Here is a 57,671-nt window from a genome sequence, read left to right on the forward strand (position 1 = left end):
TGTTCAACTTCCAAAAAGCAACGTTCTGAATACGAAAAACGTTTTTTAATTGTAGTATTTACGGCATTTGAGAATGTCCTCTTTGTCTTGCAATCATTTCTTTACAAACCCCTTACATGAAAATAATTGCACTTTTGATAAGCCTATTGGTTTGCAGCCTACTCGAAGCTCAGGAAAAGGTGTTTTTCCCTACGGAAGAGCGAAGTACTGAAATTGGGCTGAATGTCACATCGGTCATTTCCAGTTTTGTCGATTCCAATAACGGCAGTATAAATCCAGGAGATTTCCCGTTGGTGGTGAAAGTGGCAAAAAACAACAAGGCATGGCGATTCGGTTTGGGATTGGATTTCAAAAGTCAAAGGGATGATGGAGTTATTTCGTTTGAAACAACGACAAAGACAAGTGAGGTGTTTACCAAATTTGGGCGAGAATGGCGACACCTTGTGGCCAAACGAGTAGTGGCTTATTATGGTGTGGATGTATTGTGGAACTATGTTTCGGAACAAAATGAGGTGTTCTCCAACACTGATTTTGTATCTCTACAACTCAGCAATATGGGATTTGGCGGTGGGCCTGTATTTGGATTGCAGGTAGCCTTGAGTGAGCGAATGTTGGTAAGTTTTGAAGGTTCTCTATATGGAGTCGTGACCCGTTCTCATGTGAAAGAAACGTTTAATCAAAACCCGATTTTTAACAAAGACGAAACGAATTGGTTGTCGGATGTGAAAATGAATATGCCGCAATGGTTGTATTTAATCGTTCGATTTTAGTATATTGAAGAAGTACCACAATGAAAAAAGTAATTTTATTTCTCACGATTGGCTTCTTCTGGTATTCGCTAGGTTGGGCGCAACAAAACGACAGTAAGAAGGAAGCTATTTTTGAAGTACAAAAAGTAGATTCTACTGCAATTGTCAATCAATTTGGAATGAACCTAACTCCTTTGTTGGTGCAGCTTATTCCTCTGAATCGAGGCACTACACGAACGGGGCCTTATGGATTTAGCTACAATAGGGTCAATGCCAAAAATAAGTTTTTTAGATTGGGATTGGGCGTACTTATCAATGATGAGGATTTAAATAATTCCCATCTCAATTTGCGGATCGGAGGTGGTAAAATCAGGAAAATTAGCGAAAAGTGGCATTTGACCACGGGCTGGGATTTCGTAATATTTGGGGGCAGCTTCAATGTGCCAAGTAGCAACGAAGACGATGATGGAGGCATTGGTTTTGGACCTTTTATGGGGCTTCAATACTACCTCACCAAAGACATCAGTTTGTCGACCGAGAGTTTTTTGTTTATGGGTACGACCGTCAATACGCCTGTTACTTTCCGAGTAATACCACCTGTGAGTCTGTTTGTGAATATAAATTTTGTAGCTACTCCCAAAAAACGTTTTAGAAACAGAAATAGAAGTATTCAAAATATGGAAGAAGATTCAAAACCTTTCATCGAAAGAAATTAAACATTAACATAAAATTTTGTTCATTACTTTATAAATCAACCTTCTATGAAAAACTTCAAAAAACTGACCCTTTGTAGTTTGACGGTATTGTTGCTGTCTGTTTTGGTGTGGAGTTGTCAGAAAGACATTGTAGTGTCTTCTTCTCCTTCAACGCCCTACCTTCCCGCCACCGTTTTGAATTATTCTCCTACCGATATACCCGATCACTTCAATGGCGCATTGCCTTTTCCTTTTATCACCAACGAGGACAATGATATTGTCAATGGTTCGCCTATGTTGGACATCAATAGCGACATTGCGACTTTGGGTCGTGTGCTGTTTTACGACAACCGTTTGTCGCTGAACAACACTATTTCTTGTGCTTCTTGCCACAAACAAGCCAATGGTTTTGCTGACCCTGTTTCATCGAGCAAAGGCTTCAAAGGAAAGGTAACACCGAGAAACTCGATGACGATTGTGAATCCGATTCTCAACAACAATCTTTTTTGGGATTCAAGGGTATCAAGCATTCGTGGCTTGGTCTTAGAACCCGTTCAAAACCACATCGAAATGGGTATGGAGTCGGTGGATAAACTGGCAGTCAAACTTTCTGAAACGTCTTTTTACCCCGAACTATTCCAAAAAGCGTATGGCAGCAGTGAGGTGACAGAAGAGCGCATTGCAGATGCACTTTCGCAGTTTTTGATGAGTATGTTGTCTTACAAAGCCAAATGGGATGAGGGTGTTGAACAAAATTTTGCAAACTTCAATGCCTTGGAATTGATGGGAAAAGAATTGTTTTTTAGCGAAAGAACGCAGTGCAGTGGATGTCACAGTGGGGTGAATTTCAGCGCACCCGATGGATTTGGCAATTTTGATATGGTTTTGTTGGGCAATAGAGAGGGTGACTTTATAGATTTTGGCGGCTTTGAAGGAGGAGGTGAATATTTTGAGTCACAGGGTACAGCAAACATCGGTTTGGATGTGGTGTATGACGACAACGGTAGAGGAGATGGAAACTTCAAGATTCCAAGTTTGCGAAACATCGAATTGACCGCACCTTATATGCACGATGGCCGCTTCAATACTTTGGCTGAGGTAATCAATCACTACAACGAAAACATTCAGCCACACTCAGATCTGGACAATAAGTTTAGGTCTTCTAATGGTACACCTCGTCGCATGAATTTAAGTGATTTAGAAAAGAGGGCTTTGGAGGCGTTTTTGACTACATTGACCGACGATACTTTTGTGAAAGATGTCCGATTTTCTGATCCTTTTTTGAAGTAAGGTAGGTCTGCTTTGAAGCATTTAGGAGCTTTTGAAACGCCTAATAGATTCCGTTGAATTTATTAGGCGTTTTGGTTTTTATACAATCAATTGAGTTTACTTTGATTTACTCGTCTTTCCAATCAATCCTTTCCGCCACTCATACACTGCTCGGTGCCAACTATCTTCATAATAAGAACTTCGAACCAATTGCGGTTCTGTTCTAGCGAAAGCATGGGGCATATCTTCAAAAGTAAAACTAATTCGGTCTTGTGAAGAAGTGCTTTCATAAATCCATTGTTCTGATTGGGATTCTTTGTAAACTACATCAGGCTCACCATAAATAACCAAGACCACTCCCCTATCTGTTTTCCAGCCTTCTTTGTAGGTCGTAAAAAAATCGTTGGCACGCTGTACTCGACCATAAAATTCCTTCACCAATACCTTTCCTCTATCAAAACTGCCTGCTCTATCCAACCAAAAACTATCTACGGCTGCCCTCGAATCATCTGCACGAATCATTTTTTCAAACTCCTCACTTCGGGTAATGTACCGCAATGCCTCCACCAAATCTTTGGCATCTGCAAGTTTGGGAAAACGGTTGTCCACACCGACCAAAATCAAACCTACTCCCTCTGCCTCTTTCACCTGAACAGAATAAGTGCCTATTTTACTAAGTGTAAAAGAACCATCTGTTGTAAAAGTGCTGTCCATTGCATAAATATAAGGGCGTTTTCGCTCTGTCTTGAAAGTAGGCAAGGCCAATTCTCGAAAAGGCGGATGATATTTTACCTGCAATGTTGTCAAAGGTTCATTGCGGTACTGAACCCTAATACGACTATTTTGTTGACTGTAATTGTCAAACAAAACCTGCTTATTGTAGGCATTTGTTGCCAAAAAACTCTGTTCATTGAAGGTACTGCCTTTTCTTACCACTTCTTCCAAATAGTAGTTTTTGAACGCAACAGCATCAGAAACGATAATTTTCAGTAAATAATCTTGTCCATCAGCCACTGCAATGCGATTTTTGAGGGTCGCAAAAGTGGACAGTTGCTGCGATTTTTTCACTTCAAAATTGGCGATGAGGCTGTAGAGAATGTTTTTGGCGTTTAAGTCTTTGTATAGTTCGTAAGTCACCTTCAAATGAGCATTTTGAAGGCTATCCAACTGCAATTTATCTACCGGAAAACCCAGATAAATATCTGCGCTGTCTTTTGAAGTGTGGTGAATTTTGAGGTGAATATTCGGAATCGTGGGAGATTCTGCATAAAGGTAGGCTTGGTTGTATTTTTTTAAGTTCTTGCTTTTACTAACTTCTTTGCTTGAATTGCAAGCATAAATCATACACATACAACAAATTGCAGTAACAAAAAGTATTTTTTCCATCGTCATTGGCTTTGATACAAATTTAACAAAAAACAGGGAAAGTCGAATTTTTGTGGCAAAATAGCCAAGCAAAATAGCTAATTTTGTGCTCTTAAAAAAAAACAAGACATACATGAAGACACCTATCACAGTTGCTTATGGCGATGGCATCGGTCCAGAAATTATGAAAGCTACCCTATCCATCTTGGATGCGGCAGGAGCTGATTTACAATACGATGTAATAGAAATCGGAAAAGAAGTATATCTAAAAGGAAACCAAACAGGTATTGCCCCCGAAAGTTGGGAAACGCTGCAAAAGAACAAAGTCTTTCTGAAAGCACCCATCACTACTCCTCAAGGTGGCGGCTTCAAAAGCCTGAACGTAACCATCCGCAAGACCCTTGGTTTGTACGCCAACGTGCGTCCCAGTCGGGCCTACACCCCTTTTGTGCCAAGCAATTTTCCTTCAATGGATTTGGTCATCATTCGTGAAAATGAAGAAGATTTGTATGCAGGTGTTGAGCATCAACAAACTGCCGAAGTCATTCAATGCCTCAAATGGGTATCTCGTCCAGGAACCGAAAAAATCGTTCGTTATGCCTTTGAATATGCACGAGCGCACAATCGGGAAAAGGTAACCTGTATGACCAAAGACAACATTATGAAACATACCGATGGTTTGTTTCATAAAATATTTAATGAAGTGGCCAAAGAATATCCCGATATCGAAAGCGATCACTACATCATTGACATTGGAGCGGCAATGTTGGCAGCTGCACCTGAACGTTTTGATGTAGTCGTAACGCTCAATTTGTATGGCGACATTATTTCGGACATCACTGCACAAGTTGCAGGCTCTGTGGGATTGGGCGGATCTTCCAATATAGGTGATAACTTCTCGATGTTTGAAGCCATACATGGTTCTGCACCCGATATTGCAGGAAAAGGGATTGCGAATCCTTCTGGTTTGATCAATGGTGCCTGCTTGATGTTGATGCAACTGGGCAAAGCCGAAATAGCCGAAAAGATCCAAAATGCGCTGTTGCGAACTTTAGAAGACGGTATTCATACAGGTGATATTTACCACACCAACAAAAGTACAAAACTCGCCAATACACAAGAATTTACAACGGCAATCATCGAACGATTGGGCAAAAAGCCCCGCAAAATGAAACCTGTTATCCTCAACAAAAATAGCAAACCCATTGAAGTGAAAATCACACCTTACAAACCTGTGAAAAAAGAAATGGTGGGTGTTGATATTTTCTTGGACTGGACAGAAGACAACCGAAATCCTGAAAAACTAGGTAGTAGATTGAAGGAATTGGCGGGTGATTTACTGCAATTAGAAATCATTACAAATCGAGGGGTAAGGGTTTATCCTGATGGTATGCCTTCTACTTTTTGTTCTGATTATTGGTTGTGTCGTTTCGTATCCAAAAATTCTATGATGACCAACGACAAGCATGAAACTAATGTCGTACATACCATTAAAAACCAAGATGTGATTGCGCTACTTCAACGAGTTACTGACGCTCGCCTCAATTTTGTGAAATTGGAGCAGTTGTTTTACATAGACGGGGAAAGAGCCTATTCATTGGGGCAGGGAGAGTAGATTACCTCCTTTTAGGAGTCCGTCTTACATTCATAATCTGTTGAAAAAACAAAAAAAGGTTTGATACATTCGTGAAAGTGTATCAAACCTTTTTTTTGTGTCTTTGATAATTCTTATTTTTGTGCTTTGGACAAAAAATCTAATAACAATTAAGCTAATGACTACCAAACACTTAATGCCTTTGTTTCTTCATCCAAAGTCTAAAACTACTTGCATTTTCCTTTTTTGGTGGAAGTAACGCCTGCTTTTTGGGCCAAACAAAGGTTGTTATAGGTTTTACCATTGCAGCCACAGACAGGACTGTAAAGCGTTGGACAAGTCTGTTGTGGATTTATCTTCGCTTCATCGACACATTCCATTGGAATAACTGGAGTTCCTGCTGGGCATTTTCCTTTTTTGACGGAAGTAATCCCCATTTTTTCTGCTTCACAACTGTTGTTGTAATTGCGTCCATCACAGCCACAAACTGGGTTGTAGAGAGTAGGACAGTTTTGTTGAGGGTTTACTTTTGATTTGTCAACACAAGGTTTGTTAATTGGAGTTGGGATAGTCCCTGCTGGACATTTTCCTTTTTTGGTGGAGGTAATACCCTTTTTTTGGGCCTCACAAAGGTTGTTGTAAGTGCGTCCATCGCAACCACAAACAGGGCTGTAAAGCGTTGGACAAACTTGATCGGAATTGACTTTACTGGGGTCAATACAATTTTGAGCTTCAAGGTTTAAAAAATTGGTAATCAAACCAAAGCAAAAAAGCAAAGAATAGATTAGATATTTCATATTTTTGATTTTTGAAGTAAAAAAAATAGAGAAGTTAACCCATATTAGACTTCTTCTCAAGAAAATTAGTTTAGAAGAGTTGAAAAAATATTTTGCACTGCAATGTATTTGTACTATCAACTCCTATTCCTTGATGCAGATTTTTGCAAAAATGTTACCGCAAAAAATCAAAAAAATACAGTAAGTTGCACTTCAATTACCAATCTTTCTATTTCCATGTCTTTATTCAAACGCCTTGCAGGTCAAACTGCCATTTATGGATTGAGTAGCATCGTTGGTCGCTTGCTCAATTATTTGTTGGTACCGATTTATACCCGTGTTTTTCTGCAAGCGGAATATGGAGTGGTAACAGAAATGTTTGGTTATGTGGGGTTTTTGATGATTGTGTTTACCTACGGCATGGAAACCTCTTTCTTTCGCTATGTCAAAGACAAAGCCTATTCGCAGAAAGTCTTCAGCACGGCGGTCATCTCGCTTTTGGTATCGAGTGTAGTTTTGATGGTATTTTTTATTGGAATGGCGCAACCGATAGCCAATCTGATTCAGTATCCCGATCACCCAGAATATATTATTTGGTTTGCCTTGGTTTTGGGTTTTGATGCCATCGCCTCGATTCCTTTTGCGAATTTGCGCTACGAAAACCGTCCGATTCGGTTTGCAGCCATCAAAATGGTGAATATTTTTACCAACATAGGTCTGGTGCTATTTTTTGTGGTATTGGCTCCCCGAATTGCAGATGATTTTGCTTTTGTACAAGCGATTTACAATCCTGATATACGAATTGGTTACATCTTTCTCGCCAACTTAGCGGCAAGTGCATTGACGCTTTTGCTACTTTTACCAGAGTTCAAAAAGGTACGGTGGGAATTTGACAAGGTATTGTGGAAGAAGATGTTTTGGTATGCAATGCCCTTGATGATTGCAGGTTTTGCAGGGATTGTAAACGAGATGTTGGATAGGATTTTATTGAAGTATTTGCTGCCTTATGACTTGGAAACCAATCAAGCACATTTGGGAGTCTATGGAGCATGTTACAAACTTTCGATTCTGATGACCTTGTTCACCCAAGCTTTTCGCTATGCTGCCGAGCCTTTCTTTTTTGCCCAGTCTATACAATCTAATGCCAAGATGGTGTATGCGGTGGTGATGCGGTATTTTGTGGCAGCAGGGATTTTGATTTTTTTGGGGGTGACTTTTTTCATAGATATTTTTAAAATCCTTATTGGAGAAAATTTTCGAGAAGGGCTCTACATTGTTCCGATTTTACTACTCGCCAATTTGTGTTTGGGGATGTATTACAACCTCTCGATTTGGTACAAATTGACCGACAAAACCCCTATTGGTGCAATCATTGCGGTCATCGGCGCAAGCATTACCATTGTGCTGAATGTTTTGTTGATTCCTTCAATTGGCTATTTGGGTTCGGCTTGGGCAACCTTGATTTGTTATGCTTCAATGGTCATAATTTCCTATTTTTGGAGTCGAAAATACTATTTGATTCCCTACGAAATAGGGCGTATTCTGCAATATTTGATAATCGGAATAGGCTTGTTTTTAGTTGACAAACAGCTCACTGCAATGCCTTTAGGCGGAATGGTTTTGTATGGATTGAAGGTAGCGATATTGTTGGGTTATGTGGGTTTTGTGTTTTGGAAAGAGAAGACAGGTAGAATGATTCCCCATTAGTGATTTGTGAGTTTAGATTTTATTTACCTTGTTACTTTCACTTCAATGAGCATACGTAAATAGGCTGAGGTGTCTATTAGCAAAGACGATGTTTAAACATAAAATACCCCAATCCGTTATTCAAAAAAGTATATCCATTCAACAAAAATCAACCTTTCTTATATGAAAATTGGTATTGTCTGTTATCCTACCTATGGCGGAAGTGGAGTTGTGGCTACCGAATTGGGCAAAGCATTGGCAAACAAGGGCCATCAAGTGCATTTTATTGCTTATGAGCAGCCCGCTCGTTTGAATTATTTTGTTGAAAATATCTATTTTCATGAGGTCAGTTTTTCCAATTACCCCTTATTTGCTTTTCCGCCTTACGAAACCGCATTGGCAAGTAAATTGGTGGATGTAGTTAAATTTCAAAAATTGGACATTTTACACGTTCATTATGCCATTCCTCATGCTTCAGCTGCTTATCTCGCTAAGAATATTTTGAAGGAACAAGGGATTGAAATTCCAGTAGTAACTACCTTACATGGTACAGACATTACACTTGTCGGCAAAGACATCACTTTTTCGCCAGTTGTGAGTTTCTCCATCAATCAATCAGACGGTGTGACAGCAGTTTCGGAAAGCCTTAGACAACAGACATACGAGTATTTTGACATCCACACAGATATTGAAGTGATTCCCAACTTTATTGATCTTAAAGCTTTTCAAAAACTCGACAAAGACCACTTCAAAAAAGCGATTGCACCACAAGGAGAACGCATTGTTATGCACATTTCCAATTTCAGGAAAGTGAAGCGCATACAGGATGTATTGGATGTATTTTATCGCATTCACCAAGTTATGCCCGCCAAACTGCTGTTGGTCGGTGATGGCCCAGAACGTAAAGCTGCGGAAGCACAGTGCCGAGATCTGAATATTTGTCACGACACCCGTTTTTTAGGTAAACAAGATGCTGTTGGTGAACTGTTGGCGATTGCAGATTTGTTTATTTTACCTTCTCAAAACGAAAGTTTTGGATTGGCTGCATTGGAGGCAATGGCTTGTGAAGTGCCTGTTATTTCGTCTAATGCAGGTGGAATTCCCGAAATCAATGTGCATGGTGAAACGGGTTTTTTGAGCGAAATTGGAGATGTAGAAGATATGGCGAAAAATGCGATTTCTATCCTAAGTAATGAAGATACATTGCTGCAATTCCGCAAAAATGCCCTCGACCAAGCACGCCGTTTCGATATTGAAGCCATATTGCCCATGTATGAAAAACATTATGAGCGGACGATTGAGAAGGTGATGGGAAGAGTTGCAGTTGGTTGAATTGTAATAAATTACTGAAATTTTGCAAAAATCTGTCTATCAACAACATTTTTCATTTTGATTCCCTACTTCAATGGTTCGGGTAGTTTTTACTAAACGCAGACACAGAGAGACGCAGGGATTTGATTATCAGATAGTTGTAAAAATCTCATTTGCTTCTTACTAACTTGATTGTCAATTCACTAGAGGAACACTACGAACCACTACCACTTAGAGAACGCATAAAAAATAAGTTCCCGATTTAGACTTTTATAGTTTCATTTAAAAATATATCAGAAGTAAGAAAATCAACTTTCTATCAACAAAAAACTATAAAAGTCTTCGTATCAATTTAGGAAGTATTTGATAAGAAACTGATATTGAGGTGCTTTTTTAATTTTTATTCTCATTTATTCCTTACCACTCCGCCGTTTCATCTATCCGATGCACCTCTGTCATTTCCTTCAATAAGGGGTGTAAATATTCGCTGTGAAAACCCTTTCTTCCACCATAAATTGGTGTAACAGAATCCACATCAGGCATTTGAAGTCCTGCCTTTTTTAGGAAAACCTCCAAATTTTGCAGCCATTCTTCCTTCAATGCCTTTTCACCTATAAAAACATTTCCCTCCTGCAATTGAGCTTCAAAATCACCTTCTTCAAAAATTCCCAAAGCGTAGGGGAAGGCTTCGTTTAGGGCAGTTTGAAGGCGAGCATGTGCCACTTCGGTAGCCCTAGCCAGTTGTTTGACCCACACATCGGCATGGAAAATATGGTATTTGATTTCGCCTCGAATTTTGGCAGACAACTGCGTCAATGGTGTAAAAGAGGAATTCATCAATGCTTGGTAGCGCAAAGCTTCGGAATAGTCAAACAACAGATGCCGAATCAAACTAAAATCATATTCTCCAATCGGCAGCTCGACCAATTGGCAACATTTGAAGTCTTTGGTCGGACGCTGAAAACCCAAAATATCAGGATCTGCTTCTCCTAAATGTTCATGCAAAATAAGGTACAATTGATAAGCATGACCAATTTTATCTTGTGCCATTGAAGAAAAAGCTATGTCTTCTTCAATCGTAGGTCCCAAGCCCGTCCACTCTGAATTGCGGTGGCCAATGATGAGCGCATCATCTGCCATTTTGTAGAGTAATTCTTTGATTGCCTGTTGAGTGTCTTTTGTCATTTCCATTTTTATTCTGATTTTAATTCATTCTGCGCCTTTTTGAAGGCCGTAATTTTGTCGCTCACTTTGAAGCCAGACGATAGTCGGTATTTTTTATCTCGATTCGTAGCAAACATGTCCTCATCTTCAATATTGAGCGCAAAAATATCTGTTGTTTTGACCACCCAAATATTAAAGCAGTCGTCTCTTCGGCCGTACTGCTCTTTCGCCAATACCAATGCCATTTCGTGGCTTGCTGCGTGTAAAGAACCAACGTGAATGTGCTGTGCTCCTCGTTTTTTTTGGACAAGTATCTCATACGTTACTCCATGTTGGTGTTCTCCCGTTTCGTTTTCGGGAGTATTTTTTTGTAAGTCAAGCCGATTAACTCTAGGGTCTAATGAATCCATAAGGTTGTTTTAAAAAATTTGCTGAAATCAAAAGTAGCAAAAAAAGGAAAATTGCAGGCTATGGGCTTGTTACTGCAAAAAATGATTTAGGCTGTTTTTTAAACATTCTTACTTCAAAATAGTCTAAAAAAACAATACCATTACTGCTGTAAAAGGTCATTTTTTGTAGCATTTTTTACTTCTACGACTTCAATTTCTCTAAAAACCACGAATATGAACAACCGTTTTCAATTCTTCACCATCTTGTTTTTCAGCTTATTATTAGGTTCTTGCAATATAACTACTGGCTTGGAAGAACCCGATATGGAAACAATCAAAGTTGACGGTGTTTGGAAATCAGAAAGCGGCAATTTGGCAAGTAACTTGCGAAAACAATTGCAGAGCAGAACTCTACAAATTTACCAAGATTTTCGTTATTCTTTGAAGGATACCGACTATGCCGCTAATGTTTCTTTGGCAGAAGGAGTTCTTGAATTTGAAAATGACTTAGATTTGAAAGGCGTTTTTCCTGTCACAATTCACCAGACATATCCTACACCAATTACTTATCAAGGAATTGCAGAAATAAACATGGAGGTAAAGCCTATAGAAATGACCATTGAATATGTACAAGTTTTTCCGAGTCAAGAAGTAGCACTTGCCCCACCTGTAGCGGAAGAAGGTTTTGGTAGCACGGAAAACTTCAATCTGGGCATCTGCAATGTCCAAAAATTTAGTATTCAGTAGACCTACTCTTGCCCTGCAAACATAAAAATAGCTCTCAAAGCAAGTGCTCGATGGCGTTGGCGAAGACATTCATTTGAAGGGGCTAAGATACTGTCACAGTTGGTACGGGTAGCTGTGATAGAGTTGGTAAAGCGGAAATTGAGTCCAAAAGTAGAAGAGAACATATAAGATACATCCACAATTCCTCCAACATCCCATTTTTTTGGAGGATAATCCCCTCCAAAGTAATCTTCTGTTTCATCCAGCCCAAATATTTCGTATTTGTTTTTCACTGAACGTCCAATTAATACTCCTGCTCCAAAAATCAGCCCTCCTTTTAGGTCGTGGTATTTCACTAGCAGCGGAATTTCGGCATAGTCCATAGTTATTTTGAAGTCAACAACCGAGTTTCTAAGTGTAGAACGACTGCCTTTCTGAGAATACAAGATTTCCATTGCAGCACTCCACCTATTGTATTCGTCCAATCCCAATTCTACTACAAAACCTCCGTTTAATCCCAATTTGTCATAACCTGCTACATCGTCTCCGTCAATTTGTGTAAAATTGAATCCTCCAACAATTCCTGCTCTAAACAATTGTTGGGCGTGTGCAGTACTATTAAAAAGGAAGCAACCAAAAAGTAAGAGTAAAAAAGATAGTTTTTTCATGTAAAGACTTAATTTGATAGTTTAGAAACAGCGTATTTTAGAAAATATGCCTTATATTGATTTTGAATCCCAAAACTAAAGAATAAACATGACTACCGTACTGATTATTATTGCTTTTCTGGTCATTTTTCCGCTATTTTGGATAGCTATTAATTATCTAACAGCTAAAATATCGGGTTGGGCAACAATGGCCAAATACTACCGAACAGATTTAAAACCCGAAGGATATGCGAAATCCATGACGAGTGGTACCGTAGGTTGGGCAAGATACAACTATGTCCTAAATATAGTTATCAATGAGGAAGGTCTATATATGTCCACAATCTCGCTATTCAGTATTGCCCATCCACCTGTTTTTATTCCGTGGGAACATATCGAATTGCGGGGGAAAGTTGATTTCTTATTGATTGTCAGACAGCGTTTGTCCGTTTTTACTCCAAGTGGCAAGCGGATTGCAAAGGTGTTGTTGTCGAGAAGTATTTTTGAAGAGGCCGAGAGAGTAATACCTGCTTCAATTGATGGAACGCATTAAAAGAAGTGCAAGGTGAAATAAGATAAAAAAAAGAGGCAAGTATTTCTAAACTACTGCCTCTTTTTTATTTGGTAAAACACCAACTTTTTCCTTATTCAATTGTACTTATTTGCCAGACAACATGAATGCTCTTAAATCGGCAAAAGACGTGAAAAGTTTTGAAGGAGAAAAAATATTGATTTTGCCTCCTATTACTTTTGATGTATTTGATGGGCTAAAAAAACTACTGGAAGGAAAGCGACCTCCTTTGAAGGAAGATTGATTTTTTGTATCAATGGGATTTACCTTTGAACAGTTTTCGGCTTGGAATTTATTTATTTTTTTCATGGAATGGACTTTTTAAAAAAGTTGTTAAAATAAAATTACAAACAGAAATATCCAAATATCATACCAAGCATGCCATTTTTTTTTTTTGACTATTAACTTGCCTATTATCAGTCTTTTTCATCTCCTTCAATTTGTGGCTATCCTCCTCTAATACAAAAAATAGCAAAGTTTTTTATGCAATAAAGCTTTATTGCACAGTTTTTGCATAACTATGACAATACACAAACATCAAGTTCAAAAAAACAAATCAAACTCAAGTCAAAACTTGAGAATGTTTGATATTTTTTTTGGAATTGAATTTAAACTCATTAATCCCCCTAAGCCAACCCATTTATGGCAAAGTTTCCCTTTTACAAACAACTTGACGCAATGGACTGCGGTCCTACTTGCTTGCGGATGATTGCCAAGCATTATGGAAAGCACTATTCTCTACAACATTTACGGGAACGAAGTCATATAGACAGAGAAGGTGTTTCACTTTTGGGTATCAGTGATGCTGCTGAAAACGTTGGTTTTCATACCTTAGCTGTTACGCTACCTTTCGATGTACTTCAAGACAAAGCCCCTCTTCCCTGTATTGCTCACTGGAAACAGAATCATTTTGTGGTTGTCCACAAAGTCACCAAAGACAAAGTATTTGTTGCTGATCCTGGACTGGGATTGGTAAGTTACAGTATTGAAGATTTTCTGAAGGGCTGGATTTCGAACCGTCAGAATGGACAGACAGAAGGTGTCGTCTTATTGCTCGAACCCACACCCGATTTCTTTGAAGCAGAAGGGCAAGAAATAGACAAGAAAAGTTTTGGTTTTCTATTTTCGTATTTCACCAAGTACAAAAAACTCATCGTCCAATTGTTGCTGTGCCTGTTTATTGGCAGCATGTTGCAATTGATATTTCCGTTTTTGACCCAATCCATCGTTGACATTGGAGTCAATACACAGGACATGAATTTTGTGTATTTGATTTTGATGGCTCAGTTGATGCTTTTTGTAGGGCGGATGTCAGTTGAGTTTATACGATCATGGATATTGCTGCACATTAGTACAAGGGTCAATATCTCGCTGATTTCGGATTTTTTGGTCAAATTGATGCGCTTACCGATTGCTTTTTTTGATACCAAAATGACCGGCGACCTTTTGCAGCGGATATGGGACCATCATAGAATTGAAAATTTCTTGACCAACTCAAGCTTCAATACACTCTTTGGAGTGGTCAATTTGCTCGTCTTCAGTTTGGTATTGGGTTTCTACAGTTCGACTATTTTACTCGTATTTTTTGGAGGAAGTATGCTCCATATTTTGTGGATATTGCTCTTTTTGAAGAAAAGGAGAGAATTGAATTTTAGGGAATTTGACCAAGCATCTGCCAATCAAAGCGCCTTGATACAGTTGGTTCAAGGGATGCAAGAAATCAAACTCAACAACTATGAAAAACAAAAACGTTGGGAATGGGAAGGGATTCAAGCCAGTCTTTTCAAAATAAAGGTGAATAGTTTGGCAGTTGAGCAGTATCAACAGGCGGGAGGAATGTTCTTCAATGAGTTGAAGAATATTTTGGTCACCTTTATTTCGGCACAAGAGGTCATCAACGGCAACATGACACTCGGTATGATGATGGCGGTTTCGTATATCATTGGACAGTTGAATTCACCCATTTTACAGATAATTGGCTTCATACAATTGGCGCAAGATGCGAAAATCAGTTTGGAGCGTTTAGGTGAAATCCATTTGCAAGCAGATGAAGAAACATCGGAAAAACCCAAATTGGCAATGCTCCCCGAAAACCGTGATTTGGTACTCGATAATTTGACTTTCCATTATGGAGGACCTCATTCTCCAAGGGTTTTGGACAATATCAACTTATTTATTCCTGAGGGGAAAATAACGGCTTTGGTAGGGACGAGTGGTAGCGGTAAAACCACGATTTTGAAACTCTTACTCAAATTTTACGAACCTACGGAGGGTAAAGTACGTATGGGAGAATTAGACATGGAGCATTTATCCAACCCTTTGTGGCGTAGCAAATGTGGTGTGGTGATGCAGGAGGGATTTATTTTTTCGGATACCATCGCCCGCAATATTGCAGTCAGCGACGAAATCATCGACAAGCGAAAGCTGCTCATGGCGGTAAAAGTTGCCAATATTCAAAGTTTTGTGGAATCTCTGCCATTGAGTTATAATACCAAAATCGGGCAAGAAGGAGTGGGGTTGAGTCAAGGGCAAAAACAACGTTTACTAATAGCAAGGGCTGTTTACAAAAATCCCGATTACTTGTTTTTTGACGAGGCAACCAACGCACTTGATGCCAACAACGAACGCATTATCATGGAAAACCTCAATCAGTTTTTCAAAGGCAGAACTGTTGTGGTAGTAGCACACCGATTGAGTACAGTTCAAAATGCTGACCAAATTGTGGTGTTGGAGAAAGGTAAAATAGTGGAAATCGGTAATCACCAAACTTTGACGGCTAAAAAAGGAGCGTATTTTCATTTGGTAAAAAATCAGTTGGAACTTGGGAATTGACTCTATTGTTATATTGTTGTATGGTTATATGGCTATATTTTTGAACTACTTATCTGCCATCAACCACAACAATTCAACAGTATAACATTTCAGCAATAAAACAGTATAACATTTCAGCAATAAAAAAACATGGAAGTCACCCGCAATACATATGAAGAAGGCATTTCACAAGCAGCTCACGAATCCGAAGCGGATAAGATAGAGTTGAGGAGTGAAGAGATGCAAGACATATTGGGCTATGTCCCACATTGGATAGTTCGATGGGGGGCGAGTGTAATATTATCTGTATTGGTATTGTTGATACTCATTTCCTATTTGGTCAAATATCCAGATGTGATTCCCGCACGAATTACTCTACAAACACAATCTCCTCCTATTCCTGTCATCTCTCGAAACAGCGGTAAGTTGATACAATTGACCGTCCAAAATGATGATATAGTGGTCAAAGACCAAATTGTTGGGATACTCAATAGCTCAACTGATACCTTAGCTGTCAAACAGCTGAAAACCCAATTGCAGAAAATGGAAGGGTTGTCCATCAATAGCAGTATTGGTAAACTTCAATTGAAGCCAGTCAATCATTTGGGGGCATTGGAAGATGTCTATGCTCAACTTTTGCGGAGCGTCAATGACTACCAAAGCTTTTTGCGAAACCAAAACCCCACTAAGCGGGTGAATGCTGTCCAAGATCAAATTGCAGCCTTCAAAAATTTGGGCGCAGAATTGGAGCGTCAAAGAGGTATTTATCAACGAAATGTAGAAATTGCAAAAGGCAATTATTACCGCTACCAGCAAGCACTCCGAACAGGTGGAGTTTCTATGGTGCAAGTAGAGCAAGCTGAAGCAGAACTCCTTCGGAATATACAATCTTTGGCCAATTTGGAGGCACGTATTCAGGAAAACAACCTGCAAATCACAAGTCAAAATACAGGCATTGTTGAGATTAACTCCAATGCCAGTGATCAAGAAAATTCGCTTCAACAAAACATCGAACAATCCCTAAGTAGTGTAAAAGCACAGTTGGCAAACTGGGAGTTGAATTACATTTTGAGGGCCTCGATTGATGGAACCGTTTCGCTGCCCGACCGCATCAAATTGCAGCAAAACATTCAAATGGCTGAGGAAGTAATGACAATTGTTCCGGTGGGTGGTGAGCAGCAAATTGTGGGTAAAATGCAGTTGCCCATATTTGGTGTGGGAAAAGTGAAGATTGGGCAAAGGGTGAACATCAAACTCGATAGCTACCCCAATACAGAATTTGGGATGCTACATACTGCTGTGGCAGACATTGCCGCTGTTCCTCGTGAAAGTTTTTATGAAGCAACAGTCTATCTTCCCGATGTCTTGATATCCAACTACAAAAAAGAACTTCCCTTCAAACAAGGAATGCAAGGAACGGCAGAGGTCATTACCGAAGATTTGCGGTTGATTGAGCGCATCTTCAATCAGATGAAGTCTATTTTTAAGAGCAATACCTAAGGATTGAATTTATGATTTTTGTTTGTTCATTGAACAAGGTGTCATATAACTTACGAACACCCAAAAAACCTCTGTGACCTTCTCTTTTTGTGTCATATTGAAAATACCTTTTGGATTGAAATGAGTAGTTTTATCATAAAACACTCTTTTGACTTAACTTGACATCAAAAAGCGATGAACTTCAACCTCATATTTTTATTCATTTTCTCCTTTGCCCTTCAACTTACACCCTTAACTGCCCAACCTCTCGACTTTCAACGCAATCGAAATACCACCGTTCAAATCCAAAATCGAGTACTCCAATATCCTTGGGCAGGAGGATTGAATACTCCTCAATTTTCGGCAATAGACTTCAATGGTGACGGCATCGAAGACCTATTTGTGTTCGATAAATCTACTAATAAGGTACTGACTTTCATCAATAAAGGCACACCCAACCAACAAAATTACATTTACACACCTGAATACGCTTTCCAATTTCCGCCTCTTCAAGATTGGGTACTGTTGAGAGATTACAATGCCGATGGAATCACTGATATTTTTACGTATAGCATTGAAGGAGCTGGAGTGAGCGTATATCGTGCCAAACGCCCTTCCTTCAATAGCCTTTCATTTGAATTGGTTTCTAATAGGTTGTTGTATCAAGGTCTAAATGGGCCTTCCAATGTATTGGTCACACGCATTGATATTCCTGCAATAGCAGACATCACAGGTGATGGAGATTTAGATATTCTGAGTTTTGACGCTTTCGGCAATTATGTAGAACACTATGAAAACCAATCACAAGAATTGACAGGAACGGCGGGTGATACGCTTTGGTTTGAAAGAGTGGACAGATGCTGGGGGAAATTTGCAGAGAATAGCAGCACCAATTCAGTAGTACTAAACAGCGAAAATTGTGGCGGAAAATCAGCTTCAAAAGTGCATACAGGTTCTACCCTATTGGCATTTGATTTGGAAGGCGACAATGACCAAGACTTGCTGATGGGCGATTTGTCCTTCAACAATTTGGTATTGCTCACCAATGGAGGTACGCCCCAAAATGCCCTCATGACCCAACAAGACACCCTTTTTCCGAGCAATGATCAATCGGTTAATATTTCCATTTTTCCTGCGGCTTATGCTTTGGACATCAACAACGATGGTTTACAGGATTTACTGACAGCACCCAATGACGTAGAATCACAAAGCACGCACCAAATATGGTCTTACTTCAACACAGGAACAGCCCAAAACCCACACTTTGAACGCCAAACCGAAGATTTTTTGACCGAAGACATGATAGATGTAGGCGAAGGTGCTTACCCCGCTTTTATAGACTTCAATGCCGACGGATTGATGGATTTTGTGGTAGGCAACAAAGGGAAGTATGACACGGAAAATCAATTTTACAAAGATGCTCATTTGACGCTTTTCCAAAATATCGGCACGCTCGAAATACCTACCTTTCAATTGGTAGATGAAGACTACTTCAATATGAGTGAACTCCATTTATTGGGATGCTATCCCACTTTTGGAGATGTGGATAGCGATGGTGACAAAGATTTGGTGGTAGGAGATGAATCGGGGCGATTACATTATTTTGAAAATACGGCTGCACTCGGTGAAGCCCTGCAATTGGAGCTACACACTTTTGAACTCTTGACCTTAGTTCCCAACGACTATTCAGCCGTTCCGTTTTTGGTGGACATAGATGGAGATGAAAAGGTGGATTTGGTGGTAGGTACTGCAAAAGGCAGGATTTTTCACTTCCGCAATTTCACCCCTTTTGGAAGCGAAACACCTATTTTTTCCATCGAAAGTGAAAAATGGGGCAATGTTTCGGTGCGGGAACCCAAATTTTCGAGGGGAAGTGCTGCGCCGATTGTCACAACTTTGGACGATACCGAAAAACTGTATTTGATTGTGCAAAGTGAAGGCGGTAATTTATCACTATTTACCGACCTCGAAAAAGATACCTTTACCTTGGTCACCAAAAACTACTCTTTCATCAACGAAGGCGGACGAGGAGGTTTGACAATTGCAGATTTAAACGGTGGTGGCGATAAAGATTTGTTGGTTGGAAATCGTCGGGGCGGAGTGGCTTTGTATTCACAAAGTCTGGTTTGGGATGCTATTGAAGGAAAGGAGAAGGAAAACGAAGTACGTATTTTTCCCAATCCTTGTACTGCAATGTGTGAAATTCGTTTGGAGGGCTTCCTCGATTTCACTTCAACAGAAACACCCATTTTTACACTCTACAACATTGAAGGTAAGCGAATAATATTGCAACCCAATTTTTCTGCCTCCCATAATTTACTGACAATTGATGTGGAAGATTTGCCGCAAGGGATGTATTTTTTTGAAGTGATGACAAAGAATAGGAGAAAAGTGGGTAAATTGTTGGTGAATTAATGATTGAAAACTTATGCTCTACGCCTTTCTAAAATTAATCTTCAAAATAACTCTTCAAGTATTTTTTCGGCAATTCAAGGTCGTTAATCGGCATTTGATTCCCAAAAAAGGCCCCTTGATTGTGGTGTCGAACCATCCGAGTACCTTCATGGATCCAATTATTGCGGCTACTTTGTTGAAGCAACAAGTTCATTTTATCGCTAAAGGAACGCTATTCAATACGGGTTTGAAAAACTGGATACTCAGCAATTTGATGAATGCTATTCCTGTGTATCGCCGTCAAGATAATGTTGAAAATCCCAATAAACTGCAGCAAAATGATGCGATTTTTGAACGGTGTTTTGAGTTTTTGGGAGAGAAAGGTACGCTGATTATTTTTCCAGAAGGCACGAGTATCAATGAGCGACGGCTGCGGGAAATCAAAACGGGAACGGCAAGGATTGCTTTGGGAGCTGAGGCAAGAAATAATTTTGAGTTGGGGGTTTCGATTTTGACAATTGGCATCAATTATAGCGATGCTTCGACTTTTCGGAGTGATGTCTGGGTGAATATTGACGAGCCTATTCAAGTGAGTGATTTTAAGGAAGCTTATCAAGAAGATGAATTTGAGGCAGTTCGGGCATTGACGGAGGTGATTCGGCAACGTTTGGAGCAAAATCTAATCATTACCGATGATGATACGGAAGATGAGTTGGTGCAGCAGATTGAAGCGATTTACAAAAATCAACTGATTGCCGATTTGGATTTAGACCCCAAAGAACACGCTTTTACGCTGACAAGGGGTATTGTGGATGCGGTGAATCATTTTGAAGAAATGGATGCGCCGAGGGTAGAGGCATTGCAAGATTCTGTGGGTAAATACATGACACAACTCAATGAATTACAATTGGAAGACCGCTTTTTGGCACAGGACAAAAAACGAAAGCGCAACATTTTTCGAGACAGTCTGTGGATGTTGGTCACGCTGATTCTTGGTTTTCCTGTGCATTTGTATGGATTTGTCAACAATTACATTCCCTATATTTTACCTTCAAAGATTGCGGCTTTACTCACCAAAGACGAGGAATATGTTGGGCCTATCAAAATGACCAGCGGAATTTTTACTTTCAGTTTTTTTTATGCCTTACAGGTTTACCTATTTCATCAGTATCTTGCTCCCAATGAATGGTGGACAGTGGCGTATGCGATGAGTTTGCCGCTTAGTGGATTTTTTGCGATAAGTTATTGGCAACATTCAGGTAAGTTCCTGAAACATTGGCGGTTAATTTCACTTTTTTACCAAAAGCCCGCAGAGATGGGTCGTTTATTGCAGCAGAGGGCGGAGATTATTGAGGTTTTGGAACAAGCGAAAGAGGAATATTTTAGCAATCAATGAATGGACATGCTGAAGCTGAAAAATGCTCGTCTCCAGTTTTTTTTCAAAAAAAAATATTTTTTTTGAAGGAACTATTTGGCGAAAAAAAGAATTGTGTATATTTGCAGCCTCTTACGAGAAAAGCAGCCGGTGTAGCTCAGCTGGCCAGAGCAGCTGATTTGTAATCAGCGGGTCGGGGGTTCGAATCCCTCCACCGGCTCCTGACAAAAATAAAAGCATAAATCGTTTTCTGTAAATGGTTTATGCTTTTTTGTTTTTTAGAATAATTCTTGAGATTTACATTTTTAATTTGTCTTAGTCCACCCACCCTGCACATCCACAATAAAGTCAATCACCCCATCCATAAAAAAATCCTGTTCGTCCCACATAGACAAATGACTACCATTGGCACAATAGAGAAAACGCCCATTTTGTACCAATTCGCTCATTTCCTTCATTTCTTCGGGGTTCATCGTGTCGTATTTGGCACCGACCATCAGCGTGGGAACGGTCAAGGTGTGTAAATCATCCCAAACACTCCAATGTTTGAGAATACCACCAGGAACAAATTCACTTGGCCCTTGCATAAATTCATACACATGTTGGTTAACGTTTTTGAAACTACGAAGAATAGGTTCGGGCCAATCCTTTGAAGGCATTTGACAGATATGTTTGGTGTAGTATTCCTCAAATACGAGGTCTTGATAGATGGGATTGTGGTAGTCGCCTTTGTTTTCAAATAGTTCCAAAGAATCTATCAAGGATTGACGCATTTGGTTCCGCAATTTGGAGTTATAGGCCTCATATTTGTCGAAATCGGCGGTCATATTGCAAATGATCAAACCTTTGAGGTTTTGCTGGTATTTTAGCGCATATTCCATTCCCAAAATACCGCCCCAAGAATTACCGAGCAGATAAAAATTGTCCTTGTTCAAGCCCAAAGCCACCCGCACCTGTTCGACTTCTTCTACAAAACGCTCTATCGTCCATAGGCTGTCGTCGTCAGGTTGGTCCGAATAGTGTGAACCGAGTTGGTCGTAGTGATAAAACTCGATTCCCGCTTTTGGGAAAAAACTCTCAAAACACTCCATGTATTCATGTGTCAAAGCAGGACCGCCATGCAAAATCAAGACCTTCATCGGGCTATTCCCAAATCGTTTTGTCCAAACCTTGTAACCTTCCTTCAATTCAATCATTTGTACACCAGCAGCTTGAAAATCGGTAGGTGTTTTGAAGTCGAGATAGTCACAGTTTTGTTCGGCTACGGATTCTTCTTTTACTGCAGGTTGTTGTTCACAAGAATGAAACAGCAGCGAGAAAAAACTGAGGAGAAATAAAATAGATTTGTGGTTCATATTGAAGGTATTTTTTGAAGCATTTGATAGACTTACAATAATAAGAAAAAAACAGTTGTTTGACAATTTTTGTAGAGTCCATAAATACCTCTTTAGTTTCGTTTCGTAAAAAATTAATCTTCCAATAAAATGCCGAAGTCTCATTTCACAATATTTGCCAAAGAACCGAAAAAGATGCGATTTCTTGTCAAAATCTTTAGAAAAAACCAATAATTCCCCCCTTTATGATAATAAAATTGGAACTTCAATAGACCACACCTTGTTGAATACTAAAAAAGTCTTACCTTTATTTAGTTATATCTATCTCTCTACAAAAGGAGCAAAAACTCCATGAACACAGCATTTCTGAAATACATTGCCGATAATATTCCCTTCAATCCTCAAACAGATGATTTGCGGACATTGAAAGACCATTGCTTCGTGTTTCCGACCAGAAGAGCAGGCGTTTACTTCAAAAAATACCTGACTGAGCGATTCCCCGATCAGTTTATTTGGAGTCCTTATGTGTTTAGCATCGTGGAGTTTACCCAGTTTCTATCCGACAAGGTGATACTCGACCCCGTAACGATGGTATTGGAACTTTACAAGATTTATCACCTTTACGAACCTGAAACCAAATTTGACAAGTTTTATCCCTGGGGACTATTGTTAATTAAAGACTTCGATGAGATAGACAAGTACATGGTGGACCACAAACAACTCTTTGCCAATCTGCGAGACATTCGCCAAATGGATGAGTTTTTTGAGATGGAAGACGAACAGTTCGAGTTTTTGAAGCAGTTTTGGAATGTATTGAACAAAGAGCAAAACACCGATCTTGAATCCGAATTTATCCGAATTTGGGAAATATTGGGTGATGTTTATGAAGAATTTAAGGAAAATCTGTTGCAAAACAATGCCGCTTACGAAGGCATGGCACAGCGTGAAATCCTCGAAAAACTCAAAAACGGTAGCCTTCAATTGCCCTTCAGTCGGATTGTTTTTGCAGGCTTCAATGCCCTTTCAACCGCCGAAGAAACCTTGTTTGACTACCTCAGTGACAAACCAATAGATGCCAAAATCTATTGGGACAGCGACGCTTACTACATGAGCAACTCCAAACAGGAGGCCAATAAATTCCTCAGTCGCTACTACCAAAAGTGGAAAGACCATCCAAAACACGATTGGACACAGCAAACCGATTTTCGATTGGCTGCCAAGAATATACACATCATCGGGATTCCCCTCAAGGTTGGTCAAGCAAAATACACAGGTCAATTGCTGCAAGGTTTGGTCGAAGAAAAGAAGTTGGAAATAAGCGAATCAGCTTTGGTATTGGGAGATGAATCACTGCTTTTTCCGATGCTCTATGCGCTGCCCAATGACATTGAGAATATCAACATTACGATGGGGTATCCCCTCAAAGACAGCCCATTGTATCGCCTCCTCGAAACACTGGTTCAATTGCAGAAAACGGCGTTGGTCACAGAGGCGGGAAGTGAGAAGCCGGAAGCGGGAAGCAGAGATGCTACCTCCAATACTTCAACTACGTCCACCGTTCCAAAAATCGCCTTTTACAGCAAGTTCATCCTCCAAATCATCAACAATCCTTATATCCAAGCATTTGACAAGGAAGGCATCAAACAATACACGGATTACATTGAGTACAATAACCTGATTTACATCAACTCCGATAGCATTTTGCAGCGGTTGAAACACCCGATTTTTCGGAATATATTCACCAAAGCCAGCTTTTTCCTCGAACTTGTTGAGGTTTTCAATGATGTATTGGTGCGTCTATTCACCCGCATCAAAGAGGAGTTGGACAAAGAGGAAGACTTAAATTCCAAAACCGAAGAAGTCACGGAGGAAGATAAAGGCAATTCTAAAAAAGCCGTTGAATTGGAGTTTATTTACCATACTTTACTGCAATTGAAAAAGTTGGAAGAAACGCTACGAAAATACCGACAAACGGTGACGAATGATACTTTTTGGAAACTATTTCGTGAAGTGATTCAAACTGTGAAATTGCCGTTTACGGGTGAGCCATTGCAGGGACTTCAAATCATGGGTTTTTTGGAAACCAGAACTTTGGACTTTAAAAACATCTTTGCACTCGGCATCAATGAAGGGGCCATTCCATCAAGCAAACCGCACCAAACTTTTATTCCCTTCAATCTTCGCAAGGGCTTCAAAATGCCCACTTTTCTAGACCAAGATGCTATTTATGCCTATCACTTTTACCACCTATTGCAACGAGCTGAAAATGTGTATTTGATTTACAATACCGAAATTGGCGATTTTGGTTCGGGTGAAAAAAGCCGTTTTCTACTGCAAATAGAACATGAGCTGGAACTGCTTGCGCCTGATATCAAGATTCAAAAACACATCATTGCTACTCCCCTGCAAAGTGGTGCGACTTCAAAAGAACCATTGGAAATTGCCAAAAATGAGGCAATCATGGCAGAATTGAATCGTTTTATTGAAGAACATCCAGAAGCTAAAGAACATGGTCTTCGGCGATTTTCACCTTCTGCACTAAGCACTTACATCACCTGTCCTGTGCAGTTTTACTTCAAACACATTGCGAACTTGTATGAATTGGAGTCTGTGAAAGAGGACATCACCAATCTCGTTTTTGGGAACATCCTCCACCACACTATTGAGTTTACTTACAATGATTTTATCTACCAACGCATCCGCCAAAAAAATTTATTAGACCGCAATAAGGTCTTGCATACGCTTCACAAACAGTTGGTGGTAAAGCAGTTTTACAGCCAAGTTTTTCGTAGCGACCAATTGGAGAAGCACAAAGATCACTTAAATCAAATAGCTCCTGACCTTGACCTGTGGTTAACGGATACGCTTCAAAAAATCAATAGCCAAGAAAGAAAATCCTTGGAACAAAAACTCAATCAGGACTTCAAACAATACCACATTACCCAACAACAGTGGAAACGCAAACTTCAACGACAAGCAAAACGCAGCATTGTCAGAGAATTTATGCACGAAGACCCAAATTTGGCAATGTTGCAGCCCGAAGATATCAAGGCTTTAAGGCTGAATGAAAAGGAATTGAAGCGAAAACTGGATGAAGCTTTTAGCGAAAGCAATTTTGATTCGCAACATTTGCAGAAAGGCAAAAATCTTTTGCTGCAGAGGGTTATCATCAATTTGGTGAAAAAGATTTTGGGACATGATGAGAAGGATGCACCTTTTAAGATTGTAGGTTTGGAATCATCGGAGGTGAAGGTGACGCTGAATATCGGCAGTAAAACAGGGGTGGACGATGACCGTGAAGTGGCTTTGAAGGGGGTCATTGATAGGGTGGATGAAATCATATTGGAAGACGGCAAGCCTGCTTTTCGGATTATTGATTATAAAACGGGAACTGTCGAATTTGTGTCGGCTACTGCTTATGGCAAGCCAGTTCCGATTGATGCTTATTTTCACAAGTATTTTGACGATCCAAAATACAAAGCGGGGTTTCAGATTTATCTCTACAGCTATCTTTATTGGCGACAAGAGCGATCTTTGGGTGTAGAAAGACCTCGTATTTTGGCGGGTATTTATTCATTGAAGGAGGTGAATAAGGGGATTCGGTATTTGAGGGGTAAAAAACTGATTGACAACAAATTTTTTGAGGCTTTTGAAGTGAGATTGAAGGAGATGCTGCAAGAGATATTTGATGAAGAACAAGATTTTGTGCAAACGGATAAGGAGGATCGGTATAAGTTTTCTCCTTACAAGCGGTTGGTCAATTTTTGATGCACCAATTTTAGAGATAGAATAAAAAGATTATCATCCAGAAAAATACAATACTCTCCACAAGAACACTCTCCTTTCTAAGCATTTTTTTGGGTAAGAAAGCACAGAAAGATATTTGGTGAAATAAAAATACGAACTTATCCAATTGTTTGTTTATTTTTGAAAAATCAATCAGCAAAATTAAATACCTAAACATTCACTATGAATTTTCCTTCAAAGCTAATTGAAGATGCTGTCAATGAGTTCACCAAATTACCTGGAATTGGCAAAAAAACAGCCTTGCGATTGGTACTTCATTTACTAAAAGAAGATACCAAAAATGTAGAGTTGTTTGGTCAAACAATTGTCAAGATGCGTCAGGATATTCAGTTTTGTCAAAAGTGCCACAACGTTTCTGACCACAGTGTTTGCAGTATTTGTTTGGATTTGAATCGAGATGGTTCTACCATTTGTGTGGTTGAAAATATGCGTGATGTGATTGCCATTGAAGGTACGCATCAATACAGAGGACTTTACCACGTTTTGGGTGGAGTGATTTCCCCTATAGATGGCATTGGCCCCGATAATCTTCATATAAATTCACTTGTTGATAGAGTAAAAAAAGGAGATGTCAAAGAAATCATCATGGCATTGAATCCTACAATGGAGGGAGATACGACTATTTTTTATATCTCTAAAAGACTACGAGATGAAAAAATTCGTATTACTTCAATAGCCAGAGGAATTGCATTTGGAGGTGAGTTGGAATATGTGGACGAACTTACATTGGCTCGTTCAATTGCGACTCGATTACCTTATGAAAATTATTTGATGAATCATTGATGAATGAAAACCATGCACATAATTGATTTTCGTTTTTATATGATTAAATTAACTTAATGTATTGCAAATGGGACTTAAAGTAATCAATAAAGAACAATTTAGCTATATTGAAGAAGGGCAAGGTACTACCATTGTACTTTTGCATGGACTTTTGGGTTCTTTGACCAATTTTTTGAAGATCATTCCTCATTTTGCCAAAACCCATCGGCTTATACTGCCCATATTGCCTATTACCCAATTGCCTCTTCGTCAGACAAGCGTTGAAGGTCTAACCAATTATGTGATTGATTTTATCAATTATTTAGAATTGGATGACTTTATTTTGGTAGGCAATTCACTTGGAGGGCATTTAGCGGTAAATTACCTCACAAAGTATTCCCACAAGGTTTCGGCATTGATACTTACAGGCAGTTCGGGTTTGTTTGAAAATACTTTTGGCACTTCTTTTCCCAAGCGAAAAGACTATGAATTTATCAGACAAAAGACAGAATTTACATTTTACAGTCCTCAAACGGCAACAAAAGAACTGGTTGACAACGTTTTTGAGAATACGAGTAAACGTGAAAATGCTTTGCGGATTGTCATGTTGGCAAAATCTGCAATGCGTGAGAGCGTAGAAAATCTTCTTCCCAACATTACGGTTCCTACGTTGTTAGTATGGGGAAAACAAGATAGAATCACCCCACCATTTGTAGGAGAAGACTTCAAAAGGCTTATCCCTAATTCTGAACTGCATTTTATTGACGAATGTGGACACGCTCCTATGTTGGAACAACCATTGGATTTCAGTAGGATTATGCGTCAGTTTATCAATAAAGTATCGCACACTTCCGAAATCACGCAATTTTAATCGCTTATGATAGCCAAGAAATTAATCAACGATACGATACCTCCTTTGAAGCTAACCGATGACGGCGAAAAAGCCCTTTCTTGGATAGCGGAGTTCCATGTGCATCACCTTCCTGTGGTAGATGGGCAACACTATTTGGGCATCATTTCGGAATATACGATTTATGATACCAATGAAACGTCAAAGCCACTGTCAAGTTATGATTTCTCAGAAAAACCACCCAAGGTTCAAGAATACGATCATATCTATGAGGTGATGAAAATCATGAAAGCCAATCGACTGACGGTCATGCCTGTTGTGGATGAAGAGCAACACTACCTCGGCTTGATTACCCTCGACACCATCACCGACTATCTCTCTCACGCTCAAGGCATGGAAGAACCTGGAGGAATTCTCATTTTGGAAATGCGAACCAACGACTATGTACTCTCAGAAATCGCTCGTTTGGTCGAATCCAACGATGCCAAAATATTGAGTATGTACGTTACCACACATCAAAGCGGTGGTTCTATGGACGTGACTCTCAAAATCAACAAGACCGACCTGACCAGCATTTTACCGACCTTCGAACGCTTCAATTATATGGTGAAAGCCTACTATCAAGAAGAAGATTATTTGGAGGATGTACAAGAAAGATTGGATGAATTTATGAATTACCTGAATATTTAGCTTGCTCTAAAACCTACATTTCGATAACTTTTTTATAATAGGATAAAAATCAAATTACTAAGAAATTATTTTTATATCAATTAGTAAATTTTCAATTATTATTAAGTTTGATTTTCAATTCTCTGTGAAATATGACCAAAACGTAGGCTAAAAGTATCTCCTTTAATCTTTTCAATACTCTAACTAGCATTTCAGGCTCATGAACAGGATTGTAACCCAAACCTATGGAATGTATCTAAAAATAATTGGTTTCCTTTTTCTGTTTTTGCCTTTTTATCTTTCTGCAAATCAGTCCATTGATTTCACTTCAATGATTGCAGACAGCTCCATTACAGACTATGTAATCATCACCGATATCGCCATTTCAGGCAACAAACGCACCAAAGACCACATCATTTTTAGAGAGTTGGATTTTGCAGTAGGAGATACACTTCAAAGCGCAAAACTGACCGAAACCCTTGAAGAAAGCCGCAATCAGGTTTTTAACACGACTTTGTTCAATGACGTAAAAATTGAAGTAGGCGAACAAGAAGGTATTTTAGTCAAGTTGCACATTGCAGTCGAAGAACGTTGGTATGTGTTTCCTGTTCCCATATTTGAATTAACCGACCGCAATTTTAATGTTTGGTGGAAAGAATACAACCGTGATTTGAGCCGAACCGAATATGGTCTAAGGTTTTACCACTACAACTTTAGGGGGCGCAAAGAATGGCTCAAAGCAACCGTTCAGTTTGGATTCACCAAAAAATACGAGCTGGAATACATCATGCCCTTCATTGACAAAGCCCGAAAAATTGGAGCGTATTACAAACTTTCCTACATCCTCAACCGAGAACTCCCCTTTCGGAACTTCAACAATAGTCCAGAATTTTACAAACACGAAGACGGCTTTCTTCAAAAACGCTTCAATGCCTCTATTGGCAGCAGCCTCCGCCCCAATATTCACGGTTTCCACCGTTTGTATTTGGATTATTTGCACAACAGCATTGCAGACACGCTCGCCGCCTTGAATCCCGATTATTTTTTAGAAGGGCGCACCGAACAGACATTTCTCCAGTTGATTTACAGCTATACCGTTGACCTCAGAGACATTGCAGCTTATCCACTGTCAGGCAGTTATTTAGATGTGCAATTCATACAATCTGGCTTGGGCATTTTTGGAGATGTCAGCATGACTTCCTTCACTGCCAACTACTCTCAATACCTTTCTTTGGGCAACAATTTTTATGCCCTCGGCAATGTGAAAACCAAGTTCTCCTTTCCCAAACAACAGCCATTTTTCAATCAGCGTGGTCTGGGTTTTGGCTTGGACTATTTGCGAGGCTATGAGTTTTATGTCATTGATGGACAAAGCTATACCATGCTTCGCTCCGCATTGAAGTATCAATTACTCAAGACCAAATTCCGCAACCCTCTGTTCAAATCCGACCAATTTCGCACCATTCCTTTAGCGATTTACCTCAAAACCTATGGAGAATTGGCTTACGTCAAAGACAATTACTATATGGATACCAACCCTTTAGCCAATCAATGGCTAAAAAGTGTAGGCGTAGGTGTGGATGTTTTCAGCTTCTACGATTTGGTAGCCAGCTTTGAATATACCCGCAATGGCTTGAAGGATTGGGGATTTTATGTATCTTTCGGTCTTAACTACGATGGAAGATGAAAATTGGCATCTTTGGAAAACTTCTTAAACAGAGCGATCTCGATTTTGTAAAAGAATTGCTCGCCCTCCTACTCCAACGAAAACACGAGTTGTGGGTACACCATTCCTATTTCCTTCAATTGGAGGAACAACAACTTTCCGCTCACCTTCACAGTTTTGAGGATGCAGATGTAAGGGTGGGTTTTTTGGATTGTTTGTTTAGCATTGGCGGTGATGGCACTTTGCTGCATACCATACGTTTTATCAAAGATTCGGGTATTCCCATTTTGGGGGTCAATATCGGGCGTTTGGGCTTTTTGACGGGTGTAGTGAAAGGACGTGTAAGCGAAGCTATTGAAGCATTGGAGAAAGGCAATTATCTGCTTGACCATCGTTCGCTCTTGCAATTGACCAGCAATCATCCTATTTTTGAAGATGCTCCTTTTGCGCTCAACGAACTGACCATCCAAAAAAAGGAAACCTCTTCGATGGTCACAATTCATACCTATGTGAATGGAGAGTTTTTGAATTCTTTTTGGGCAGACGGTTTGATATTGGCTACTCCAACAGGTTCAACGGCTTATGCCCTAAGCGTTGGCGGGCCTATCATCGCTCCTACTTCCAAAACACTACTGCTTGCGCCCATCTCCCCCCACAATTTAACTGTCCGTCCGATTGTGATTTCCGATAATTCTACGGTGACTTTCCAAATTGAAGGACGAGCCGAACACTATTTTTGCACCCTAGATTCGCAGTCTGTCACCATTGATAGCAGCTATGAATTGACGATTCGCAAAGCAGAGTTTACTATTTCGCTAATTCGTTTTGAATGGAGCAGTTTTTACCAAACCATTCGGAGTAAGCTGATGTGGGGGGTAGATACGAGGCAGGAAATATAGTACAGTGATTAGTAAATTAGTGACTGGTGATTGGTTTTCAAAACTATTAATTGTCAGTTCTTTCGTCCAAAGTCCAAAAACCATACTTCCTTATCTTTTGTTTAACAACTATCTTTTCTTGTGAAAACCCTTAGTCATGACTTTACATAGAATAAAATTGAAGGAATTAGATAGTCAATATATTCAACAACTGCAAGCCTTATACCCAGACAAGGAAGCAGAAGTGGAAATTTGGATAACAGAGAACCAACAAAATGAATGTACCGAAGATATGTTTTGGAACATTATAGGATTATTTGATTGGCAAAACACAGGAGATGATGAAGCTGTCATGGCAAAGGCTGTTCAAAAATTGAGTACATTGCCTAAAAAAGCAATAACCGATTTTTACGATTTACTTGCTGAAAAACTCTATTTCCTAGATGGACGAATATATGCGGAAAACTCTACTGATGATGGCTACTTTTCTGCTGACTTATTTCTATACGCCCGTTGTGCAGTAGTCTCCAATGGCAGAAAGGTTTATGAAGATATTTTAAAAAACCCCATTCTTTTTCCAAAAGACCTATACTTTGAAGCACTATTGAATTTGCCACATAAAGCATGGCTTAAAAAAACGGGAGAAAACTTACAATATTCACCCAGGTATGTATTTGAAACGGGATTTAATGTAGAAGGCTGGGGAGAAGAATCTATTGTTTTGTAACCTTTTATTGATAAAACTATAGATATGAAAGGAAAACTACATGGAAATTCTTTAGACAACCCAAACCTCCACCATCTCTATGAAATCCACGATAAAAAAGAAAACGAAATCTTCAAATATGGCATCTCGGATGATTCTATTGAAGATGATGGATTATCAAAGCGCCTACGTGACCAACTGAACAACATGAATTTAGTTGTTGGATGGGAACGTTTTGAAGGAAAAATTTTGATAACGGATATTGCTGGTCGAAAAAAAGCAAGAGAAATAGAAGACTCTTATATTGAGCGTTATAGAACCAAACATGGAAGGAATCCAAGAGGAAATCCTCCTCTCGGACGCAAACCCAAAAAATGAACGTTTTAATGTTCCATACTCACCCAATATCCCGTATGTTTGCGAATGTTAAGCACTCGATTGTCCGTAAAAATCAAATATTGCCCCTTGATTCCCTTCAATTTTCCTTCAATTTCAGGTAATTTGTCAAACCCTACACTCGAAACCTTCAAAGGGTAAGCAGTCACAGGATAATTCAGCGTAAAAATATCATCTTTTTCAGAAATATATTGCTGCAAATCTTCACTCAAAAGAGCTTTTGCTTTCGCTTTTTCCTGCAATAAATCAACTCCTTCTGCTACCTGATTTTTCAACATTCGTTGCCAGTTCGTTTTGTCCGAAAGGTGTTCCTTCAATGCCACTTCAATCGCTCCCGCCAATTGACGGTAAGGCGTTTCTGCCAATCGAATAGCCTGACTTGCGCCTTGGTCAATCCAACGAGTCGGTACTTGTTCTCCACGAGTCACACCCACTTTCACTCCACTCGACAATGCCAAATAGACTACATGAGGTTGAACATGATTTGCTTCTTCCCAAGCCACATCACGCCCAATTCCGAGATGTCCTTCACACAATTCTGGTCGTATGATACAAGGAGAATTTTGGGGTGCATTCTGAAAACAAGGAAAACATAAACCTTCCCCAAACGATTTTTTGGTTTTTCGACCACACACTTTGCAGTTGATTTGACCATTGTAGCTCAACTTAATGTTCTGACCTATCAGCGGGTTCATGTCCACTAAATCCTCGCCTATGACCATTTGATATTCTATCGGGTCTGTCAAATGTGCTTTCATTTTGCGTAAATTACCTGCGTACTCCATTAGATTGCTGTTTAATATTGTTTTACTTGATATATCACCAACACTGATTCATCCATTACAAGCTTATTTCACAATGAACAATAAGCCTATATCAATCGTTAAAATAAGAAAAATAGGCGTTACTATTTTCTGAAATACCGTCTATATTTCAAAATGCAAGATACTCATTTACAATTATTTTTTGATTGACCACTTTAATAAATACTCAATAATATGAGCAGATTTACTTTCACTTTCCTAATCACCCTTCTATTTTTAGTCATTTCTTCTTCTCCTGTTATTTTTGCTCAAGAAGGTTATCCAGAAGGCTCTCCTGAAGCAGTATCAACGGATAAAGATAAAGTCATTGGAACGGATGAATACCCGAAATTTCCGAGTATCAACGAATTTACGGCACAACAAACCTACATCAAACCAACCTTTGAAGTAATAGGCGTTGAAACTTCTTTGGGGCATGATACACGTCCCGCTTTTCAAGTAATTGTCCCCAATCAAGAACCCGATGATGTGGCGAAAGAATGGGAGAAATTCATGAAAAAATACGGTGCGGATGTAGATGAAACCGAAGCTACTATTGATGCAAAAGGTGCACGAATCAGTGATATAGCCAGTAAGTCTATGAATGTATATACCAAAATTCAACAGAAAGTTGAAGGCACAGGTGTTGTTGCCATATTTGAAACCGACAAAGAGGAATACATAGGAGATGATTTGCAGATGAATAAGGGAATAGAAATGCTTATGAGCAATTTTGCGATGAACTTTGCAAAGGAGGATGCACAAGAAAGACTGAAAAATGTCGAAAAATCATTGAAGGATTTGGAGAATTTAATGGATAAATTGCAGCGCCAAAATGAAGGCTATCACAAGGATATTGTGAAAGCAAAAGGCGACATTGCAGAAGCAAAAGGGACTATTGACATGACTAAACAACAGAAGGAATTGACCGAAAATATCATTGATGCCCATCAAGAAAGTGAGGCGTATTTGGAGGATGATGTGGCTGCAAAGGAATTGAAGAAACAGAATAAGGAACTGAAGAAACTCGAAAAAACGAAAGAAAAAAGTTATAAAAATATTGACAAAGAGGAACAAACAATTATTGAAGCCAAAGAAAATATTGAAGAAAACGAAAGGCAACAGAAAATGGTACAAGAAGCCATTATCAACCAACGTCAAGAGGTGAGAAACGCACAGCAATACTTGAAAGTATTTGAATAGTTTTGAAGTAAAAGAAGTGCATTTGTAAGCATTTTGAAGACTTTTATAAGCACCTTTTCTATAAAAATCTCGTTCTTGTCAGTAAGCAAACAAATATTTGAACCTTCAAATGAGTTATGTTTGTGTGATGAGAACGAGATTTTTTTATTGCAATCATTAATAAATATGACCATATTCAAAACCTTACTATTGCCATTCTCTTATTGCCAATTTGCTGCAATTCTTTCCCTTTTTTTACTGCAATCCATTGCTTTTGCACAAAATGATTTGGAGTACAACTATCTAAAAATCAATCATCAAACAATAGAGCGTGAAGGTGCACTTCGCTACATGACCTTTCACGACCACAACAGCCTACTTGCCCCCACTGCACCTTATCACGAACACTACTACCGTGACCCACTGACCAATAACACCGAACACTACAATATCACCTCCCTCAATGCACAATGGTACTTAAATAGCCGAACATTGGCCTATTTGTATCTGCCCTATATCTCCAATGAGCGGCATATTGAAAACTCGCTGAACGATGTAATGAAAAAAAGCGGCATAGGAGATGTGATTATTGGTGGCAAATACTATCTCTACAACTCGGCACTTTATCAGCAATCTCCCGCCTTCAAACAATATGTACTTTTTGGAGTGGGCATAAAGCTCCCTTCGGGTAGCTACAAAAATTTCGATGACCAAACACGAGAAATTGAACCCACCTTTCAGCCAGGCTCGGGAACAATGGACTTTGTATTAACAGGTGACTACCAACTCCAATACCACCACCTCATCCTGCAAATAGCTGCAAACTACCGCATCAACAATAAAAACAAATATACCTACAAATTTGGCAATCAAATAACCGCAGGCATTGAGGCAATGTATGAATGGTCTTTGTCCTCCAATATTGGCATTACTCCAAATATTGCTCTTCAATATACGGATGCCAACAGCAATGAACTCAACGGCAAGATTCTTAATGGCAATCCCACAGCGTCCCGATCTCTTGGAACAGGTGGGCAAGCACTTTGGAGTAGTCTGGGTTTGGCGGTCAAAATCAACCGTACTCAACTGCAATTCGATTATTTTTCACCTCTTTCTGAAAATTTTGTTGGCGAGCAGTTGGGGTACAATTCACGTTGGGAAATAGGTTTGCGCTGGGATTTTGGGAAGGGGAATTTGTTGGAAACGAGTAGGTGAGTTTCCTACCGCCCCTTCACCCGCTTCCACAACATCCCAAACACCTCACCCACATCCTCAGGAACTTCCCGAGTCTCATAAAAATGCACCTTTCCATTTTCATCTTTGCTCAACGGAAACGAAAAAACATAACCCATATTTTGATTTTCAAAGCCCATTTTGCCGAAAGTAAAATCGCTGAAAATAATTTGCTCACCCCGTTTTTCAACCACATAATAATCGTTGGCAAACCACTTCAACCGATTCAAGGCATACGTTCCTTCAAAGTCCGCCAACAGTTCTTCATTGCGGGGAAAAAACTCAAAGTCAATCTTTTTGTCCTTGTCGTCAAAAAATGAGTGATAACCAATGTAATAACCACCTTCCACTTCCGCTACCGCATACCACAGCACATTTTGAAGTGGAGAAGGGGCAGACATATAGCGAGAATACGGAATCTTTTGTTCAGTCAAAGCCCTTTCAAAAGCATCGTTGGCAAAGGATTTATTAACCAAAGTAAGACACAAATACAAAGTGCTGAACGCCAAACCTGCAATATTGACCATTCTCCTTGTTTGGCTCGTTTGCTTCAAAAAGGAACAGGCAATGATCGAAATGATAAATGGAACGGTGTAAATCGGGTCGACAATAAAAATACTGTTGAAGCCCACTCTGTAGTCACTGAATGGCAACAACAGCTGGGTTCCATAAACCGTAAAAGCATCTAAAAGCGAATGGGTCAAAAAACCCAAACCAAACAACAATGCCCATTCCTTGAAGGTAGTGGTATTGCCGGGTGATTTGTTGTACCATTTGAAGAACAGCCAACCAAAAAACAAACCTGCAAAAACGGCAAAAAAGATGGAGTGTGAAATGCCTCGATGCACCGTAATTCTGCCTATTTCGTCCAAAAAAGGGTACAACACAATGTCTAAATCGGGAATTGTACCTGCCAATCCGCCCCATAGAAGGGCTTTGTTTCCGATTTTTTTGCCGAGAACTGCCTCGCCTACTCCTGCGCCTAATACAAACTGGGTAATGGAATCCATTGGAGAATGAATTATTAAGGTTGAAGTGAACATTAAAAGGTCAAGTTTTGATTGACCAAACCCAATGTCAACACAAAGGTAGGAATAGTGTTTTACTCGTACCGAACAATCGGAATACACAATGCAGAAGAATGTCTTCGGTAAAAATTGTAATCTTTCACACTGACCAATCCATCCATAGTCAAATCAGCTCTCACATATTCGTTCAAAAACGCCAGTTGTGTCTGATAACCATTGAAGTCTGCAATAGATACAATGCCATTTCCGTCCACATCGCCCACCTTCAGTGCAAACACATTTTCCGCCATTTCCACCATTTGACCAATTCCTGCCGCTTGATTTGCGGCTGTTGTAAAGTCGTAGGTCTTGGGCAAGGTCAGGGTCTCGGCACTCATAATGTCCAAATGATTGCGGTGTCGAACAACCATAAAATAGGCATCTGTTGGCGCAACATCCTGAAACAACACACCTTTTTTGCCCGAAACATCCATCACCGAACCATCTGATAGCAACCAAGCTGCTTTTTGAGTCACCAAACTTGTATCCGTTGCACTCCTCAACTCTACCAATATCCAATCCACTACATTTGAAGGCATTGCAGTAAAATTCTCCACACTTTCCGTTCCCCCATATTCCCACGGCAACACATTGAAGGGCTGCGAAATTGGCAATAAATTCTTGTCTTTCAAATAGGTATTCATTTCACCCGTTTCGACATTGTACGCCCCTTCCAAAATAAGCTTCAAGTCCGCCACCAAAGAAGTTCGGTATGTCACCTTCAATTCGTCAAAATAAAAACCATCAGCTCTCGTATTGCCATCCGATTGCAGCAAAAAACAAATCAACACAGAACTTCCCGCAAAATCCGACAAATCCATTTCTTCTCTCACCCACTTCAATTGTTTTCCGTCATAAATCGGTTCGCCTTCAGGCTGATAACGTGTGCCGTCTTGCGTAAAATTGCCGCAAAGAGGTATCCATGATTCTCCATTGTCATTTGAAGCCAATACTTGTGCAAAATCACGATGCGGCTGAATGTCCCATTTTGCCCAAAAAGTAAGTTTGGCTTCCAGCGCATTGCTTAGATCAATCGCTTGCTGCAAAACAATGGTCGTACTATCAAAATTTTTGTAGTTCGTGTAAGGTGAATCAGTTAGACTGTAATTACCGCTATACGCCGTTTGATTGGTGCGGTACCAACTTTCGGTTGTCCAACCGTTGATATCTTCCGCAGGATGCTCAAATACGATTGGAGATTTATACCATTTGGTAACAGTGTCGGTAGTCAGCGTAAAATCTCCATTATTGACCAATATGACATATTGAATGGCATCTTCATATTGAATATCAGTCGATAAAATGTAATTAAAAGTCAAAGTTTCTTCTGCCAACAAATTGAGGTTGCTGCTATTGACGGGAGCAGAAGTAATAGATAAATTGGAACTAATCGGCTGTATTTGAACGGTAAAAATAGCACTTTCCTTCAATCCTAGTCTCTGGAGTTTTACCTTCAATGTGTCTTCTGTGTCCTGCAATGGTTTTTCGGAAGCATCTGTCGCTACGGCATAGTTTCCAGCCATATACGCATATTGCAGATTGCTCCACACGTTTTCTTGGCAAAGCGGTATTATCCTACTTGGTTCAGGCCAAAAATTGTCTGTCGATTTTCCAACTTCTGGAGTGATGGCAAAAATCTTGTTTTTAGTCGTTTGTTCTCCATACATCCAATCATCCGAATCCCCATTTGCCAAATAACTCAACGCTTCACTCGTTGTCCCGTAGATGTAGTTGTTGTGCCAACCTGTTCGGTGACACATCTGCTGAAAAAAAGCGTGGTCATCGGTGTATGTATTGCTTGCATAACCCCACGGATAGATCAAAAAATTGCCGTAGGAATGGTAATTTACTGCAATCTTGAAGTCATAGGTTTCACAAAATAGTTTGACCAACTGGGTTTCGGATTCTGAAAAAGGAGTTTCGCCCCGATAAGTATTGGAATAGGTGTTGGGAGAAGAACCCGTATCGGTATATCCCCATTCATAGCTATAGTTTCGGTTCAAATCCACTCCCACATTGCCGTCTTCGTGTTGTTGCCGATTTTTGCGCCACATTCCACCTCCTTCGGGGTTGGTGAATTGATTGTACACATAGCCATCTGGATTGACACAAGGCACAAAATACAGCTCTCGGTTGTTGACCAAATCCCGAATTTCAGCATTCGTATCATAGTTTTCGAGCAAATAATACATGAAGTAAATCATCTGCATCGCCGACATCGGTTCACGGGCATGGTGTAGAGCAGTATACAATACTTCGGGTTCATTTGACTCATTCAAATACGGATAGTCAGATATTTTTAGCCAATAGAGAGGCCGTCCTTCGTAGGTAAGCAAGTCATTACTGATGGGCGTTTTTTCGCTGATTAAATTCGGGTAGAGTTCGTGCATTTGGTCGAGGTGAAACAGCAATTCTTCGTAGGTCAAATAACCTCCCATACTTCCCATCTCAAAATTTTCGGGAATAGCATAATAGGGTTTGTCTTTGCCCAAGCCCCAATTATTATTTTTTTGCAGTTTGAAATCTGCAACACTTCTCACAGGGTCTGCTGCAATGCGTTTGGCGTAAAAAATAGCAACATCAGCTTGCAGTATTTTCGTTTTGAAACCAGTCTTTTTGACAATCTCCAATTCACTATTGGATAGTTCTGCAATGTAAGTCATTGAAGTAGGATGATTCTCTTCAACTGTATGCAGTTCTCCTCCACAATCTAAGGCCAATCCCAATTCCTGCAATGCGTGAAAATTATTTTTTCCGGACAAGTGAATTTCGACTTGATGATAAGCCTCTTGTTGCGAGTAGGAGGTCACAGCATATAAGAAGCTGCTTATAATCAGTAACATTTTGAAGTAAGACATACCTGTGTATTTTACGTTTTGATTTTTTACCCACATAATACAAAAAAGATGTGGAGATGAAAGGCAATTGAGATTAGTTAAATGCCTTTACTTATCCCAAACGAAAAATACAAAAAAGGTAAATCATTGCTGACTACAAATGGTGATAATGAAATAATTTAGACACTACCCAAAGTAGAACTCTATAGGTAGTGTCCAAACTAATTCTATGTATATTGAGGTTATTTATTATGCTTTAGCATCTAACAAATGCGATATGTTATTATTATTCAGTATTTCTATTCCGCTTCTTGTTAATACATTGCGAATCTTCAAAATAATTGCGTGGTAAAACAGCTCTACAAAGTTTTGTTTGCCTGAATAATTCTGAAATAGGAGTGCATTCATCAATTTTGAAAATAGTTCAAAAATGAAACTACTTTTGATAGAAGATAAAATTAGCCCTTTCTTTTTGCTTTCTTGAATGAACTCTTCTTGCTCTGCAAAAAAATGTTGTCTAACAAATTGTCGGTATTCTCTGAATATGTGCGGGAAGTATTGCTTCAAATCGAAAAAGAAATCAGATCCAAATTTAAACAATTGACACATAAGATTGTAGGCACTATAAACGAGTTTATCGAGTGGATTCATATAGAACTCCTTAATAAACTCATCCTCACGCTTAATGTCCGTAAAAACATTGTGTAAGCTTTCCTCTACCAGCTCATCTTTGCAGGTAAAGTGTTTGTGTATTTCGCTGATCGGGATGTTTGTCTGTTCACTAATATCATCTAAGGTAAGGTGTTGTATGCCATATTTGGCAAACAAGTGGTGCGTTTGGGTAAGAATAGTTTTTTTAGAATAAAAAGCTACTGTAACCATATTAGGGATCAATTTTACTGAATGATAAAGAACAAGTGATTTCGATGTAATAACGAAGATTCTCTTGATTAAGTTTTCTACCAAAATGGAATTTGTCGTATTTTAACAAAATTTGATTTGAAGACTATTTTTTGCATAAATAGCATTTATCACCTTGGTTGATACACTCGAATCTAAAGAAAGTTCTAATTTTACATTTTCCAAAGTTAACAAAAAAAAGGGATATTTCCAATTATGAATTACCTATACGAGTTCGATATTCCCGAATTAAAAAAAATCCATAGGGGTAAAGTCCGGGATAGTTTTAGAGTGGACGACAAACGAAGATTGATTGTGGTCAGCGATAGAATTTCAGCTTTTGACAGCAACTTGGAGAACCCTATTCCTTCAAAGGGAGCAGTTTTGAATGGCATTACAAATTGGTGGTTCGAAAACACCAAACACATCCTTGACAACCATGTGATTAAAATGATTGGCACAAATGCCATGTTGGTCAAGGAAGCCATCCCCATTCGGGTCGAAATGGTGGTCAGAGGCTATATTTGTGGCAGCGTTTGGCGGGGATATGAAGAAGGAGACCGTACTTTTTCAGGCGCAAACGTACCTGATAACTTGACTAGGAACGCACCCTTTCCACAGCCGATTTTGACTCCAACGACTAAGGAAAAGAATGACCGCCCAATCACCCCTGACGAAATCGTGACCGAAGGTTGGACAACTACCGAACTATACAAACAGATGTCTGAGAAGGCTCTGGCTTTGTACGATTTTGGCTCAAAGGTAATGGAAGAACGAGGCTATATTCTGGTAGATACCAAATATGAATTTGGTTTGTTGGACGGAGAATTGATTCTAATAGATGAAATCCATACACCTGATTCTTCTCGTTTTTGGAGTGCAGAAGATTATGCCAAATCTCCTTCAACAGCAGCCCAAATTGACAAAGAATTTGTCCGTCAATGGATGTTGGCAAACAGAACTCCGGACGGCAATTTACCTTCTGTTTTGTCGGATGAAGTCGTTGCAGAAGCGATTCAACGCTACCGCCATATTTATGAAACTTTGACGGGAAACCTATTGAAGGTAGATGAAACGGGGGATGCTTTGAAGCAGTTGAGGGAGAATTTGAAGAAGGAAGGGATTATTTAAAAAAATGAATTTTAACGATGAACATAGCAATACTCGGCTCAGGCGGTCGTGAACACGCCTTAGAATGGAAATTTTCTCAAAGCATAGGTGTGGAAAATGTATTTGTACTTCCTGGCAATGGAGGAACATACAACAATATGCCCATAGACCTTCAAAATTTTGCGGTGATTGAAGCCTTCTGCAAAACTGAAAACATAGGATTGATTTTTGTTGGCCCAGAAGCTCCTTTGGTTGGAGGAATTGTAGATTACTTCCAAAATCAAAATAGTCCCATCAAAGTATTTGGTCCTTCTCAAAAAGCGGCAATGCTCGAAGGTTCAAAGATTTGGTCGAAGCAGTTTATGCAGAAATATGGCGTAGCAACGGCTGATTTTTGGGTGTTTGAAAGTACCGAAGCTGCCAGACAAAAAATTGAAGAATTAGGCGGTGATTTGGTCATCAAATACGATGGTTTGGCAGGCGGCAAAGGTGTGTATGTGTGTGACAATGTTGAAGAAGCACTACAATCTTTGGAGGAGTTGCAAGCGAGTTATGGGGAGGATGCGGAGTTTTTGATTGAAACCAAACTCATTGGGCAGGAAATTTCTATTATTGGTTTTACAGATGGAAAAACCACCAAACTTCTTCACCCCTCCCAAGATCACAAACAACTCTTAGATGGCGACAAAGGTCCAAATACGGGCGGTATGGGAGCATTTTGCCCTGTTTCTTGGTGTGATGCTCCCATGCTGCAAGATATCATCAATGCCGTGGTTTTGCCGACAATAAATGGTATTCAAGCCGAAGATTTGGACTACAAAGGGGTGATTTATTATGGCTTAATGATGACCTCAGAAGGGCCAAAATTATTAGAATACAATGCTCGATTTGGCGACCCCGAAACAGAGGTTTTATTACCTTCTATGAAAAGTGATTTACTGCAATTGGTAATGGCTTGTTTTGATGGCAGTTTGGCAGATTTTCCATTGGAATTGGCAGATGACTACTTTGTGGATGTGGTAATGACGGCTGGTGGTTATCCAAAAAAATATGAGAAAGGCAATGAAATTACTGGCTTAGAAGACATTAGTAGTGAGGCATTGGTTTTTCATGCAGGTACTTCAAATGGCGAAAATGGAGAAATTTTGACGAATGGCGGTCGGGTATTGAACATTATTGCAAGGGGTGAAAGCTTAGAAGAAGCCATTGAAGCAGCATATATTGAAGTGAAAAAAGTACATTTCAAAGATGCTTATTACCGAACAGATATTGGCAAACGTCCAATTGTATAGGAATTGGTCTGTTCATTTTTTTACACTAAAATAATTATCGAAAAATCTGTGTTCTTTCGCATTTTATAGGTTATTTTAGCAAAAAGTAAAATTCCATGCGAAATGATTTGTTAAATGCGGACGACGAACATTTGAGTCCTCAAGATGAGTTGGTAGAAAGAACCCTCCGACCGCAATCTTTAAGCGATTTCACAGGTCAGCCCCACATTATCGAAAACCTCGAAATTTTTATAAAAGCGGCCAAACTTCGGGGTGAAGAATTAGACCATGTATTGCTACATGGTCCTCCCGGTTTGGGAAAAACCACTTTGTCGCATATCATTGCCAATGAACTCGGCGTAGGAATCAAAATCACTTCAGGTCCTGTACTCGAAAAACCTGGCGATTTGGCAGGTTTGCTCACCAATTTGGAGGAAAACGATGTTTTGTTTATTGACGAAATTCACCGTTTGAGCATTACCATTGAAGAATATTTATATGCTGCAATGGAGGATTTCACGATTGATATCATGATAGACAGTGGACCAAGCGCACGTTCTATACAATTGAGTCTAAACCCTTTCACACTTATTGGAGCAACGACTCGTTCAGGGCTTCTCTCCTCTCCTATGCGCTCTCGGTTTGGGATTACCTTTCGCATGGAATACTACGATGCCGAAACCCTCAAGGGCATCATCAAACGTTCGGCTGCTATTTTACGCACGCCCATCACCGAAGACGGAGCGTATGAAATTGCCCGTCGTAGCCGTGGCACACCTCGTATTGCCAACGCTCTGCTACGTCGTGTGCGTGATTTTGCCCAAATCAAGGGCAACGGAACAGTTGACTTAGAGATTGCGAAATTTGGTTTGAATGCGCTTCATGTGGACGAAAAAGGCTTGGATGAAATGGACAACCGTATTTTGACCACCATCATCGAAAAATTTAGAGGTGGCCCTGTGGGAATCAATACGATAGCAATGTCGGTCGGTGAAGAGTCTGGAACGATTGAAGAGGTATACGAACCTTTCTTGGTGCAAGAAGGCTATATCAAACGCACGCCACGAGGTCGAGAAGTGACGGCTTTGGCGTATGAACACCTGGGAAAAGTGCCTCCTGGTCAGACGTTGGATTTGTTTTCGGGAGTCTGATATGTTTTTTAAACATAGAAGCACAGAGTTTTCGTTATCAAAAAGATTCATTCAGTATCATCTAACTCTAAAAATCTCACTATTTTTGTATAAATTAAACATATTAGCGTCCAAACATCTTAACACAACCAATAGACAATGAGCGACTTAAAAATATTGTACTACAACGAACTCGATACCAAAGGCGTAAAACAACAATTCAAACGGGTAGAAGGCTTTTTGCAGAAGGGTGATTTCAAATCAGCTGAAGTAAAGAAAATGCCCAATACAGATTTTTATCGCGCCAAATTAGACCACACCAACCGTTTGCTCTTCAAATTCGCTCAGTATCAAGATGAAACCTACCTTTTGCTGTTGGAAGTGATACACAATCACGCCTATGATAAATCCAAGTTTTTGAGAGGGGCAGAAGTCAAGGAAGAGCAATTTCAGCCCGTTCCAAATTTGGTCAGCATTGAAGATGAGGATGTCAAAAAGATGGTTTATATCAACCGTCAATACAACAGCTTTCACGTATTGGACAAAATTATTTCATTGGATGGTGAGCAGCAAGCTATTTTTTCTTTGCCTACTCCATTGATTATCATAGGTTCGGCGGGAAGTGGTAAGACGGCTTTGACACTCGAAAAAATGAAATACCTCAAGGGGAATATCGCCTATATGTCTCTCTCACCTTATTTGGTCGAAAATTCTCAAAACATATATTACTCCAACAACTACGAAAACGAAAAACAAGAAGTTGATTTTCTTTCTTTTAGAGAATATCTGGAAAGTATTCAATTGCCGAAAGGCAAAGAAATTGTCTTCAAAGACTTTGAACGCTGGTACAATCGCTACAAACAGGCGGTCAAAATCAAGGAAAGCTATAAGTTGTTTGAAGAATTTAAAGGTGTATTGACAGGTTCAATTGTGGATAAACCCTATTTAAGCCGAGAAGATTACCTCAATTTGGGTGTGCGTCAGTCTATTTTTTTGGACAAAGAACGACCAATTGTATATGATGTTTTTGAAAAATATTTAGACTATTTGAAGGAAGGCAAATACTACGACTCCAATATTGTAGCTTTTGAACATTTAGAAAAAGTGTCTCCAAAATACGATTTTTTGGTGGTAGATGAGGTGCAGGATTTCACCAATGTTCAGTTGAAACTCATGCTACAATCTTTGAAGAATCAAGCCACTAATTTTATTTTGAGTGGTGACTCCAACCAAATTGTGCATCCCAATTTCTTTTCTTGGTCGCAGTTGAAGAGTATGTTTTTCCAAAGCAGTTTGAAGGGAACGCTTATCCGAATTTTGAAGACCAACTACCGCAATTCTCAAAAAATCACCACTTTATCCAATAATTTATTGAAGATTAAGAACGCTCGCTTTGGTTCGATAGACAAAGAAAGCACTTATTTGATTGATACCGTTTCGGAAACAAAGGGCGAGATTAATTTTTACCAAGAAAGCGATGCCATCAAAAAAGAATTGAATACCAAGACACAAGGTTCTGCAAAATTTGCGGTTTTGGTAATGAACAATGAGGAAAAATCTACGGTTAGCAAATACTTCAATACTCCTCTCCTATTTTCGATTCAAGAAGCAAAAGGTTTGGAGTATGAAAACATCATTCTCTTCAATTTTATCTCCAATTACGACAAAGAGTTTCGGCACATTACAGACGGTGTAACAGACCAAGATTTGCTGGACGAAAACATGCAGTTCGGACGAGCAAAGGACAAAACCAACAAAGAATTGGAGGCTTACAAGTTTTACATCAACTCTCTTTATGTGGCTTTTACGAGAGGCGTGAAAAATATCTATGTCATTGAAAAATCCAAAAAACACAAGATATTGACGCTTTTGGATGTCACGCAGGTACAGGAAAAGGTGACAATGGAGGAACAAAAATCAGATGCGAATGAATGGTTGGCGGAAGCTCGAAGGTTAGAATTGCAGGGAAAGCACGAACAGGCTCAGAGAATTAGAGATAAAATCAAAGGAATTGAATTTGTCAGTCCCGAAGAGGTGGAGGAATGGAAGCGAATGGCTTATCCGCCCAACTTCAGCAGTGGTGCACAGAAGAAACTTTTTGCCTATGCCAAAGACCGCATGGATTTTGAGATTTTGGAACAACTCGAAAGATTGGGATTGAAGGAAGCTAAAAAACACTTGAACGTTTTTGCGAATGATCGTCGCAGATTTGAAAAAATCATTCAAATGGATTACTTCAATGATGTGAGACGCATGGTAGAAAAATATGGAGTGGCTTTCACGACCTTAGAGGGTGAAACGGTTTTGATGGCAGCTGCTAAGAACGGAAGTATTCGCACGCTTAATTTTGCATTGGAGCAGGAAATAGACAAAACAAAGGTCAATAAAGAGGGTTTGACTGCTCTTCAACTGGTGATTCGCTCGTATGATCGAGAAAAATTGAAGTACAACGACTTGCAGAAAATTTATCCTCAATTAATGACTCCTTATCTCAAAGTTCAAACCGAAGATAAAATCATCAAAATCAACAAGTCTTCGATGGAATACTTCTTGGTGAATTATATGAAGGCGGTTATCGGCGATATTGTAGATGTGAACGATCCACCAAGTATGCGGGGCATGAAAATGGACGATTTTATGATTTTGATTGAGGATATGCCCGACATTATTCTGCCTGAATACCGCCGCAAGCGTCAATATGTTAATTCTATTCTTGCAAAAAATGAAGTGGATAGAAATGACCCTTACAATCGTCTTCTCTTCAAACGGGTATCAAGGGGCTGTTACAACTTCAATCCTAAGATGAAGATTTCTTATAAGTAGTTGAAGTTATTCAGATTTGGACTTCGTTAGCTTCAAAAAGGTATGTTTACATTCTTGTAAAAGTAAGAATGTAAACACATATCATTCTATCTCTTTGACGATAAAAAACCCATCTTTTCCTTGAGCTTGATACAAGGGCATCAGCATAATACCGCTAAATGGCGCACGGATTTCACCTCCTTTGTCATACGCCAATAATTGCCCTTCTTCTACTTCCTGAAAGTTGTCAAACCCTTCAATCATCTTGAAACAATCTTCTGGCTGAATAGCATGACGGTATTCATACTCCACAGTGCGAGGCAAACCTTCCCCCAATTCGTACAACAGTTCTTTGTGGTTCTCAAAAAAGGGAATTTCTGTAGCTTCTATGCAACCTATATATACCAAAAGTTGCCAAATCGCTGAAATAGTTCTGGTTACAGAACTCTCTGCATCATGTTGTCCTGCCTCAAAACAAAAAGACTCCAATCCTAAACCACTGAAATAATTGAGTGTTGTTCCCGATATAGCTTTATCGAAGCCCATAATGACAGGCACCCCCAAACTTTCGGCCAGAGTACGGCTGTTTCCCATTGAAGTCGCAATCGAATAAGCTACCCCATCGGCAGAAGTCGTATGTAAATCCATTAATATCACCCGTCTATTTAGAGGGTGAGAAATGATTTGCCCTAAGATTTCTAATAATTCTTTTTGCTCTTTATCCTCTTCTCTTAGCTGGTTTTTTGGAGTCTCATTGATGCGCTTTAAATTATCCAAACCCCATTGCCTGTTCAAATCTTTGGAGAGAAACCTTTTTTGCTTTGAAAATGCCTCTAGATTTCCTATGAGTCCAATCATTTCTCCTGATATGGGTAAATTACACTGCTTCAATTGATGAAATACCGTTTGAAGTGCTTTTACTCCTGCAGGTTCATTACCATGAATAGCCCCCATCAAAATCAATAGGGGCCCTTCTTGATTGTTGGTATAATTTCCAATAATTCGTTTTTGAGCATTGATAGAGATATTTATCTCTTGTTCCCCAAACATTGTGGTTCTCATCTTAATCACTTTTTTTCTTGTGCATTCTTCACTTTGAAGTGCTTATAAGTTAATCGCCCAATCACCTTGTGGTAATCCTGTTCTGTAATAATTCCCATCAATTGATCATCCTGAACTACTGGCAAACATCCAATTCCTTCTTCTTGCATGATTTCCAGTGCTTTACTAATGGGTTCGCTCGGCTTGACAACAACGGGATTTTTTATCATCAACTCTTTGACCAATGCAGAACGCTTTGTTTCACCATTCTCATTATTGCGGTAACACTCCAACAAGTATCTCCTCAAAATGCGGGAGGTCATCAACCCCACAAGTTGACCATCCTTGTCTTCAACAGGAACATATCTAAGTTTGCCCCAGTTCATCATATCGCCTACCAATTCAAATACGTCTTCTTCTTGTACGGTCATCAAATCTGTCTCCATAAAATCTTCCACCAAAAAAGAGTGAGGTTCCCATCCATTCAAGTCTGTTTCGTCTGCCAAAGACCATTTGTGTACAGGATTCTTCATCAATTGTTGACGGTGCATAGACGCAGTAATCGCAGTGATTGCTTCCTTTGAAGACACTTGTTTGGTCAGTTTTGCATAAGATTTCAACATCCAATTCGACCCATTGAGATTGGTTTCAGCCCTTTCTTCAATGACATTCAAATACATATCAATATCTTTTTTATCTATATTTGCCTTTTGCAGTCCTTCTCTGGCAATTGGAATCAATTCTTTTATCAACAATTCAGAAGCATTGATAGGCTTATCCAAACCAACCCAGTTAAACTTCGAATTCATACCACTCCTACAAGCCAATAAGAAATTAGCCTGTGCATCATCAAAATCCATTTCTTTTGAAATATCTTTGTACTGATCTCCAAAACCATTCATCAATCCCAGCCAAAGTGCGGCGTTTGCCATTTCATCTTTCACAGTAGGTCCTGATGGCAACACCCTGTTTTCTATCCGTAAATGTGGTACTCCATTCGCCACTCCATAACAAGGTCTGTTCCAACGATACACCGTAGAATTGTGTACCAAAAGTGAGTCCAAAATTGGAATTTTACCTTCCTCCAATTCCAATAAAGGATCAGGAGTTTGAAGCGAACTTCCCAACAATACCCGAAACCTCATGATGTCTTCTTTGTAAATTTCAAGGATAGAATTTTTAACCCATTGATTTCCAAACATCACTCTTGCGCTTTTGTTGCGCAAATGCCGTCCACTTATACGGGTATCTACTGCCTGTTGAAACAGAGCAATCCGTGTTTCGTGCCAAAGTCGCTTACCAAATAACATAGGAGAATTGGTTGCAATCGCCAAAGCAGGCCCTGCAATTGCTTGTGCAGTATTGTACTTAGAAGCAAAATCTTCGGGTGTCACCTGCAAATGTACCTGAAAACCTGTATTGCACGCCTCCAACATAGGTGAATCATGCTTTGCCATCAAATGGTCTATTCCTCTGATATTCAATTCCAAGTCTTTCTTACCCCTCAAATCACTGATAGCATACATTAATGCTTTGTAGCGTTCAATCGGCGTAATACTATCCATAGATAAATCCAATCGACTAACTGTTGGCAAAATACCAGTCAGAATAATATGGTTGCCCATTTTTTCCGCCTCTTGAATAGCCAAATCTACCAAGAATTGAATATTTTTATCCATTTGACTCAAGCAGTTGCCTGTAAAAATCAGAGGATGAACATTCGCTTCAAGATTAAACTGTGCTAGTTCGGTAGTGAATAACTCATGGTTGATATTCTTCAATAGTTCCAGATTTACTTTAGCTGGCTTCCAATCTTGATTCACAACACACATTTCCTGCTCTGCCCCAATTCTGATGGGTTCTTTCTCAAACATATCGGACTCTATCATCTTGTCTAAAGCCCGGACATCTTTCAAAATATTGACTACAAAATTTTGAAGCTCTTTTTTAGTAGGTAGTTTAACTTTTTCGCTGCCCATTGTATCCTGTTTTTAGTGATTCACATTTATGATTCCCAAGTTATCATTTTTTTCAAATTACCCAAAACTTTTATTAAAAGTCTATAAAAAACGAAAAGCCTGCAACACATAAGTGTTACAGGCTTTTCTATTCAGAATAAGTAGTTCCGAAAAATCGGAACTACCTATGTGTCATCTATTTATCAGGATTACTCCTTAACAAATTTAGTAGTAGCTACTTCTTCACCATTTTTGATGGTTGCGAAGTATGTACCAACAGGGTAAGAAGCTACATTCAATGATACTTTGTTAATACCACCTTCTGTATCTACATCCTGAGTACTCATCAATTTACCAGCTACGTTGTGAATTTGGATAGTAGAAGTACCTTGAGCCTTAGTAGTGAAGTTAATATTAACTACACTGCTTACAGGAACAGGGTAAACACTTACGATACCAAATGCACGCTCGCCTCTTACTAAGTTGATTACTTTAGTGTAAGTAGCCTCACCGTCAAAAGCAACAGCTTTGATACGGTAGTAGCTCATTCCACTTGGAGCAGATCTGTGTAAGAAGTCGTAGATAGCAGCCTCATTAGAAGTACCAGCACCATCAACTGTACCGATAGGAGCAAAGTCTTTACCGTTAGTAGAATGTTCTACTACGAAGAAGTCGTTGTTTTCTTCAGTTGCAGTAATCCAAGTAAGGAAGTTACCTTCTGTTTGAACTTCACCGTAGAATTCGATGAAATCAACAGCCAACTTAGTACAAGCAATCTCTCCACCAGCTTCGAAGAATTCGTTACCAGCAGCATCAACTACGCTAATCTCGTATGGGTTACCATCTGTAATTACTACAAATGTGAAACCTGCAGCATCCAATACTTCGTTAATAGCACCAGAGATAGTATAAGGAGCAGTACCACCATTCACTGAAATGTTCAATGTATAAACACCAGTTTCTTCAGCATTGGTACAATCTCTCTCTACTTGTACGATCAAGTCGCCTTCTTGAGTGATAAAGATTGTTACAACTGCTTCAGTAGTGTTACCGTTACAATCAACGATTTGGTAAGTGAATGTATCCTCGGTACAAGTAGTTCCAGCATTAGCAACATAAACAACAGCACCTGTTTCAAGGTTGATGTCCATGATAGTACCACATGAAGGATTCACCAAAATACCTACTACAGAAAGACCACAACCAGTATCATTCGTTAGAATGTTAATAGTCACAGGCTCACCAGGAGTAGTAACTCCAACATCATTCACAGCATCAATTTCAGTAGTGCAATCAGGAGCAGCACCAGCAACAGTCAATGGCTCACAAGAAGGAATCAATGGACTGTCATCGATAGTGAATGTGTATGCTTGACCAGCAGGGATAGACGCACTTGTAAAGCTTTCAGGAGCAGAAGCACCGTTCACACTGTAAACACCGTTACCACCAGAGATAGTAAATGTTACTGTGTAAGAACCATCAGAAACGTTACAAGTTGTTTGAAGATCACTTACTGACAACTCTTGGTAATGGTAAGTACTTGCAGCCAATGTAGCAGATTTACATCCATCAGCAGTAGTAGCGATAACATAAATAATTCTTGGTCCAACAACTTCACCATTCACCCATACATCACCAGATGCAGGAGTAGCAGGAATAGTACCCGCAGCATCCAAGTAGTAGTTGTAAGTAGCACCTGCTCCGCCACCAGTAGGGGCTAAGATGATGTTACCTTCACCACATACAATGGTTTGAGAAGAAGCAGAAATCAAAGAAAGAGATACATTATCAACAATCTCAACTGTTTGAGGAGCAGACTCACAACCGTCAGCATTTACAGCAACTACTGTATAAGTACCTGCACTTAAGCTTGCAGAAGTACCCATGATAGCACTACCATTAATGAATACAGTTGAAAGACCATCTACACCAAATGTAACAGTTGTGAAAGACTGACCAGTGATGTTATCAACTTTAGGACATCCTTTCGTTACTGTTAAGCTTGCAGCAGCAGGCACTTCAACAACAAATGGAGCAGATGCACAACCAGTAGTTGTAGAAGTTACAACAACAGTCACATCTCCACCAGCTTGGAATGTCAATACACCTTCTGCCAAGTCAATGTCACCAACAGTTACTACGTAAGTATCGTTTGCATTAACAGGCGCAATTACGATAGTAGATTGACCATTTTCGTCAGGACAGCTAGCAGTAGCCGTGAAAGTTACTGGGTCGCTTGTAGAAACAACTTTGCTTCTAGACTCACAACCTTTAGAATCTTTCACTCGGATAACAGCATCACCAGCAACAGCAACAGTCAAATCATCAACATCGCCATAATCACCACCATTAACAGATACTTGGTAAGGACCAGTACCACCGTTAGGAACAACTGTTACAGTTGAATTGCCATCAGCATCTGGACAATCAGATACAGCGTCAAATCTAACTGCTTCATCAACAGAAATTTCCAATGGAGCAGATGTACAACCTTTTCCGTCTTTCACTACTACAGTGTTGATTTCACCACCAATCAATACGTTCAATGATTGGTCAGGAACGAAAGCAAAGAACTCACTATCATTGATAGATACACTGTAAGGACCAGCAGTCGTTACATTGGTAATCTCAATACTAGCATTACCAGTTGTAGGATCAGTACAACCAACTAAGTAGTCATAAGAAGGAGATTCGTTCACAGTTACAGTTACTTCAACTGCGTCACTTTCACATACTTTGTTTACGGTAACAACAGAGAAAGTATAGTCACCAGGACCATCTACTACGCTACCAGTATCAAATACGTCGTTATTTTGAGTTTCACCTTCATATACAAGGTTACCAGCACCATCATATACATTGAATGTAACAGGACAGTTACAGTAAGAAGGATTACCCACTAATTCCAATACAGGAGCATCTTCACCATCACAGATAGCTGCGTTAGTAGGAGTTACTACTGGAATATCAGGAACGTTATATACATTGATTACATGTGTTTCTGCTTGACCGCAGTTAGCACCACCACCTTCGTAAGTAACACTGAATGAACCGTGATCAGCATTTTCGATATCAGCATCAAAAGTAACTACTTCAACAGTACCAATAACAACAGTACTGAAAGTTACAATTGTGTCAATGTTTAAGGTATCACCGCTTGCACCATCAATAGTAAATACGAAGTTACTATCTGCTACTTCTTCAGTGATTTCTTGTTCTTCTACAGTTACAGTAGAGTTAATGTCAGAAGTCCATGTACCACCTGTTTGTGCAACAGTCAAGGTCAATGGTAAGTCATTTTCACATACTGTAAATCCGCCATCATGTGTCCATGTAGCATTGAATACATCAAATACATTCACGTGATGCAATTCAGTAGAAGTACAACCATTTGCAGCAGTTACTGTGTACTCTACAGCTACATAACCAGCAGCAGTAGGAGTCCATACATTACCCATAATAGCTTCGCCATTTACAGTAAATGTACCGCCAGCAGCACCCAAGACAGCAAATGTGATGTCACCATCAGCCATACATGCTTGACTTGGTACGAAGAAGCTTGCACTTGGAGAAGGAAGAACAGTTACACTTGCACTTGTCTGACCAGAACAGTCAGCAGTAGTGAAAGTAAGAACTGTAGTACCAGCACCAGCAGCAGCAGGATCAAATGCGAAACCGCCTTCAACTGCAATTACACCAGCACCAGCAAAAGTACCATCTACATTTGCACTCAAAGCAATTACACCGTCAGTAGAACATACAGTAGTAGGAGCTTGAACAGTTACCTCTACAACATTAATAGTAACATTATCAGAAATCTGACATGCGCTATTGAAGTTAGTAGTGTAAGTCACAGTCCATGAACCAGCACCAGCAGCAGCAGGATCAAATGAGAAGTTGCCAGTCAAAGCACCAGAAGCATCTGTTGTAAATGCACCAGAAGCAGGAGTACCAGGAGCTAACAAGTTCACCAAGTTTACAGGGCCGCTAGTAGAACATACTGTCAATGCACCATCAACTAATTCAGCAGGATCAGAGTAGATAATGTTAATCAATTGATCTCTTTGATCTTCGTCTGTATTGTTATCGATACAAGAAACATCATCAGTTGCTTCATCAGCATCACCTACGTTCGCATTAGGAATGTCGTAAGTAACCAAAATTGGAGAGAAATCTTGCAATCCAGCAGGATCAAGTGTCCAGAATGGATCAACAGGTACTTCACCACCAACTGCACCTTGTACAGCAGAAAGATCCAAGTCAATGTTACCATCAACTGTTGCATCAGAGCTACCAAATGCACCAACATAGTGACATTGTTCGTAGTTTACAGCAACAGATAAAGTAGCAGTGAATGTTCCATTTTGAGTAATGTTGTAGCAAGAATCAGCACCACTTGGAATAACTGGGAAGTTCAATGTTTGACCAACCGCAGCAGCAATGTCTAAGTAGTAAGTTCTTTCTGCAACTTTAGTAGCTGCACCGTCAAAGGCAAAATCACAACCCAATGGACCGTTTCTATTACCAACAGCATCAATTAATGTGAAACCGTTTACACTTGCACCAGTTACAAGATCAGTAACTACACCCAAGCTAGCTTCACCAGGCATACAATTCACACGACCTGGGCTTACGCCACAACCGCTTGATTGACATCCTCTATCACTTTCGTCATAGTAACAACCAGTTCTATCACCCAATTCCCACTGATATACAAAACCGCCAGTAGCAGTAGCTTGTACTAAGAAATCAGTAATGATATAGTTATCTGGTAAGTCTTCGTCACTAATTGTTAATTCAATAGTACATGGAGCAGCTTCAGAAATATCTTCATCTAACTGACAGTTGTAGTAACCGAATGAGTTAGAGAATTGATTTGCAGTTACAGCTGTTTCTTCTGGACATACTGGAATTTTAACAGCACCACCATTGAAGATTGTAACCCATGCAGTAGCACCAGGAATAAGTGTTCCCGTTTCATCAGTACATGTACCACAACCAGAAACAAGAGCAGCAGGAAGCTCGTTACAGCTCACTAATTGTAATGAACGTAAGTCACCAAATCCAGCATCCAAACTGTCAATAACTTCAGAGAATTGTTGTTCGAATGGACCAGCTTCTGTAAAGTCAGCTTGGTTTTGAACACAAAGTTGCTCACCCCAGCTCAAGAACTCAAGTGTTTCACCTGTCAAGTCATCAGCAATAGGACCAACGTCTGAACATTTGTTGTAAAGACCAACACCAGAAACGCTTTCGTCGATGTCCAAGATTGGGAACCAACGAGAACCAACTTTAGAACGTCCTCTGTTAGTAAATGCATCGCCAGAAGTCAAGCGACCAGTTGCGTCATTGCGACACTCTGATTCACGTTCCCATGGGAATACATCGTCAGTAGTAACACATCCGTCAGTACCAGTAGTTTGTTCACCTGGATCGTAATCAGATTGACCATCTCTGTCTTTGAATACCAAGAGGTCAGTTCCAATATCTACCAAACCATTTCCGTTGATATCAATGTAGATACCACCAGCTAATGGGCTTACAGGAACACCGTCTGGGTCAATAAAGCCAGCAGCACAATCAGCATTGATGTTGATTGGAGAGAATGGAGTTCCACAAGGACCATTGTAGTTAGGAATACTATTTGCAAGAGCATTGTCTTGCGGATTAGGAATAGTATAGAATTCTGTAGGAGCAGTGATAAACTCAAGTTTAGCTCTTGTTGCAGGAAGACGTAAGTCTAATGCACCAAAACCAGGAACAACACTTTGGTTGCTACCATCTAAACGGAATACAGTTGTACCATTGAAACCATAGTAGATATCTTCACTATTACCATTTGGTGTATAGTCATCATCAATAGTTCCATAAAGGTTCATGTAAACCAAGTTTTCAACATCTGTACTTACAGGAATACCATTTCGGCCGATATACACTACGTCGTAAGCCAATGATGTAGATTGTTGTCCACTAGCAACCAATGTAGGATCAGGACGGTAGAAAATCAATTGGTAACAGCTAAGATCTGTACCAGTCAAACCTGAAATTTCAACACCATCACAGAATTTAACAGTTACGTTATCAGTTGCAGGGTTGTAGTCAATGAAAGTAACTCCACCGAATCCACCAGCAGCAAATGCATCTTGGATGTAGTTGTATGTCACACAGTGCTCGTCCGTACTTGTTACATTCTTACCGAAGTAGTTCAATTCAGAGATGAACAAAGAAGGAATGTTTTCATCACACTCGATATTTGCAGTGAATGTATGAGAGCCAGAAGCTTGAACTGTGAAAGGAACGAAAGATACTGTTTGTAGAATCCAATCATTCATATTTTGTACACCATCACCTTCACATATAAATGCAGGTGCTTGCCAGTACTCTTCATAGTCCATCATAACGAACAAGTTCACATCTGAATCAGCACACAATGCCTCTGGAGTACCGCTTGGTACTTGGTAAGTAAAGCCAATTGGTAATACTTGATTTTTAGTGAAATTGAACAATACTCCTGCATCGCTATCACCATCAGAACCAGCTGTATAAACAGCACTCTCAGTTGCAACTAAGCCACCTACGAATAAAGTAGCGTCGAAGTGAGAAAGGTCTAAGATGTCACCATTTGGAGAAATGTAGTCGAAGTAGTTTTCTTCAGCAGAAGAATTCAATGCACATCCTAAAGTAAAGTTACTGTAGCTAGCATCACCAGGAGCCAACTGTCCCCAGTTCAAGAAACCAGGAGATTGATCTTCAGCAGTATTTACATCGTTTGCAGGTTGCAAACAAGGTTGATCATCATCAGGATAGTTCAAATTAGGATCAAATCCAGTAGTGAAAGGAACAACCCAACCAGCATTAGTAAACTGGAGTGATTTGTTAGGGTAAGTAGTACCATCATCCACTGCATTTACATCAGTAGTAGATAATCCAACAGCAGGACCATCAGTAGCTGTAAAGATACCGAAGTTGCTATCAGTTAAGTGTGCTTTTGCAGGATCACCACCATAACCAATAAATTGAGTTACAGTCATGTTAGCCTCACCGAAACCGTCAATTGCATCATCACCGTTTTCATTAACGTTTGTTGCATCACCAGTATCATACACACCTTCTCCGTTAGAGAAATCACCTTTGTAAACAAGAGCGATAGCAGCAGGTCCCATTTTTAGACCTTCCCATACTTGAACATTACAAGGATCGTATCCAAGGTCAATTGCCAATGCACCATAGCTTGCGCCATTAGCAGCACTGTAAGTAGGATTGATAATCCAGTCACCAGCAACACCTTCTTCAACTGAAGATACTAGGAACACGTCAGGATCACCACCAATTTGTGGACAACCAGGTCTTCCAAGCACATCTGGAGAAGTGTACCATTTGTCATTAGTTGGTGTATCAGGATCGTCATAACCAGGAGTACTTGGATCGATATCCATAATCCAACCATATCCCAATTCTGGAGAAATAACCGCATAAACACGACCATTTGTTTCACCAAACTGAGGAGTATCGTTTACTACATATTGATTAGGCTCATACAAGACAATCAAGTAATCTCTCAAGTCAGTACCAGCAGCACCAGCAACCTCAATGAAGTCACCCGTAGCAATTGAATTCGTTGCAGTTTCAGAGTATTCAATCTCATTGATAAACGCACCACCATTGGCAGCTTGAGCACCGATACCAGCAAATTGGAAAGTACCACCATTGATAGCAGGACCAGCTTGCAAATATTGAGTCAAATCAATTGTATAATCATCTTCTGATTGGCATACAATATTGTCTTCCAATGTAGGAGTAGAAGGAACAATAACAGTGATTATTTCTGTTGCAGAACCACCACAACCATTGTCAGGACTTGGATAAGTGTAAACGATAGTCACAGGACCAGCTACATCAGAAGCAGTGTATTCACTACCTACCAAAGCAGCACCGTTTACAGTGAATGTACCAGTTTGATTACCTGCTACATAATCCAATAAATCAATTGTTTGACCAGCACACAAAGAACTTGGCAAATCAAAAGTAGCAGTTACAGAACCTACAACTGTGATTGTCAAAGTTGCAGAAGCAGCACAACCTGGAGGAAGTCCTACATTATAAGTAACAGTGTGAACTCCTACACCAGCAACAGCTGGATCGAAAGTGCTACCTGTCAAAGCAGTAGCAGCAGAAGAAGAGAATGAACCTCCAGAAGTAGAAGTTGCACTCAAATATTGAGACAAATCAACATCACCGTCACCAGTACATACAGTTACAGCAGTCGGA

The 57,671-nt window shown here is 39.7% G+C and carries 40 protein-coding genes and 1 tRNA gene (1 of these 41 running past the window's edge); 28 read left to right on the plus strand and 13 right to left on the minus strand.

Features of this window, described 5'->3' with window-relative positions:
* The first annotated feature begins 116 nt into the window (after window positions 1-116).
* Genes R3E32_18350 through R3E32_18360 form a run of 3 tightly spaced genes read left to right on the plus strand, consistent with a single transcriptional unit; the run spans window position 117 to window position 2,734 of the window.
* Window positions 117-770 carry a hypothetical protein gene (locus R3E32_18350; GenBank protein MEZ4886696.1) on the plus strand — a complete coding sequence of 218 codons (654 nt, stop codon included), beginning with the start codon at window positions 117-119 and terminating at the stop codon, window positions 768-770.
* A 20-nt stretch (window positions 771-790) separates the two neighbouring features.
* Complete coding sequence (locus R3E32_18355; protein MEZ4886697.1) at window positions 791-1,465, plus strand: hypothetical protein; 675 nt, start codon at window positions 791-793, stop codon at window positions 1,463-1,465.
* Window positions 1,466-1,510: 45 nt separating this feature from the next.
* Window positions 1,511-2,734: a cytochrome c peroxidase gene (locus R3E32_18360; protein ID MEZ4886698.1), complete on the plus strand. Its 1,224-nt coding sequence runs from the start codon at window positions 1,511-1,513 to the stop codon at window positions 2,732-2,734.
* 96 nt (window positions 2,735-2,830) lie between these two features.
* Here the strand turns inward: R3E32_18360 and R3E32_18365 are convergent, their stop codons facing one another.
* Window positions 2,831-4,099 (minus strand): GWxTD domain-containing protein, encoded by a 1,269-nt coding sequence (locus tag R3E32_18365; protein MEZ4886699.1) that lies wholly within the window; start codon window positions 4,097-4,099, stop codon window positions 2,831-2,833.
* Between the two features lie 112 nt (window positions 4,100-4,211).
* Between R3E32_18365 and R3E32_18370 the strand changes: the two genes are divergently transcribed.
* Entirely contained in the window at window positions 4,212-5,693 is a 1,482-nt protein-coding gene (locus R3E32_18370; protein MEZ4886700.1) for an NADP-dependent isocitrate dehydrogenase, read from the plus strand.
* 206 nt (window positions 5,694-5,899) lie between these two features.
* Here the strand turns inward: R3E32_18370 and R3E32_18375 are convergent, their stop codons facing one another.
* On the minus strand, window positions 5,900-6,469 hold the full coding sequence (locus R3E32_18375) for a Kazal-type serine protease inhibitor domain-containing protein (protein ID MEZ4886701.1): 570 nt from the start codon (window positions 6,467-6,469) through the stop codon (window positions 5,900-5,902).
* Window positions 6,470-6,685: 216 nt separating this feature from the next.
* On the opposite strand from R3E32_18375, the gene R3E32_18380 reads away from it, so the two are divergent.
* On the plus strand, window positions 6,686-8,155 hold the full coding sequence (locus R3E32_18380; GenBank protein ID MEZ4886702.1) for an oligosaccharide flippase family protein: 1,470 nt from the start codon (window positions 6,686-6,688) through the stop codon (window positions 8,153-8,155).
* 162 nt (window positions 8,156-8,317) lie between these two features.
* Complete coding sequence (gene bshA, locus R3E32_18385) at window positions 8,318-9,466, plus strand: N-acetyl-alpha-D-glucosaminyl L-malate synthase BshA (protein MEZ4886703.1); 1,149 nt, start codon at window positions 8,318-8,320, stop codon at window positions 9,464-9,466.
* Between the two features lie 396 nt (window positions 9,467-9,862).
* Here bshA and paaC read toward each other — a convergent pair whose 3' ends face one another.
* The gene (paaC, locus tag R3E32_18390) at window positions 9,863-10,636 is read right to left on the minus strand and encodes a 1,2-phenylacetyl-CoA epoxidase subunit PaaC (protein ID MEZ4886704.1); all 774 of its coding nucleotides are present in this window, start codon (window positions 10,634-10,636) and stop codon (window positions 9,863-9,865) included.
* A 2-nt stretch (window positions 10,637-10,638) separates the two neighbouring features.
* On the minus strand, window positions 10,639-11,019 hold the full coding sequence (locus R3E32_18395; GenBank protein ID MEZ4886705.1) for a hypothetical protein: 381 nt from the start codon (window positions 11,017-11,019) through the stop codon (window positions 10,639-10,641).
* A gap of 213 nt (window positions 11,020-11,232) precedes the next feature.
* Between R3E32_18395 and R3E32_18400 the strand changes: the two genes are divergently transcribed.
* Window positions 11,233-11,745 carry a hypothetical protein gene (locus R3E32_18400; GenBank protein ID MEZ4886706.1) on the plus strand — a complete coding sequence of 171 codons (513 nt, stop codon included), beginning with the start codon at window positions 11,233-11,235 and terminating at the stop codon, window positions 11,743-11,745.
* A 2-nt stretch (window positions 11,746-11,747) separates the two neighbouring features.
* On the opposite strand, the gene R3E32_18405 is transcribed toward R3E32_18400, so the two are convergent.
* Complete coding sequence (locus R3E32_18405; protein ID MEZ4886707.1) at window positions 11,748-12,392, minus strand: porin family protein; 645 nt, start codon at window positions 12,390-12,392, stop codon at window positions 11,748-11,750.
* An 88-nt stretch (window positions 12,393-12,480) separates the two neighbouring features.
* Here R3E32_18405 and R3E32_18410 point away from each other — a divergent pair, with 88 nt between their 5' ends.
* The 7 genes from R3E32_18410 to R3E32_18440 all read left to right on the plus strand — a co-directional run bounded on the left by R3E32_18410 (window position 12,481) and on the right by R3E32_18440 (window position 21,221).
* Window positions 12,481-12,924 (plus strand): hypothetical protein, encoded by a 444-nt coding sequence (locus R3E32_18410; protein MEZ4886708.1) that lies wholly within the window; start codon window positions 12,481-12,483, stop codon window positions 12,922-12,924.
* Window positions 12,925-13,045: 121 nt separating this feature from the next.
* Complete coding sequence (locus R3E32_18415; protein ID MEZ4886709.1) at window positions 13,046-13,186, plus strand: hypothetical protein; 141 nt, start codon at window positions 13,046-13,048, stop codon at window positions 13,184-13,186.
* A 398-nt stretch (window positions 13,187-13,584) separates the two neighbouring features.
* The gene (locus R3E32_18420; protein MEZ4886710.1) at window positions 13,585-15,774 is read left to right on the plus strand and encodes a peptidase domain-containing ABC transporter; all 2,190 of its coding nucleotides are present in this window, start codon (window positions 13,585-13,587) and stop codon (window positions 15,772-15,774) included.
* A gap of 129 nt (window positions 15,775-15,903) precedes the next feature.
* A complete protein-coding gene (locus R3E32_18425; protein MEZ4886711.1) occupies window positions 15,904-17,253 on the plus strand; it encodes a hypothetical protein in 1,350 nt (449 codons plus the stop codon).
* A 174-nt stretch (window positions 17,254-17,427) separates the two neighbouring features.
* Window positions 17,428-19,647 (plus strand): FG-GAP-like repeat-containing protein, encoded by a 2,220-nt coding sequence (locus tag R3E32_18430; protein MEZ4886712.1) that lies wholly within the window; start codon window positions 17,428-17,430, stop codon window positions 19,645-19,647.
* A gap of 13 nt (window positions 19,648-19,660) precedes the next feature.
* Window positions 19,661-21,022, plus strand: a complete 1,362-nt coding sequence (locus R3E32_18435) for a lysophospholipid acyltransferase family protein (protein MEZ4886713.1) — start codon at window positions 19,661-19,663, stop codon at window positions 21,020-21,022.
* A 125-nt stretch (window positions 21,023-21,147) separates the two neighbouring features.
* Window positions 21,148-21,221: transfer RNA gene (locus tag R3E32_18440), tRNA-Thr, on the plus strand.
* An 85-nt stretch (window positions 21,222-21,306) separates the two neighbouring features.
* Here R3E32_18440 and R3E32_18445 read toward each other — a convergent pair.
* Window positions 21,307-22,356: a proline iminopeptidase-family hydrolase gene (locus tag R3E32_18445; GenBank protein ID MEZ4886714.1), complete on the minus strand. Its 1,050-nt coding sequence runs from the start codon at window positions 22,354-22,356 to the stop codon at window positions 21,307-21,309.
* 330 nt (window positions 22,357-22,686) lie between these two features.
* On the opposite strand from R3E32_18445, the gene R3E32_18450 reads away from it, so the two are divergent.
* The 8 genes from R3E32_18450 (at window position 22,687) to R3E32_18485 (ending at window position 32,051) form a co-directional block, all read left to right on the plus strand.
* Entirely contained in the window at window positions 22,687-26,103 is a 3,417-nt protein-coding gene (locus tag R3E32_18450) for a PD-(D/E)XK nuclease family protein (GenBank protein ID MEZ4886715.1), read from the plus strand.
* 201 nt (window positions 26,104-26,304) lie between these two features.
* Window positions 26,305-26,925, plus strand: coding sequence for a recombination mediator RecR (recR, locus tag R3E32_18455; GenBank protein MEZ4886716.1), 621 nt, complete (start codon window positions 26,305-26,307; stop codon window positions 26,923-26,925).
* A 67-nt stretch (window positions 26,926-26,992) separates the two neighbouring features.
* The gene (locus R3E32_18460) at window positions 26,993-27,775 is read left to right on the plus strand and encodes an alpha/beta hydrolase (GenBank protein MEZ4886717.1); all 783 of its coding nucleotides are present in this window, start codon (window positions 26,993-26,995) and stop codon (window positions 27,773-27,775) included.
* 6 nt (window positions 27,776-27,781) lie between these two features.
* Window positions 27,782-28,444, plus strand: a complete 663-nt coding sequence (locus R3E32_18465; GenBank protein MEZ4886718.1) for a CBS domain-containing protein — start codon at window positions 27,782-27,784, stop codon at window positions 28,442-28,444.
* A 199-nt stretch (window positions 28,445-28,643) separates the two neighbouring features.
* Entirely contained in the window at window positions 28,644-30,110 is a 1,467-nt protein-coding gene (locus R3E32_18470) for a BamA/TamA family outer membrane protein (GenBank protein MEZ4886719.1), read from the plus strand.
* Window positions 30,107-30,988 (plus strand): NAD kinase, encoded by an 882-nt coding sequence (locus tag R3E32_18475; GenBank protein MEZ4886720.1) that lies wholly within the window; start codon window positions 30,107-30,109, stop codon window positions 30,986-30,988. Before R3E32_18470 ends, R3E32_18475 begins: the two co-directional genes overlap by 4 nt.
* A gap of 136 nt (window positions 30,989-31,124) precedes the next feature.
* Window positions 31,125-31,694: a DUF4240 domain-containing protein gene (locus R3E32_18480; GenBank protein ID MEZ4886721.1), complete on the plus strand. Its 570-nt coding sequence runs from the start codon at window positions 31,125-31,127 to the stop codon at window positions 31,692-31,694.
* A 24-nt stretch (window positions 31,695-31,718) separates the two neighbouring features.
* Window positions 31,719-32,051 carry a hypothetical protein gene (locus tag R3E32_18485; protein MEZ4886722.1) on the plus strand — a complete coding sequence of 111 codons (333 nt, stop codon included), beginning with the start codon at window positions 31,719-31,721 and terminating at the stop codon, window positions 32,049-32,051.
* Between the two features lie 5 nt (window positions 32,052-32,056).
* Here the strand turns inward: R3E32_18485 and R3E32_18490 are convergent, their stop codons facing one another.
* Window positions 32,057-32,854 carry a DUF2797 domain-containing protein gene (locus R3E32_18490; protein ID MEZ4886723.1) on the minus strand — a complete coding sequence of 266 codons (798 nt, stop codon included), beginning with the start codon at window positions 32,852-32,854 and terminating at the stop codon, window positions 32,057-32,059.
* Between the two features lie 213 nt (window positions 32,855-33,067).
* On the opposite strand from R3E32_18490, the gene R3E32_18495 reads away from it, so the two are divergent.
* Complete coding sequence (locus tag R3E32_18495) at window positions 33,068-34,075, plus strand: hypothetical protein (GenBank protein ID MEZ4886724.1); 1,008 nt, start codon at window positions 33,068-33,070, stop codon at window positions 34,073-34,075.
* A gap of 165 nt (window positions 34,076-34,240) precedes the next feature.
* Window positions 34,241-35,269 (plus strand): hypothetical protein, encoded by a 1,029-nt coding sequence (locus tag R3E32_18500; protein MEZ4886725.1) that lies wholly within the window; start codon window positions 34,241-34,243, stop codon window positions 35,267-35,269.
* Window positions 35,270-35,274: 5 nt separating this feature from the next.
* Here R3E32_18500 and R3E32_18505 read toward each other — a convergent pair whose 3' ends face one another.
* The 3 genes from R3E32_18505 to R3E32_18515 all read right to left on the minus strand — a co-directional run bounded on the left by R3E32_18505 (window position 35,275) and on the right by R3E32_18515 (window position 40,073).
* Window positions 35,275-36,330 (minus strand): metal-dependent hydrolase, encoded by a 1,056-nt coding sequence (locus R3E32_18505; GenBank protein ID MEZ4886726.1) that lies wholly within the window; start codon window positions 36,328-36,330, stop codon window positions 35,275-35,277.
* A gap of 59 nt (window positions 36,331-36,389) precedes the next feature.
* Window positions 36,390-39,212, minus strand: a complete 2,823-nt coding sequence (locus tag R3E32_18510) for a M14 family zinc carboxypeptidase (GenBank protein ID MEZ4886727.1) — start codon at window positions 39,210-39,212, stop codon at window positions 36,390-36,392.
* Window positions 39,213-39,440: 228 nt separating this feature from the next.
* Complete coding sequence (locus tag R3E32_18515; protein ID MEZ4886728.1) at window positions 39,441-40,073, minus strand: TetR/AcrR family transcriptional regulator; 633 nt, start codon at window positions 40,071-40,073, stop codon at window positions 39,441-39,443.
* Between the two features lie 234 nt (window positions 40,074-40,307).
* Between R3E32_18515 and R3E32_18520 the strand changes: the two genes are divergently transcribed.
* The 4 genes from R3E32_18520 (at window position 40,308) to R3E32_18535 (ending at window position 46,425) form a co-directional block, all read left to right on the plus strand.
* A complete protein-coding gene (locus R3E32_18520; protein MEZ4886729.1) occupies window positions 40,308-41,222 on the plus strand; it encodes a phosphoribosylaminoimidazolesuccinocarboxamide synthase in 915 nt (304 codons plus the stop codon).
* Window positions 41,223-41,239: 17 nt separating this feature from the next.
* A complete protein-coding gene (gene purD / locus R3E32_18525) occupies window positions 41,240-42,493 on the plus strand; it encodes a phosphoribosylamine--glycine ligase (GenBank protein MEZ4886730.1) in 1,254 nt (417 codons plus the stop codon).
* 95 nt (window positions 42,494-42,588) lie between these two features.
* A complete protein-coding gene (ruvB, locus tag R3E32_18530) occupies window positions 42,589-43,623 on the plus strand; it encodes a Holliday junction branch migration DNA helicase RuvB (protein MEZ4886731.1) in 1,035 nt (344 codons plus the stop codon).
* Between the two features lie 138 nt (window positions 43,624-43,761).
* On the plus strand, window positions 43,762-46,425 hold the full coding sequence (locus R3E32_18535; protein MEZ4886732.1) for a hypothetical protein: 2,664 nt from the start codon (window positions 43,762-43,764) through the stop codon (window positions 46,423-46,425).
* An 81-nt stretch (window positions 46,426-46,506) separates the two neighbouring features.
* On the opposite strand, the gene R3E32_18540 is transcribed toward R3E32_18535, so the two are convergent.
* From R3E32_18540 to R3E32_18550, 3 genes are all read right to left on the minus strand, one after another.
* Complete coding sequence (locus R3E32_18540; protein MEZ4886733.1) at window positions 46,507-47,466, minus strand: succinylglutamate desuccinylase/aspartoacylase family protein; 960 nt, start codon at window positions 47,464-47,466, stop codon at window positions 46,507-46,509.
* Between the two features lie 5 nt (window positions 47,467-47,471).
* Entirely contained in the window at window positions 47,472-49,424 is a 1,953-nt protein-coding gene (locus R3E32_18545) for a CBS domain-containing protein (GenBank protein ID MEZ4886734.1), read from the minus strand.
* A 188-nt stretch (window positions 49,425-49,612) separates the two neighbouring features.
* Window positions 49,613-57,671 carry the 3' portion of a T9SS type A sorting domain-containing protein gene (locus R3E32_18550; protein ID MEZ4886735.1) on the minus strand. Its footprint extends 3,611 nt past the window's final position, so 8,059 of the gene's 11,670 nt are visible here — the last part of the coding sequence; the start codon falls outside the window, past its right edge; the stop codon is at window positions 49,613-49,615.

This window comes from Chitinophagales bacterium, from assembly GCA_041392475.1.
Taxonomy (GTDB): Bacteria; Bacteroidota; Bacteroidia; order Chitinophagales; family UBA2359; genus JAUHXA01.

Excerpts from the sequence above, each read along its gene's own strand:
- R3E32_18350 (MEZ4886696.1), top strand. The coding sequence starts at position 117 with ATGAAAATAATTGCACTTTTGATAAGCCTATTGGTTTGCAGCCTACTC.
- R3E32_18355 (MEZ4886697.1), top strand. The coding sequence starts at position 791 with ATGAAAAAAGTAATTTTATTTCTCACGATTGGCTTCTTCTGGTATTCG.
- R3E32_18360 (MEZ4886698.1), top strand. The coding sequence starts at position 1,511 with ATGAAAAACTTCAAAAAACTGACCCTTTGTAGTTTGACGGTATTGTTG.
- R3E32_18365 (MEZ4886699.1), bottom strand. The coding sequence starts at position 4,099 with ATGGAAAAAATACTTTTTGTTACTGCAATTTGTTGTATGTGTATGATT.
- R3E32_18370 (MEZ4886700.1), top strand. The coding sequence starts at position 4,212 with ATGAAGACACCTATCACAGTTGCTTATGGCGATGGCATCGGTCCAGAA.
- R3E32_18375 (MEZ4886701.1), bottom strand. The coding sequence starts at position 6,469 with ATGAAATATCTAATCTATTCTTTGCTTTTTTGCTTTGGTTTGATTACC.
- R3E32_18380 (MEZ4886702.1), top strand. The coding sequence starts at position 6,686 with ATGTCTTTATTCAAACGCCTTGCAGGTCAAACTGCCATTTATGGATTG.
- bshA (MEZ4886703.1), top strand. The coding sequence starts at position 8,318 with ATGAAAATTGGTATTGTCTGTTATCCTACCTATGGCGGAAGTGGAGTT.
- paaC (MEZ4886704.1), bottom strand. The coding sequence starts at position 10,636 with ATGGAAATGACAAAAGACACTCAACAGGCAATCAAAGAATTACTCTAC.
- R3E32_18395 (MEZ4886705.1), bottom strand. The coding sequence starts at position 11,019 with ATGGATTCATTAGACCCTAGAGTTAATCGGCTTGACTTACAAAAAAAT.
- R3E32_18400 (MEZ4886706.1), top strand. The coding sequence starts at position 11,233 with ATGAACAACCGTTTTCAATTCTTCACCATCTTGTTTTTCAGCTTATTA.
- R3E32_18405 (MEZ4886707.1), bottom strand. The coding sequence starts at position 12,392 with ATGAAAAAACTATCTTTTTTACTCTTACTTTTTGGTTGCTTCCTTTTT.
- R3E32_18410 (MEZ4886708.1), top strand. The coding sequence starts at position 12,481 with ATGACTACCGTACTGATTATTATTGCTTTTCTGGTCATTTTTCCGCTA.
- R3E32_18415 (MEZ4886709.1), top strand. The coding sequence starts at position 13,046 with ATGAATGCTCTTAAATCGGCAAAAGACGTGAAAAGTTTTGAAGGAGAA.
- R3E32_18420 (MEZ4886710.1), top strand. The coding sequence starts at position 13,585 with ATGGCAAAGTTTCCCTTTTACAAACAACTTGACGCAATGGACTGCGGT.
- R3E32_18425 (MEZ4886711.1), top strand. The coding sequence starts at position 15,904 with ATGGAAGTCACCCGCAATACATATGAAGAAGGCATTTCACAAGCAGCT.
- R3E32_18430 (MEZ4886712.1), top strand. The coding sequence starts at position 17,428 with ATGAACTTCAACCTCATATTTTTATTCATTTTCTCCTTTGCCCTTCAA.
- R3E32_18435 (MEZ4886713.1), top strand. The coding sequence starts at position 19,661 with ATGCTCTACGCCTTTCTAAAATTAATCTTCAAAATAACTCTTCAAGTA.
- R3E32_18445 (MEZ4886714.1), bottom strand. The coding sequence starts at position 22,356 with ATGAACCACAAATCTATTTTATTTCTCCTCAGTTTTTTCTCGCTGCTG.
- R3E32_18450 (MEZ4886715.1), top strand. The coding sequence starts at position 22,687 with ATGAACACAGCATTTCTGAAATACATTGCCGATAATATTCCCTTCAAT.
- recR (MEZ4886716.1), top strand. The coding sequence starts at position 26,305 with ATGAATTTTCCTTCAAAGCTAATTGAAGATGCTGTCAATGAGTTCACC.
- R3E32_18460 (MEZ4886717.1), top strand. The coding sequence starts at position 26,993 with ATGGGACTTAAAGTAATCAATAAAGAACAATTTAGCTATATTGAAGAA.
- R3E32_18465 (MEZ4886718.1), top strand. The coding sequence starts at position 27,782 with ATGATAGCCAAGAAATTAATCAACGATACGATACCTCCTTTGAAGCTA.
- R3E32_18470 (MEZ4886719.1), top strand. The coding sequence starts at position 28,644 with ATGAACAGGATTGTAACCCAAACCTATGGAATGTATCTAAAAATAATT.
- R3E32_18475 (MEZ4886720.1), top strand. The coding sequence starts at position 30,107 with ATGAAAATTGGCATCTTTGGAAAACTTCTTAAACAGAGCGATCTCGAT.
- R3E32_18480 (MEZ4886721.1), top strand. The coding sequence starts at position 31,125 with ATGACTTTACATAGAATAAAATTGAAGGAATTAGATAGTCAATATATT.
- R3E32_18485 (MEZ4886722.1), top strand. The coding sequence starts at position 31,719 with ATGAAAGGAAAACTACATGGAAATTCTTTAGACAACCCAAACCTCCAC.
- R3E32_18490 (MEZ4886723.1), bottom strand. The coding sequence starts at position 32,854 with ATGGAGTACGCAGGTAATTTACGCAAAATGAAAGCACATTTGACAGAC.
- R3E32_18495 (MEZ4886724.1), top strand. The coding sequence starts at position 33,068 with ATGAGCAGATTTACTTTCACTTTCCTAATCACCCTTCTATTTTTAGTC.
- R3E32_18500 (MEZ4886725.1), top strand. The coding sequence starts at position 34,241 with ATGACCATATTCAAAACCTTACTATTGCCATTCTCTTATTGCCAATTT.
- R3E32_18505 (MEZ4886726.1), bottom strand. The coding sequence starts at position 36,330 with ATGTTCACTTCAACCTTAATAATTCATTCTCCAATGGATTCCATTACC.
- R3E32_18510 (MEZ4886727.1), bottom strand. The coding sequence starts at position 39,212 with ATGTCTTACTTCAAAATGTTACTGATTATAAGCAGCTTCTTATATGCT.
- R3E32_18515 (MEZ4886728.1), bottom strand. The coding sequence starts at position 40,073 with ATGGTTACAGTAGCTTTTTATTCTAAAAAAACTATTCTTACCCAAACG.
- R3E32_18520 (MEZ4886729.1), top strand. The coding sequence starts at position 40,308 with ATGAATTACCTATACGAGTTCGATATTCCCGAATTAAAAAAAATCCAT.
- purD (MEZ4886730.1), top strand. The coding sequence starts at position 41,240 with ATGAACATAGCAATACTCGGCTCAGGCGGTCGTGAACACGCCTTAGAA.
- ruvB (MEZ4886731.1), top strand. The coding sequence starts at position 42,589 with ATGCGAAATGATTTGTTAAATGCGGACGACGAACATTTGAGTCCTCAA.
- R3E32_18535 (MEZ4886732.1), top strand. The coding sequence starts at position 43,762 with ATGAGCGACTTAAAAATATTGTACTACAACGAACTCGATACCAAAGGC.
- R3E32_18540 (MEZ4886733.1), bottom strand. The coding sequence starts at position 47,466 with ATGAGAACCACAATGTTTGGGGAACAAGAGATAAATATCTCTATCAAT.
- R3E32_18545 (MEZ4886734.1), bottom strand. The coding sequence starts at position 49,424 with ATGGGCAGCGAAAAAGTTAAACTACCTACTAAAAAAGAGCTTCAAAAT.